The sequence below is a fragment of the Achromobacter pulmonis genome (assembly GCF_002885955.2).
In the GTDB taxonomy this organism is placed as follows: domain Bacteria; phylum Pseudomonadota; class Gammaproteobacteria; order Burkholderiales; family Burkholderiaceae_B; genus Achromobacter; species Achromobacter pulmonis_A.
The window spans coordinates 1,171,273-1,228,943 of the sequence record NZ_POQS01000001.1 but is presented as its reverse complement, the minus strand read 5'-3'; the positions used below and the strand labels follow the sequence as shown (position 1 = coordinate 1,228,943).

General features: G+C 66.2%; 47 protein-coding genes and 1 tRNA gene (1 of these 48 running past the window's edge). 36 read left to right on the top strand and 12 right to left on the bottom strand.

Going from position 1 to position 57,671, the window contains the following annotated elements:
• From C1I89_RS05650 to C1I89_RS05625, 6 genes are all read left to right on the top strand, one after another.
• Window positions 1-1,269, top strand: partial view of an ATPase, T2SS/T4P/T4SS family gene (locus C1I89_RS05650; protein ID WP_102771744.1) — the 3' portion only. 393 nt of this gene lie to the left of the window's left edge; 1,269 of the gene's 1,662 nt are visible here — the last part of the coding sequence; its start codon lies beyond the left edge, outside the window; its stop codon occupies window positions 1,267-1,269.
• Complete coding sequence (locus C1I89_RS05645) at window positions 1,266-2,387, top strand: general secretion pathway protein (protein ID WP_102771743.1); 1,122 nt, start codon at window positions 1,266-1,268, stop codon at window positions 2,385-2,387. The genes C1I89_RS05650 and C1I89_RS05645 overlap by 4 nt, the downstream gene beginning before the upstream one ends.
• Before the next feature lie 35 nt (window positions 2,388-2,422).
• Window positions 2,423-3,040, top strand: coding sequence for a type 4 pilus major pilin (locus tag C1I89_RS05640; RefSeq protein WP_102771742.1), 618 nt, complete (start codon window positions 2,423-2,425; stop codon window positions 3,038-3,040).
• Window positions 3,037-4,083, top strand: coding sequence for a prepilin (locus tag C1I89_RS05635; protein WP_102771741.1), 1,047 nt, complete (start codon window positions 3,037-3,039; stop codon window positions 4,081-4,083). Before C1I89_RS05640 ends, C1I89_RS05635 begins: the two co-directional genes overlap by 4 nt.
• An 81-nt stretch (window positions 4,084-4,164) precedes the next feature.
• Complete coding sequence (gene alaS, locus C1I89_RS05630) at window positions 4,165-6,789, top strand: alanine--tRNA ligase (RefSeq protein WP_102771740.1); 2,625 nt, start codon at window positions 4,165-4,167, stop codon at window positions 6,787-6,789.
• Window positions 6,789-7,046 (top strand): sulfurtransferase TusA family protein, encoded by a 258-nt coding sequence (locus C1I89_RS05625; RefSeq protein ID WP_102771739.1) that lies wholly within the window; start codon window positions 6,789-6,791, stop codon window positions 7,044-7,046. Before alaS ends, C1I89_RS05625 begins: the two co-directional genes overlap by 1 nt.
• 64 nt (window positions 7,047-7,110) lie before the next feature.
• Here the strand turns inward: C1I89_RS05625 and C1I89_RS05620 are convergent, their stop codons facing one another.
• Complete coding sequence (locus C1I89_RS05620; protein WP_102771738.1) at window positions 7,111-7,692, bottom strand: hypothetical protein; 582 nt, start codon at window positions 7,690-7,692, stop codon at window positions 7,111-7,113.
• Window positions 7,693-8,119: 427 nt separating this feature from the next.
• Between C1I89_RS05620 and rpsP the strand changes: the two genes are divergently transcribed.
• The 3 genes from rpsP (at window position 8,120) to trmD (ending at window position 9,878) form a co-directional block, all read left to right on the top strand.
• Window positions 8,120-8,380 carry a 30S ribosomal protein S16 gene (gene rpsP, locus C1I89_RS05615; protein WP_043541446.1) on the top strand — a complete coding sequence of 87 codons (261 nt, stop codon included), beginning with the start codon at window positions 8,120-8,122 and terminating at the stop codon, window positions 8,378-8,380.
• A 77-nt stretch (window positions 8,381-8,457) separates the two neighbouring features.
• Window positions 8,458-9,075: a ribosome maturation factor RimM gene (rimM, locus tag C1I89_RS05610; protein WP_102771737.1), complete on the top strand. Its 618-nt coding sequence runs from the start codon at window positions 8,458-8,460 to the stop codon at window positions 9,073-9,075.
• Window positions 9,075-9,878 carry a tRNA (guanosine(37)-N1)-methyltransferase TrmD gene (trmD, locus tag C1I89_RS05605; RefSeq protein WP_102771736.1) on the top strand — a complete coding sequence of 268 codons (804 nt, stop codon included), beginning with the start codon at window positions 9,075-9,077 and terminating at the stop codon, window positions 9,876-9,878. The genes rimM and trmD overlap by 1 nt, the downstream gene beginning before the upstream one ends.
• Window positions 9,879-9,943: 65 nt before the next feature.
• Here the strand turns inward: trmD and C1I89_RS05600 are convergent, their stop codons facing one another.
• Window positions 9,944-12,850, bottom strand: a complete 2,907-nt coding sequence (locus C1I89_RS05600) for a valine--tRNA ligase (protein WP_102771735.1) — start codon at window positions 12,848-12,850, stop codon at window positions 9,944-9,946.
• A 321-nt stretch (window positions 12,851-13,171) separates the two neighbouring features.
• On the opposite strand from C1I89_RS05600, the gene ndk reads away from it, so the two are divergent.
• The 21 genes from ndk to C1I89_RS05490 all read left to right on the top strand — a co-directional run bounded on the left by ndk (window position 13,172) and on the right by C1I89_RS05490 (window position 37,712).
• Window positions 13,172-13,597 carry a nucleoside-diphosphate kinase gene (ndk, locus tag C1I89_RS05595; RefSeq protein WP_102771734.1) on the top strand — a complete coding sequence of 142 codons (426 nt, stop codon included), beginning with the start codon at window positions 13,172-13,174 and terminating at the stop codon, window positions 13,595-13,597.
• A gap of 41 nt (window positions 13,598-13,638) precedes the next feature.
• Window positions 13,639-14,793: a 23S rRNA (adenine(2503)-C(2))-methyltransferase RlmN gene (gene rlmN, locus C1I89_RS05590; RefSeq protein ID WP_102771733.1), complete on the top strand. Its 1,155-nt coding sequence runs from the start codon at window positions 13,639-13,641 to the stop codon at window positions 14,791-14,793.
• Complete coding sequence (locus tag C1I89_RS05585) at window positions 14,790-15,284, top strand: helix-turn-helix domain-containing protein (protein ID WP_102771732.1); 495 nt, start codon at window positions 14,790-14,792, stop codon at window positions 15,282-15,284. The genes rlmN and C1I89_RS05585 overlap by 4 nt, the downstream gene beginning before the upstream one ends.
• Window positions 15,285-15,297: 13 nt before the next feature.
• A complete protein-coding gene (gene ispG, locus C1I89_RS05580) occupies window positions 15,298-16,584 on the top strand; it encodes a flavodoxin-dependent (E)-4-hydroxy-3-methylbut-2-enyl-diphosphate synthase (protein ID WP_102771731.1) in 1,287 nt (428 codons plus the stop codon).
• Window positions 16,585-16,638: 54 nt separating this feature from the next.
• Window positions 16,639-17,925 (top strand): histidine--tRNA ligase, encoded by a 1,287-nt coding sequence (gene hisS / locus C1I89_RS05575; protein WP_102771882.1) that lies wholly within the window; start codon window positions 16,639-16,641, stop codon window positions 17,923-17,925.
• Window positions 17,926-17,928: 3 nt separating this feature from the next.
• The gene (locus tag C1I89_RS05570) at window positions 17,929-18,567 is read left to right on the top strand and encodes a YfgM family protein (RefSeq protein WP_102771730.1); all 639 of its coding nucleotides are present in this window, start codon (window positions 17,929-17,931) and stop codon (window positions 18,565-18,567) included.
• Window positions 18,568-18,572: 5 nt separating this feature from the next.
• Window positions 18,573-19,730: an outer membrane protein assembly factor BamB gene (gene bamB / locus C1I89_RS05565; protein ID WP_102771729.1), complete on the top strand. Its 1,158-nt coding sequence runs from the start codon at window positions 18,573-18,575 to the stop codon at window positions 19,728-19,730.
• A gap of 22 nt (window positions 19,731-19,752) precedes the next feature.
• Complete coding sequence (gene der, locus C1I89_RS05560; protein ID WP_102771728.1) at window positions 19,753-21,105, top strand: ribosome biogenesis GTPase Der; 1,353 nt, start codon at window positions 19,753-19,755, stop codon at window positions 21,103-21,105.
• Between the two features lie 3 nt (window positions 21,106-21,108).
• Window positions 21,109-22,182 (top strand): histidinol-phosphate transaminase, encoded by a 1,074-nt coding sequence (gene hisC / locus C1I89_RS05555; protein ID WP_102771727.1) that lies wholly within the window; start codon window positions 21,109-21,111, stop codon window positions 22,180-22,182.
• Between the two features lie 164 nt (window positions 22,183-22,346).
• A complete protein-coding gene (gene hfq, locus C1I89_RS05550) occupies window positions 22,347-22,583 on the top strand; it encodes an RNA chaperone Hfq (protein ID WP_006218585.1) in 237 nt (78 codons plus the stop codon).
• 84 nt (window positions 22,584-22,667) lie between these two features.
• Entirely contained in the window at window positions 22,668-23,774 is a 1,107-nt protein-coding gene (hflX, locus tag C1I89_RS05545; protein WP_102771726.1) for a GTPase HflX, read from the top strand.
• The gene (gene hflK / locus C1I89_RS05540) at window positions 23,740-25,041 is read left to right on the top strand and encodes an FtsH protease activity modulator HflK (protein WP_102771725.1); all 1,302 of its coding nucleotides are present in this window, start codon (window positions 23,740-23,742) and stop codon (window positions 25,039-25,041) included. Before hflX ends, hflK begins: the two co-directional genes overlap by 35 nt.
• Window positions 25,042-25,059: 18 nt before the next feature.
• Window positions 25,060-25,962, top strand: a complete 903-nt coding sequence (gene hflC / locus C1I89_RS05535) for a protease modulator HflC (protein ID WP_102771724.1) — start codon at window positions 25,060-25,062, stop codon at window positions 25,960-25,962.
• A gap of 1,158 nt (window positions 25,963-27,120) precedes the next feature.
• Window positions 27,121-28,824, top strand: coding sequence for a group II intron reverse transcriptase/maturase (gene ltrA, locus C1I89_RS05525; protein ID WP_102771722.1), 1,704 nt, complete (start codon window positions 27,121-27,123; stop codon window positions 28,822-28,824).
• 238 nt (window positions 28,825-29,062) lie between these two features.
• The gene (locus tag C1I89_RS05520) at window positions 29,063-30,220 is read left to right on the top strand and encodes an ATP phosphoribosyltransferase regulatory subunit (protein ID WP_102771721.1); all 1,158 of its coding nucleotides are present in this window, start codon (window positions 29,063-29,065) and stop codon (window positions 30,218-30,220) included.
• A 76-nt stretch (window positions 30,221-30,296) separates the two neighbouring features.
• Entirely contained in the window at window positions 30,297-31,592 is a 1,296-nt protein-coding gene (locus tag C1I89_RS05515) for an adenylosuccinate synthase (RefSeq protein ID WP_168202332.1), read from the top strand.
• A 93-nt stretch (window positions 31,593-31,685) separates the two neighbouring features.
• Entirely contained in the window at window positions 31,686-32,228 is a 543-nt protein-coding gene (locus tag C1I89_RS05510) for a phosphoribosyltransferase (protein ID WP_102771719.1), read from the top strand.
• A gap of 284 nt (window positions 32,229-32,512) precedes the next feature.
• Window positions 32,513-32,725, top strand: coding sequence for a 30S ribosomal protein S21 (gene rpsU, locus C1I89_RS05505; protein WP_006218592.1), 213 nt, complete (start codon window positions 32,513-32,515; stop codon window positions 32,723-32,725).
• A 19-nt stretch (window positions 32,726-32,744) separates the two neighbouring features.
• Window positions 32,745-34,784: a DNA primase gene (gene dnaG, locus C1I89_RS05500; protein WP_102771718.1), complete on the top strand. Its 2,040-nt coding sequence runs from the start codon at window positions 32,745-32,747 to the stop codon at window positions 34,782-34,784.
• 571 nt (window positions 34,785-35,355) lie between these two features.
• Entirely contained in the window at window positions 35,356-37,623 is a 2,268-nt protein-coding gene (rpoD, locus tag C1I89_RS05495; protein WP_102771717.1) for an RNA polymerase sigma factor RpoD, read from the top strand.
• Between the two features lie 10 nt (window positions 37,624-37,633).
• Window positions 37,634-37,712: transfer RNA gene (locus C1I89_RS05490), tRNA-Ile, on the top strand.
• Window positions 37,713-37,775: 63 nt separating this feature from the next.
• Here the strand turns inward: C1I89_RS05490 and C1I89_RS05485 are convergent.
• Complete coding sequence (locus C1I89_RS05485; RefSeq protein ID WP_102771716.1) at window positions 37,776-38,102, bottom strand: helix-turn-helix domain-containing protein; 327 nt, start codon at window positions 38,100-38,102, stop codon at window positions 37,776-37,778.
• Window positions 38,086-38,340 carry a type II toxin-antitoxin system RelE family toxin gene (locus C1I89_RS05480; RefSeq protein WP_102771715.1) on the bottom strand — a complete coding sequence of 85 codons (255 nt, stop codon included), beginning with the start codon at window positions 38,338-38,340 and terminating at the stop codon, window positions 38,086-38,088. Before C1I89_RS05480 ends, C1I89_RS05485 begins: the two co-directional genes overlap by 17 nt.
• A gap of 447 nt (window positions 38,341-38,787) precedes the next feature.
• On the opposite strand from C1I89_RS05480, the gene C1I89_RS05475 reads away from it, so the two are divergent.
• A complete protein-coding gene (locus C1I89_RS05475) occupies window positions 38,788-41,109 on the top strand; it encodes a molybdopterin-dependent oxidoreductase (RefSeq protein ID WP_102771714.1) in 2,322 nt (773 codons plus the stop codon).
• A 59-nt stretch (window positions 41,110-41,168) separates the two neighbouring features.
• Here the strand turns inward: C1I89_RS05475 and C1I89_RS05470 are convergent, their stop codons facing one another.
• The 4 genes from C1I89_RS05470 to C1I89_RS05455 all read right to left on the bottom strand — a co-directional run bounded on the left by C1I89_RS05470 (window position 41,169) and on the right by C1I89_RS05455 (window position 45,152).
• Window positions 41,169-42,152 (bottom strand): Bug family tripartite tricarboxylate transporter substrate binding protein, encoded by a 984-nt coding sequence (locus C1I89_RS05470; RefSeq protein ID WP_102771713.1) that lies wholly within the window; start codon window positions 42,150-42,152, stop codon window positions 41,169-41,171.
• Window positions 42,153-42,241: 89 nt separating this feature from the next.
• Complete coding sequence (locus C1I89_RS05465; RefSeq protein WP_102771712.1) at window positions 42,242-43,021, bottom strand: SDR family oxidoreductase; 780 nt, start codon at window positions 43,019-43,021, stop codon at window positions 42,242-42,244.
• 25 nt (window positions 43,022-43,046) lie between these two features.
• Window positions 43,047-43,982: a 4-hydroxy-tetrahydrodipicolinate synthase family protein gene (locus C1I89_RS05460; RefSeq protein WP_102771711.1), complete on the bottom strand. Its 936-nt coding sequence runs from the start codon at window positions 43,980-43,982 to the stop codon at window positions 43,047-43,049.
• A gap of 210 nt (window positions 43,983-44,192) precedes the next feature.
• The gene (locus C1I89_RS05455; protein WP_102771710.1) at window positions 44,193-45,152 is read right to left on the bottom strand and encodes a LysR family transcriptional regulator; all 960 of its coding nucleotides are present in this window, start codon (window positions 45,150-45,152) and stop codon (window positions 44,193-44,195) included.
• 132 nt (window positions 45,153-45,284) lie between these two features.
• Here C1I89_RS05455 and C1I89_RS05450 point away from each other — a divergent pair, with 132 nt between their 5' ends.
• A complete protein-coding gene (locus C1I89_RS05450; RefSeq protein WP_102771709.1) occupies window positions 45,285-45,743 on the top strand; it encodes an Lrp/AsnC family transcriptional regulator in 459 nt (152 codons plus the stop codon).
• Between the two features lie 12 nt (window positions 45,744-45,755).
• On the opposite strand, the gene C1I89_RS05445 is transcribed toward C1I89_RS05450, so the two are convergent.
• Window positions 45,756-48,443 (bottom strand): LuxR C-terminal-related transcriptional regulator, encoded by a 2,688-nt coding sequence (locus tag C1I89_RS05445; protein WP_102771708.1) that lies wholly within the window; start codon window positions 48,441-48,443, stop codon window positions 45,756-45,758.
• A 285-nt stretch (window positions 48,444-48,728) separates the two neighbouring features.
• Here C1I89_RS05445 and C1I89_RS05440 point away from each other — a divergent pair, with 285 nt between their 5' ends.
• Entirely contained in the window at window positions 48,729-49,838 is a 1,110-nt protein-coding gene (locus C1I89_RS05440) for a hypothetical protein (RefSeq protein WP_102771707.1), read from the top strand.
• A 62-nt stretch (window positions 49,839-49,900) separates the two neighbouring features.
• On the opposite strand, the gene C1I89_RS05435 is transcribed toward C1I89_RS05440, so the two are convergent.
• A complete protein-coding gene (locus C1I89_RS05435; protein ID WP_219929563.1) occupies window positions 49,901-51,367 on the bottom strand; it encodes an aldehyde dehydrogenase family protein in 1,467 nt (488 codons plus the stop codon).
• 219 nt (window positions 51,368-51,586) lie between these two features.
• Between C1I89_RS05435 and C1I89_RS05430 the strand changes: the two genes are divergently transcribed.
• Together C1I89_RS05430 and C1I89_RS05425 are read left to right on the top strand one after the other, a co-directional pair.
• Window positions 51,587-53,209: a carboxylesterase/lipase family protein gene (locus tag C1I89_RS05430; protein WP_181390889.1), complete on the top strand. Its 1,623-nt coding sequence runs from the start codon at window positions 51,587-51,589 to the stop codon at window positions 53,207-53,209.
• A gap of 11 nt (window positions 53,210-53,220) precedes the next feature.
• On the top strand, window positions 53,221-53,955 hold the full coding sequence (locus C1I89_RS05425; RefSeq protein WP_102771705.1) for an alpha/beta fold hydrolase: 735 nt from the start codon (window positions 53,221-53,223) through the stop codon (window positions 53,953-53,955).
• A 9-nt stretch (window positions 53,956-53,964) separates the two neighbouring features.
• Here C1I89_RS05425 and C1I89_RS05420 read toward each other — a convergent pair whose 3' ends face one another.
• Complete coding sequence (locus C1I89_RS05420; protein WP_102771704.1) at window positions 53,965-54,651, bottom strand: alpha/beta hydrolase; 687 nt, start codon at window positions 54,649-54,651, stop codon at window positions 53,965-53,967.
• Window positions 54,652-54,761: 110 nt separating this feature from the next.
• Complete coding sequence (locus C1I89_RS05415) at window positions 54,762-55,628, bottom strand: helix-turn-helix domain-containing protein (RefSeq protein WP_168202334.1); 867 nt, start codon at window positions 55,626-55,628, stop codon at window positions 54,762-54,764.
• Window positions 55,629-56,106: 478 nt separating this feature from the next.
• On the opposite strand from C1I89_RS05415, the gene C1I89_RS05410 reads away from it, so the two are divergent.
• Window positions 56,107-57,072, top strand: coding sequence for an IS5 family transposase (locus C1I89_RS05410; RefSeq protein WP_102770808.1), 966 nt, complete (start codon window positions 56,107-56,109; stop codon window positions 57,070-57,072).
• Window positions 57,073-57,671 lie beyond the last annotated feature (599 nt).

Sequence of the window (57,671 nt, the reverse complement as noted above, 5' to 3'; positions counted from 1 at the left end):
GACATCGTGCGCTGGGGCGTGGCGCAGGGGGCGAGCGACGTGCACATCAACGTCGACCGGCGCCGCGAGGCCTGCGAGATCCGCTACACCATAGGCGGCGAGTACGTCGCCGCCGGGCGCTATGCCGGCCTGTCGAACGCGACCCTGCTGGAGGTGCTGGCCGTGGCGTGGATGGACGTCAGGGGCGGCAACGGCGCGGTGTTCGACGCCGCGCTGGAACAGCAGGGCCGCATCGCGCTGGACGTGGACGGCACGCCCATCATGCTGCGCTGGGCCTCGCTGGCCACCGACGCCGGGCCGTCGGTCTGCCTGCGCATCCTGCGTCCGGACGCGACCGTCGCCGGCGACCTGCAGGCGCTGGGCTACCTGCCGGACCAGGTGCGGACCCTGGAGCGCGCCCGCGAACGCGAGGGCGGCGCCATCGTGCTGGCCGGCGTGGTCGGCTCCGGCAAGTCCACCACCATCGCCGCGCTGATGCGCGGCATCGCGCCGGCCCGCAAGGTCATCACGCTCGAAGATCCGGTGGAATACCTCATCGGCAACGCGCTGCAGAACACGCTGGGCGGGGCGCTGGACCAGTCCGCGTGGCCGGCGTTCGAGGCCAAGCTCAAGACCGTCAAGCGCTGCGCGATGAACGATCTGCTCATCGGCGAAATCCGCGACCTCGACACCGGCCGGGCCTTCATGGACCTGGCCGGCTCCGGCGCCAGCCTCTACACCACGACCCATGCGGGTAGCGCCGCCATGATTCCCGAACGCCTGGCCTCGGCGGCGATCGGCGTGTCGCGCGATTTCCTGGCCACGCCCGGCATCCTCAAGCTGCTGGTCTACCAGACCCTGCTTCCGCGCCTGTGCGACCGCTGCGCGTTGCCGGCCGACAGCCTGTGGACGGCAGGCGACGCGGCCGGCGCCGACAGCCGGGCCTGGATGGCGCGGATCGCCGCCGCGTTTCAGCTCGACCCCGGCGCGCTGCGCGTGCGCAACGCCGCCGGCTGCGCCGATTGCCGGCGTGCCGATCTGCCCGAACTGAACGGCATCGCCGGCCGCTGCGTCGCCGCCGAAATGATCGAACCGGAGCGCATGGAGGGATTCCTCGAATGCGTGCGCACGCGCGACAACCTCGGCCTGAAACAGGCCACGCGGGGCGCGCAGGCGCTGCACAGCGCCCTGTACCGGGTCAACCTGGGGGAAATCGATCCGCGCGCGCTGCCGCGCCGCTTCGACCTGGACGCGGCCATGCGGCAGGCGGATGCCGGGGAGGGCGCATGAACGCCCAGGCCTGGGGCTGGCCGGCTGTCCGCGCGTGGCTGCTGCGCCTGGACGCCGCGCGCTTTCGCCCCCGTCGCGCAGACTACTACGAGTACCTGGCCGACCTGGTCGAGGGCACGCAGGGCCGCAAGAGCCTGCGCGACATCTTCGAAGACGACGCGCGCCGGCATGGCCAGGATTCGGTGCGCGGCCGCTTGTCGGCGTATTGGGCGAGCGCCTATCAGGAGGCCGGCGGCGACCTGGGTGCGGCCTGGTCGGACACGCTGCCGGCCAGCGAATGCCTGCTGCTCGCCTGCGTGCAGGACGAGGGCGGTGATCTGCCGGCCGCATTGCGCGACCTGGCGCGCGCCCTGCGGCTGGCCGCGGACGCGTGGCTGGCGCTGGCGTCCACCGCCGCGGCCGGCGTGGCGGCGGCCGGCGTGGCTTTTGCCATGCTGTGCGCGATTCCGTTTTTCAGCGTGCCGCAGCTGCAGCACGTGTTCCAGACCGTGCCGGCCGAGGACTACCCCGGCCTGACCCGCGCCCTGTTCGCATTCGCCCAAGGCCTGCGGACCTGGCTGGCGCTGTGGCTGGTGCTGGTGTTCGGGCTGGCGGCGCTGAGCCTGTGGTCGCTGCCGAACCTGACCGGGCCGCTGCGGGCGCGGCTGGACCGCTGGCTGATCTGGCGGCTCTACCGCGATTTCCAGGCCATCCGCTTTCTGTCGCTGCTGGCCGTGCTGATCCGGCAGCACGGCGCCGCCGACACGCGCCTGCGGCGCGCCCTGGCCGTCCAGACGCGCGACGCGCCGCCCTGGCTGCACGCGCATCTGCTGGACATGCTGGGCCGGATAGACGCCGGCCTGGCCGGCGCGGAGATATTCGGCACCGGCCTGCTGGAGGCGGACGCCTGGTGGTATCTGGCCGACATGATCGACGCCCTGGGCATGGAGGCGGGGCTGGCGCGCGCGCGCCGGCGCGTGGAGCAGCGCCTGCTCGCGCGCGTGCGCCGCCAGGCGCAGGCGCTGCGCTGGATGCTGCTGATCTCGTCGGTGGCGGCCGTGCTGGGCATCACGCTGTGGCACTACGGCGCGATCGACGAACTGCGGCAGGCGCTGACCAATTTCTATGCCGGCCGCTAGGGGCGCCGGCGCTTCATCCCATCCAGGAGACCAGCATGCGGCTTTTCCGTGAATTCCCTTCCAGCCCGGTGCGGCAGCGCGGCTTTTCGCTGATGGAGGTGTCCATCGCCACCGCCATCGTGCTGTTGATCGCCATCGTCGGCATTCCGGCCATAGGCGCCTACGTCATCGAGAACAAGGTGCCCAAGGTGGGCCAGGAACTGCAGCGCTTCATCGCCAGCGTGAAGATCAACGGGCTGGGAAGCGGCGTGGCGCCGTATGCGGGCCTGGACACCGGCGCCATGGCCAACGCCTTGCGCGATTCCAGCGTCCTGTCGGTGGAGGGCTCGGGCAGCGGGGCGCGCATCGTGCATGGCCTGGGCGGCAGCGGCCAGGGCGCGAACGGCGTGGTCCGGGTGGCGGCGGTCGCGGCCGGCAGTCCGCAGCCGGGGTCGGCGTTTTCCATCACGCTGACCAACGTCAGCCACGCGGCATGCCCGGCGCTGGCTTCGGTGCTGCAGCGCATGTCCGAAATCATCTCCATCGGCGGCAAGGGCGGCATGCGGGTGGTCAAGGACTCGCTGGCCACGCCAGCCATCCCCTACCGGGCGGCGCAGGCCCAGGCGCAGTGCAGCCCGGGCGACGTCAACACCTTCGTGTTCACCGCCAGATGACGCGGAGCGCGCATTCCGGCGGCAGGCAGCGCGGATTCTCGCTGCCGGGCCTGGCGCTGGCGCTGGCCCTGGGCGCGATGGCGGCGATCTGGGCCTCCAACCGGCAGGTCCAGCGGATCGAAGACGCGGCGGCGCGCGCCACCGGGGTCTGGCTCACCCAGGTCAGGCTGGCGCTGGCGCAGGCGCTGTCGCGCCACTTCGACGCCCTGGTCCAGGGCAAGCCGCCGCGCAGCCCGCAGGGCGCGCCGCTGTTCGCCAGGCCCCTGGCTCCCACGCTGGGCGAACTGCAGGCGGCCGGATTCCTGCCCGCTGCTTTTCCGGCGCGCTCGGCCCTGGGATTCGGCGTGCGCCTGCGCATCGTGCGCAGCCCGGGCTGCCCGAAAGCGCCATGCCGGCTGGACGGGCTGGTCTACAGCGCACGGCCTTTGTTCAAGAAAGGCACGCAAGCGCCCGATCCGGTCGGCATGGCGGCCGTCATCGAGGCCGCGGGCGGCTATGGCGGCGCGGTATGGCCCGACACCCCGGGACGGCTGCGCGGGGCGGCCTTCAATTTCGCCAACCCGCCGGCTCCCGGCGCGCCGGCCCACGCGCCCGGCACCCTGGCGCTGTGGGCGGGGGAGGGGCCGCAGGCCGCCCAGCCCGACCTGGACCGCTACGTGCGCATCGGCGACACTCGCGACCCCATGCTGCAAGGGCATCTGAGCGTGGCCAATTCGGCCGTGGTCAACGGCTACCTGACCCTGCGGTCGCGGGCCGAAGAAGGGCAGTATTGCGACGTCGCCGTCGGCACCATGGCCAATTCGGGGCGGGGCGATCTGCTGACCTGCCAATCCAATGTCTGGCGGCCGGCCAGCGGCGGCTTCGGCGGGGCCTACAGCACGAACTACCCGCTGGGCTGCCGCCATTACACGGGCGTGTCCACGGCCAATCCGCGCACCGGCGCCTGCTCCTGCCCGGCGGGCTACCATGGGGTCATCGTGTCCGCGGGCGGCAAATGGACCGAAACGGAGGGCTGGACCACCGGCTACGTCTGCGTGCGCTGACGCCGGGGCCGTCGCCTGGCGCTCATCCTGGCCGCCAACCCTCTATAATCAAAAATTCGCCTAAATCCTGCTTCATCCACGATGAAATCCTCCGAGATTCGCCAGCAGTTCCTGCAATTTTTCAAGTCCAAGGGACACACCATCGTCCCTTCGTCGTCGCTCGTCCCTGGCAACGACCCGACTTTGCTCTTCACCAACTCGGGCATGGTCCAGTTCAAGGACGTCTTCACGGGCAAGGAATCGCGGTCCTATACGCGCGCCACCTCGTCGCAGCGCAGCGTGCGCGCCGGCGGCAAGCACAATGACCTGGAGAACGTGGGCTACACCGCCCGCCACCATACGTTCTTCGAAATGCTGGGCAATTTCAGCTTTGGCGACTACTTCAAGCGCGACGCCATCCAGTACGCCTGGGAACTGCTGACCCAGGTCTACAAGCTGCCGGCCGAGAAGCTCTGGGTCACCGTGTACCAGGAAGACGACGAGGCCTATGACATCTGGGCCAAGGAAGTCGGCGTGCCGGCCGAGCGCATCATCCGCATCGGCGACAACAAGGGCGCGCGCTACGCGTCGGACAACTTCTGGCAGATGGCCGACACCGGCCCCTGCGGCCCGTGCTCGGAAATCTTCTACGACCACGGCCCCGAGATCTGGGGCGGCCCCCCGGGATCGCCCGAGGAAGACGGCGACCGCTACATCGAGATCTGGAACCTGGTGTTCATGCAGTTCGAGCGCGACGCCGCCGGCAACATGCCGCGCCTGCCGCGCCCCTGTGTCGATACCGGCATGGGCCTGGAGCGCATCGCCGCCGTGCTGCAAGGCGTGCATTCCAACTACGAAATCGACCTGTTCCAGCACCTGATCGCCGCCGCCGCGCGCGAAACCGGCGTCAAGAACCTGGAAGACAACTCGCTGAAGGTCATCGCCGACCATATCCGCGCCTGCTCGTTCCTGATCGTCGACGGCGTGATTCCCAGCAACGAAGGCCGCGGCTACGTGCTGCGCCGCATCGTCCGGCGCGCGCTGCGCCACGGCTACAAGCTGGGCCAGACCAAGCCGTTCTTCCACCGCCTGGTGCCGGACCTGGTCGCCGAGATGGGCGAGGCCTATCCCGAACTGGCCGCCACCGCCGAGCGCGTGGCGCAGGTGCTCAAGCAGGAAGAAGAGCGTTTCGGCGAGACCCTGGAACACGGCATGCGCATCCTGGACGCCGCCCTGGCCAACGTGCCCAAGGGCGGCCAGCTGGACGGCACCACGCTGTTCACCCTGTACGACACCTACGGCTTCCCGGTGGACCTGACCGCCGACATCTGCCGCGAGCGCGAAGTCGACGTGGACATGGCCGGCTTCGAAGTCGCCATGGAGCGCCAGCGCGACCAGGCGCGCGCCGCCGGCAAGTTCAAGATGGCCGAAGGCCTGAGCTACGAAGGCGCCGATACGCGCTTCGAAGGCTATGAAAAGCTCGAACTCGACGACGTCAAGGTCACGGCCCTGTACGTCGACGGCACCCAGGTGCAGCAGGTCCAGGCCGGCCAGAACGCGGTCGTGGTGCTGGACGCCACGCCGTTCTACGCCGAGTCCGGCGGCCAGGTGGGCGACACCGGCCTGCTGGAGGCCGACGGCGTGCGTTTCGCCGTCGCCGACACCCTGAAGATCCAGTCCGGCGTGTTCGGCCATCACGGCACGCTGGAGTCGGGCAGCCTGTCGGTAGGCGACACGCTGCTGGCGCGCGTGGACGCGGTGCGCCGCGCCCGCACGGTGCGCAACCACTCCGCCACCCACCTGATGCACAAGGCCCTGCGCCAGGTGCTGGGCGCCCACGTGCAGCAGCGCGGCTCGCTGGTCGACCCGGACAAGACCCGTTTCGACTTCGCCCAGGACGCGCCGCTGACGGCCGAGCAGATCGCCCGCGTCGAAGCCATCGTCAACGCCGAAATCCTCGCCAACCAGCCCACGGTGGCGCAGGTCATGGGCTATGACGAGGCCGTCAAGGGCGGCGCCATGGCGCTGTTCGGCGAAAAATACGGCGACACCGTCCGCGTGCTCGACATCGGCTTCTCGCGCGAACTGTGCGGCGGCACCCATGTCAGCCGCACCGGCGACATCGGCCTGTTCAAGATCATTTCCGAAGGCGGCGTGGCCGCGGGCGTGCGCCGCGTCGAGGCCATCACCGGCGACAACGCGCTGGCCTGGGTCCAGAACCAGAACGCGCTGCTGACGCAGATCTCCGGCATGCTGCGCGCCACCCCGGCCGACCTGCCGGCGCGCATCGCGCAGGTGCAGGACCAGGTCAAGGCGCTGGAAAAGGATCTGGAGCAATCGCGCAGCAAGCTCGCCGCCAGCGCGGGCAACGACCTGGCCTCCAGCGCCGCGGTCGAGGTCAAGGGCGTCAAGGTCCTGGCGGCCAGCATCGCCGACGTGGACCCCAAGGCCCTGCGCGGCATGGTCGACAACCTGAAGGATCGCCTCAAGCCGGCCGTGGTGCTGCTGGCCACGGGCGCGGCCGACGGCAAGATCAGCGTGGTGGGTGGCGTCACCGCCGACCTGACCGGCCGCGTCAAGGCCGGCGACCTGGTCGGCTTCGTGGCGGCGCAGGTGGGCGGCAAGGGCGGCGGCCGCCCCGACATGGCCATGGGCGGCGGCTCCGACATCAACGCCTTGCCCGCGGCCATCGCCAGCGTGCAGAAGTGGGTCGAAGAGCGTCTGTAATGAGCGAGCCCGATACCGGCGCGCAAACGCCATCCTTCGAGCACGAGGTCGACGCCAGCGGCCTGAACTGCCCCTTGCCCATCCTGCGCGCCAAGAAGGCCCTGGCGCAGATGGCCAGCGGCGAGGTGCTGCGCGTCATCACCACGGACCGCAACGCGATCCGTGACTTCCAGGCCTTCGCCCGCCAGACCGGCAATACGCTGGTCGCGCAGCAGGAGGTCGACGGCCGCGGCGTGCATTTCCTGCGCCGCCGCTGAACCGGCCGCCCAAAAAAAACCGGGCCCGCCTTCGCAGCGGGCCCGGTTTTTTAATGCGCCGACGCTACCTGCGCACGGCGGCGGCGACCGCCTGGGTGATCGTGAAGTCCACCAGATCGCCTTCCTTGAGCTGCTGCAGCCGCTGCTGCAGGGCGGGGTCGCGCACCTGGATCGTGCGCATGCCGCCTTGCGGGCCTTTCAGCGTCACCAGGTTGGCGCTCTTGTTGATGTGCCAGATCTCGGCCGTGATGGTGGTCTGGCGGCCGGCAGCGCCGGCGGGCATGGCGCCCTTGGCGCTGCGGTTGGACGCCGTTTCCGTCACGACTTCGGGCGCACCCGAGCCCGCCGGACGCACCGCCACCGCCACCGATTCGTAGTAGTCGAGCGTCAGCGTGTCGCCGGGCTTGATCTGCTTGAAGTTGCGGATGTTGGGGCCGGCCTGGATGTTCACCGTATTGCCGTTCTCGCCTTGCAGCGTGATGGTCCGGGTGGCGGGATCGACGGCCGTGACCTTGCCCGTGGCGGTGGTCAGGGCGGCGCCGATCATCTGGGCCGAGGCCGCAAGCGGCATGGCCAGCGCACCGGCCAGCAGGCCAGTCAGGGCCAGGCGCGCGACGGGAGTGAACACGGATTTCTGGTTCTTCATGATGTTGCACCCTTCGAATGGAGGAAGTTGGGGGGAAACGCAGGGACGAGCAAAGGCGAGGGGGCGGGAAGCCCGCCCTCAGGAGAACGGCTGGTCTGGCATGCGGGAATGGCGCCGAATGGCGGCCGGGAGGGGCAAAGCGCGGGATCTTGCGTACGAACACATAAAACCGATCTCCACCGGGTTTTTTGCAAACGCACTGACGTTGAAACGCACTAAGATGGGCGCTGGCCACAGACACAAGCGCGGCCGGGCGGCTACACTTGGGACGGCGGCAGGTTCCGGCCCGTTTTTGTAGAATACATGGATGTGGTGTTTTAGGATACAAATCCCGCCGCTATGCAAGATTCCCGCACTTCCATTTGCCACCTGGCTCGGTTAAGTGCTAGAATTTCCCGTTTTTCACAACTAATTCAAGGGATTACCTATGGTGGTGATTCGCCTGGCCCGCGGTGGGTCCAAGAAGCGTCCGTTTTACAACCTGGTGGCCACCGATTCGCGTAACCGTCGCGATGGCCGTTTCATCGAGCGCGTGGGTTTTTACAACCCCGTGGCCAGCGAAGGCACGGAAAACCTGCGCATCGCGCTGGATCGCGTGCAGCACTGGACCAGCAACGGCGCCCAACTGTCGCCCGCTGTCGAGCGTCTGGTCAAAGACTACTCGGCCAAGGTTTCCGCCGCGGCTTGATTGCCCGCGTCGCCAAACCTTTGCCCGGCGCTCCATTAGCGCTACTGCCATCCAACTACCATTCATAACTGCGATACATGTCTGATGCCGCTAACTCCAACGCGGCGCCGACGGATTTGATCGAGCTGGGCCGCATCAGTGCAGCCTACGGTGTGAAAGGCTGGGTTAAGGTGCAGCCGCATTCGGCCAACGCCGAAGTGCTGCGCTCGGCATCTCAATGGTGGTTGACTCGCCCTGTGCCTGAATTGGCGCGGGGCGCTGTCGCGTCTGCGCCCGTCGCATACAAGGTCGTGCAAGCCCGTTCGCAGGGAGCCACCGTGGTGGCCCAGCTGGCTGGCGTCACCGACCGCGACCAGGCCGAAGCCCTGCGCGGCTGCGCCGTGCGGGCGCCGCGGGGCGCTTTTCCCGCGCCCGAGGAAGACGAATACTACTGGGTCGACCTGATCGGCTGCGCGCTGTATTCCAGCGCCGGCGGCGAGCCCGCATTGCTGGGCACGGTCGACGAGGTGCTGGACAACGGCGCCCATGCCGTCCTGAAGGTCCTGCGCCAGACGGCCGGGGCCGGCGGGCCCGAACCCGTGCTGGACGCCAAGGGGCGTCCCGCCGAAATGCTCGTTCCGTTCGTGCGCGCGCACATCCAGGTGGTCGATCTGGCGGCACGCCGCATCGACAGCGACTGGCCCGCGGATTTCTGATGCGATTCGACGTCGTTACGCTCTTTCCCGAGATGTTCGGGGTGGTGCGCGACCTGGGCGTCACCGGCCGGGCGCATGCCCAGGGCCGGTGGTCTCTGCACGCCTGGAATCCGCGCGACTTCACGCAGGACGTGCACCGCACCGTGGACGACCGCCCGTATGGCGGCGGCCCGGGCATGGTGATGATGGCCGGCCCGCTGGAGGCCGCCGTCAACGCCGCCCAGCAGGCGCGCGCCGAACAGGGCCTGGGCCCCGCGCCGGTGGCCCTGCTGGCCCCGGTCGGCCGGCGCTACGACCAGGCCGGCGCCGAGGCGCTGGCCGCGGGCGACGGCATCATCCTCATCTGCGGCCGCTACGAGGGCGTCGACCAGCGCTTCATCGACCGCTGCGTCACGCAGGAAATCTCGCTCGGCGACTTCGTGCTGTCCGGCGGCGAAATCGCCGCGCTGGCGGTGATAGACGCCGCCGTGCGGCTGCTGCCCGGCGTGCTCAACGACGGCGATTCGGCGCTGCAGGACTCCTTCAACGACACGCTGTCCGGTCTGCTGGACAGTCCGCATTACACGCGTCCCGAGGTGTACGAAGGGACATCGGTGCCCGCCGAACTGCTCAGCGGCCACCATGCCAATATCGCCCGCTGGCGGCGCGAGCGCTCGCTCGCCCTGACCGCGGCGCGCCGGCCCGAACTGATCGAATCCGCCCGCGCCAAGGGTTGGCTCGACAAGAACGACGAACGTTACCTGGCCCAGCTGGCCGGTACCTGGGACCCCTCGACGGAAAAGCCCAGGCGCCGGCGCAAGTAGGCCCGGTTCCAGGAGTCCAAAAAAATGCCGGCTTTCGCCGGCAATTTTTTTTCGCGGAATTACTGTCAGTCGCCCAGCTTGGCGCGCTGTTCGCGCACCTTCTGCAGGGTTTCGCCGAACTGCGCCAGGCGCGACTTTTCCTGTTCGACCACGGCCGCCGGGGCGCGTTCGACGAAGCTGGCGTTCGACAGCTTGCCGTTGGCCTTGGCCATTTCGCCTTCCAGGCGCGCGATCTCCTTGTCCAGGCGCACGCGCTCGGCGGCCACATCGATCTCGACGTGCAGCATCAGGCGGCTGGTGCCCACGACCTGCACCGGCGCGCCGGCGTCGGGCAGGGCGTCCAGGACCTCGACTTCGCTCAGCTTGGCCAGCGCCGCCAGGTAGGGGGCGTTGCGCTTGAGCGTCGGGGCGTCGCCCTGGGCGCACAGCGGCACCTTCTGGGCCGGCGACAGGTTCATCTCGCCGCGCAGCGCGCGCACCGCCTCGACCTGGGCCTTCAGCTCGGCCACGTCGGCCTCGGCCGCGGTATCGACGGCGTCGGGATTGGCCTGCGGGTAGGGCTGCACGCTGACGCTGGCGGCTTCGCCCGGCTTGCGCTTGCCGGCCGCCACCGACACCTTCTGCCACAGCTCTTCGGTGATGAAGGGAATGATGGGGTGGGCCAGGCGCAGCACGCCTTCCAGCACGCGGATCAGGGTGCGGCGCGTGCCCAGTTGCTGGGCCGGGGTGCCGGTCTGGATCTGCACCTTGGCCAGTTCCAGGTACCAGTCGCAGTATTCGTCCCACACGTAGCGGTAGAGCGCGTTGGCGACGTTGTCGAAGCGGTAGTCGGCGAAGCCGCGCGCCACGTCGGCTTCCAGCGTCTGCAGCTGGCTGACGATCCAGCGGTCCACGAAGGACAGTTCGCCGGCGTCGGCGCCCGTCAGGTCGTGGCCTTCGGTGTTCATGAGCACGAAGCGCGTGGCGTTCCAGAGCTTGTTGCAGAAGTTGCGGTAGCCCTCGCAGCGCTTCAGGTCGAAGTTGATGTTGCGGCCCAGCGTGGCGTAGGCGGCCATGGTGAAGCGCAGCGCGTCGGTGCCGAAGGCGGGGATGCCGTCCGGGTACTGGCGGCGCGTGGCTTTCTCGATGGCGCCGGCCTGCTTGGGATTCATCAGCCCGAAGGTGCGCTTGGCCACCAGGCCGTCGAGGTCGATGCCGTCGATCAGGTCGACCGGGTCCAGGGTGTTGCCCTTGGACTTGCTCATCTTCTGGCCGTCGGCGTCGCGGATCAGGCCGTGCACGTAGACGTGCTTGAACGGGATCTGGCCGGTCAGGTGCGTGGTCAGCATGACCATGCGCGCGACCCAGAAGAAGATGATGTCGAAGCCCGTGACCAGCACGCTGGAGGGCAGGTAGCGCTGCAGGTCCGGGGTGTTTTCCGGCCAGCCCAGGGTGGTGAAGGGCACCAGGCCGGACGAGAACCAGGTATCGAGCACGTCCGGGTCGCGCGTGAGCTCGCCGGTCACGCCGGCGGCGCGGGCCTGCGCGGTGGCTTCGGCCTCGTCGTGCGCCACGAACACCTGTCCGTCTTCCGAGTACCAGGCCGGGATCTGGTGGCCCCACCAGAGCTGGCGCGAGATGCACCAGTCCTGGATGTTGTTGAGCCACTGGTTGTAGATGGTGGTCCAGTTGTCCGGGTAGAACTGGATGCGGCCGTCGGCCACGACTTCCAGCGCGACCTCGGTAATGCTCTTGCCGGGGTTCAGCGTGCCTTCGGGCGCCGGCTTGCTCATGGCCACGAACCACTGGTCGGTCAGCATGGGCTCCAGCACCACGCCGGTGCGGTCGCCCTTGGGCTGCATCATCTTGTGCGGCTCGACCTTGACCAGATAGTTTTCGGCCTCCAGCTGCGCCACCACGGCCTTGCGCGCCTCGTAGCGCTCCAGGCCCTGGAACTGCTTGGGCCCGTTTTCGTTGATGTGGGCGTCCAGCGTGAAGATCACGATCAGCGGCAGGTTGTGCCGCATCGCGCAGGCGTAGTCGTTGAAGTCGTGCGCGCCGGTGATCTTGACGCAGCCCGTGCCGAATTCAGGGTCGACGAAGTCGTCGGCGATGATGGGGATGTTGCGGTCGCACAGCGGCAGTTCGACTTCCTTGCCGACCAGGTGCTTGTAGCGCGGGTCGTCGGGGTGCACGCACAGCGCGCCGTCGGCCAGCATGGTTTCCGGGCGCGTGGTGGCGATGGTCAGGCCGCGCAGCGTGACGCTCTGGCCGTCCTTGTCGACGATGGTCTGCGGGCCGTCGACGAAGGGGTAGAGGATGTGCCACATGTGGCCGTCGGTCTCTTCGGACTGGACTTCCAGGTCGGACACGGCGGTCAGCAGCTTGGGGTCCCAGTTGACCAGGCGCTTGCCGCGGTAGATCAGTCCCTGTTTGTGCAGGCGCACGAAGGTCTCGACCACGCCGCGCGACATGCGCTCGTCCATGGTGAAGTACTCGCGCGGCCAGTCGGCCGAGGCGCCCAGGCGGCGGACCTGCCCGGTGATGGCGTTGCCGGACTGTTCCTTCCATTCCCAGACCTTTTCCACGAATTTCTCGCGGCCCAGGTCGTGGCGCGAAACCTTTTGGGCGTCGAGCTGTCTTTCAACCACGATCTGCGTGGCGATGCCGGCGTGGTCGGTGCCGGGGATGAAAACGGTGTCGTTGCCCAGCATGCGGTGGTAGCGGATCAGGCCATCCATGATGGTCTGGTTGAACGCATGGCCCATGTGCAGCGTGCCCGTCACGTTAGGCGGCGGGAACTGGATGACGTAGGGCTGGCTTTCCGTCCCGCTTTTTACGTGCTGGCCCGCCTGGAAATAGCCGCGGCGTTCCCACTCGGCGTACCAGCGGGATTCCAGTTCGGCGGGTTCGAAGCTCTTGGCGAGTTCCTGGGTTTGTTCCGGGACGGCGTTCGCGGGCGTCGCGGCGTTCGGGGGAGCAGCTTGAGTCATTACAGGGTTCCGGCAGACAGGGTCGCCCGGCCTGAGGGGCGGGCAGCAAACCGCTCATTTTAAGATGTAATGCGGTCTTATCAGCGTGTTAGAATACCGGGTTACTGTAAACCTTTTAGAAGTCCCTGAATTCATTGAGGATTCCTTCGGAAACGCGCGATTGAAAACCGCCTATCCGGAGCCCCCGATGCCAATCCGGGGCCGGTCCGACAGGTCGGCAGTGTCGAATCCCTGCCTGTGCGCCAGCAGCGCGATGTGCTTCGCAGCGCCGCGCAGGCAATTGATTAGAAACCAGTCAGAAATCAGCATTCGGAGTTCTTTATGTCCATTCAACGCACTCTCTCGATCATCAAGCCCGACGCCGTCGCCAAGAACGTCATCGGCCAGATCGTCAGCCGCTTCGAGCAAGCCGGCCTGAAGGTCATCGCCGCCCGCCTGGCCCAGCTGTCGCGCGCCGACGCCGAGCGTTTCTACGCCGTGCACAAAGAGCGCCCCTTCTTCAAGGACCTGGTCGACTTCATGGTCTCGGGCCCGGTCTTCGTGCAAGTGCTCGAAGGCGAAGACGCCATCCAGAAGAACCGCGACCTGATGGGCGCCACGGACCCCAAGAAGGCTGCTCCCGGCACCATCCGCGCCGACTTCGCCGACAGCATCGACGCCAACGCCGTGCACGGCTCGGACGCGCCGGAAACGGCCGCTGTCGAAGTCGCCTTCTTCTTCCCCGAAATGAACATCCACAGCCGTTGATTTCGGCTGCGCCGTTCTAGCTTTTGAGTTTTACCCAGGTCATGGAATCCGCCGAACGAATCAATCTGCTGGGGCTGGACGGCTCCGCCCTGTCCGAACTCGTCGGGCAGTGGGGCGGCAAGCCGTTTCGCGCCCGCCAGCTGCAGCGCTGGATGCACCAGCGCGGCGCCGATTCGTTCGACGCCATGACCGACCTGGCCCGCGAGTTCCGGGGCCAGCTCGCCACGCACTGCCGCATCGAGGCCTTGCCCGTCAATACCGAGCAGCGCTCGTCCGACGGCACCCGCAAGTGGCTGTTCGACGTGGGGCAGGGCAACGCCATCGAAACCGTCTTCATCCCCGAGGACGACCGCGGCACGCTGTGCATTTCCAGCCAGGCCGGATGCGTGGTGAATTGCCGTTTCTGCTCGACCGGCCACCAGGGCTTCAACCGCAACCTCAAGACCAGCGAGATCATCGGCCAGCTGTGGTGGGCCAAGCGCGTGCTGGAAGCCGACATCGGCACCGCCCGCCTGGAAAGCGCCCGCGCCACCGAAGACACGCGCGTCATCAGCAACGTGGTCATGATGGGCATGGGCGAACCCCTGCTCAACTACGACCAGGTCGTGCCGGCCCTGCGCTTGATGCTCGACGACAACGCCTACGGGCTGTCGCGCCGCCGCGTCACGGTCTCGACCTCCGGCGTGGTCCCCATGATGGACCGGCTGTCGCAGGACTGCCCCGTGGCCCTGGCGGTGTCGCTGCACGCGCCCAACGACGCGCTGCGCGACGAACTGGTGCCGCTGAACAAGAAGTACCCCCTGAAGGAGCTGCTGGCCGCTTGCGAACGCTACCTGGCGTACGCCCCGCGCGACTTCATCACGTTTGAATACTGCATGCTGGACGGCATCAACGATACCGACCAGCACGCCAGGGAACTGATCCAGATTGCGCGCCAGCTGCGCTGCAAGCTCAATCTGATTCCCTTCAATCCTTTCCCCGAGTCCGGCCTGAAGCGCTCGAACTCGGCGCGCGTGAAGGTGTTCGCCCAGCGCCTGATGGACGCAGGCATCATCACCACCGTGCGCAAGACCCGCGGCGACGACATCGACGCGGCTTGCGGCCAGCTGGCCGGAGAAGTGCGCGACCGCACCCGGATCACCGAGCGCAACGCCGCACAGCGCCAGACCATACCAATAAAACAGGTGCATGCATGACGCAGGATATCGCTTCTGCAGTTCCAGCGACGGCCGCCGACGCCGCCGGCGGCGTGGGCTCGGCTTTGCGCGCGTTGCGCCAGTCCAAGGGCTGGTCGCTCGATGAAGTGTCCAGCCGCATCAAGTTTTCCCCCAAGCAGATCGAGGCCCTCGAAAACGAAGAGTGGGCGATGCTGCCCACCGGCGTTTCGCTGCGCGGCCTGGTGCGCAACTACGCGCGCCTGCTGGGCGCGGATTCGCAGGCCATCGTCGATTCGCTGGACCCCAAGGCCCGCGTCACCGGCCCGGTGAAGCTCAGCCCCGGCTCCCTGCATACGGCGCACGCCATCCCGCAGTCCGGCGGCGACGACGACCGTTCGTCCTCGACCTCATGGGGCTGGCTGTTCGCCATCGTGCTGGTGCTGGCCGCCGGCGTGGCGTACGCGTTCTGGCAAGGCTGGCTGCCGCAGGACTGGCTGCCGGCCGGCTGGTTGCCCAAACCGATCAAGTAACCCGGTTCCATCGATGCAAGATTCTTCTCTGCCTTGCCAGGATGCGCCGCCTCCCTCCGTGGGGGCCGCAGCGCGCCGCGCCACGCGTTCGGTGGCGGTGAAGTGGGGCGATCGCGTCGTCAGGGTGGGCGGCGACGCCCCGGTCGTGGTGCAGTCCATGACCAACACCGACACGGCCGACGCCATCGCCACGGCGATCCAGATCAAGGAGCTGGCCCAGGCCGGCTCCGAGCTCGTGCGGATCACGGTGAACACGCCCGAGGCCGCGCGCGAAGTCGCCGCCATCCGCGAGCAGCTCGACCGCATGGGCGTGGACGTGCCGCTGGTGGGCGACTTCCACTACAACGGCCACAAGCTGCTGACGCAGTTTCCCGAATGCGCCCAGGCCCTGTCCAAGTACCGGATCAACCCGGGCAACATGGGCGGGGGCAAGCGCCGCGACGACAACTTCGCGCAGATGATCGAAGTGGCCTGCCGCCACGACAAGCCGGTGCGCATCGGCGTGAACTGGGGCAGCCTCGACCACGAACTGATGGCGCGCAAGATGGACGAAAACAGCCGCCGCGCGCAGCCCTGGGAAGCCCAGGCGGTGATGCGCGACGCGCTGGTGGTCTCGGCCATCAGCAACGCGCAGCGCGCCGAAGAGCTCGGCCTGCGCCGCGACGCCATCGTCCTGTCCTGCAAGGTCAGCCACGTGCAGGACCTGATCGCCGTCTACCGCGACCTGTCGGCCCGCTGCGACTATCCGCTGCACCTGGGCCTGACCGAGGCCGGCATGGGCAGCAAGGGCATCGTGGCCTCGACCGCCGCGCTGGCCGTGCTGCTGCAGCAGGGCATCGGCGACACCATCCGCATTTCGCTCACGCCGGAACCCGGCGGCGACCGCAGCCGCGAAGCCATCGTGGCCCAGGAAATCCTGCAGACCATGGGCCTGCGCGCCTTCACGCCCATGGTCGTGGCGTGCCCCGGCTGCGGGCGCACCAGCAGCACCTTCTTCCAGGAACTGGCCGACAGCATCCAGGGCTATCTGCGCCGCCAGATGCCGGTCTGGCGCGCCCGGTACCCCGGCGTCGAAAGCATGAACGTCGCGGTGATGGGCTGTGTGGTCAACGGGCCGGGCGAAAGCCGCCATGCCGACATCGGCATCAGCCTGCCGGGCACCGGCGAAGTGCCGGCCGCGCCGGTGTTCGTCGACGGCGAACGCACGGTCACGCTCAAGGGCGACCATATTGCCGAAGAGTTCCAGGCCATCGTTGAAGACTACGTCGCGCGCCGCTACGGCGCGTCCGCCTCTCACTAAAGTAAGGGTGTAGCCGCCGGCGCGCTTTCGGGCGCGCGTTGCGGCATGATGAAGATGACTCAAGCTTTCCAGAAAGTCGCCGCCATACGCGGCATGAACGACCTGCTGCCGGGGGCGAGCGCCCGCTGGGAGCAATTCGAGGAAATCGTGCGCGGCTGGCTGCGCAGCTACGGCTACCGCAACGTGCGTACGCCCGTGCTTGAGCATACGCGCCTGTTCGCGCGCGGCATCGGCGAAGTGACCGACATCGTCGAAAAAGAGATGTACACCTTCAACGATGCGCTCAACGGCGAATCGCTGACCATGCGCCCCGAAATGACGGCCGGCATCGTGCGCGCCTCGATCGAGCACAACCTGCTCTACGACCGTCCGCAGCGCGTCTACAGCATCGGCCCCGTGTTCCGCCACGAGCGCCCGCAGCGCGGCCGCTACCGCCAGTTCCACCAGATCGACGTCGAGGCGCTGGGCTACGCCGGCCCGGACGTGGACGCCGAACTCATCGTCATGCTGGCCCGCCTGTGGAAGCTGCTGGGCCTGACCGACGTGCGCCTGGAACTGAACTCGCTGGGCCAGCCGGCCGAGCGCGCTGCCCACCGCGCCGCGCTGATCGAGCACCTGGAAAAGCACCGCGACATCCTCGACGAGGACGGCCAGCGCCGCATGTACAGCAACCCGCTGCGCGTGCTGGACACCAAGAACCCCGCCATGCAGGCAATGGCCGACAGCGCGCCGCGTCTGTTCGACTTCCTGGGCGAGGAATCGCGCGCCCACTTCGACGGCGTGTGCCGTCTGCTGGCCGACGCCGGCATCGAATACCGCCTCAATCCGCGCCTGGTGCGCGGCCTGGACTACTACAACCTCACCGTGTTCGAGTGGGTCACCGACAGGCTGGGCGCGCAGGGCACGGTCTGCGGCGGCGGCCGCTACGACGGCCTGATCGAACTGCTGGGCGGCAAGCCCGCGCCGGCCGTGGGCTTCGCCATCGGCATGGAGCGCCTGCTGGACCTGTGGGAGCAGAGCGTGCAGATGCCCGCGCCGGCCGAATGCGAGGTCTACATCGTGCACCAGGGCGAAGACGCCCAGCGCCTGGCCGCCCGCGTCGGCGAAGACCTGCGCGACGCCGGCCTGTCGGTCGTGGTGCACGCCGGTCCCGGTAACTTTAAGTCCCAATTCAAACGCGCCGACGCCAGCGGCGCCCGGGTTGCGGTTATTCTTGGCGCCGACGAAGTGGCCGCCCAGGCCGCCAGCGTCAAGTTCCTGCGCGCCGAAGAGCAGGGCGAGAACGCGCAGCAGCGGGTCCCGTTGGCGCAACTGGCCGACGTATTGAACATCAAGGGTTAATGCATGGCATACGATCTGGAAGAACAGGAAAAACTCGACGCGATCAAGGCCTGGTGGGCCCGCTACGGCACGCTGGTCGTCTCGCTGGCCGTGGCGGTGGCGCTGGCCTGGGGCGGCTGGTGGGGCTGGAAGGCCTACCAGGCGCACCGCGCCAACCAGGCCATGGGCTACTTCGAAGCGCTCGAAGACGCGGCCCGGCTGGGCGGCGCCGACTCGGCGGTGCGCATCAAGACGGCCGCTGCGACCCTGCGCGAAGACTATCCGGCCACCGGCTACGCCGCGCGCGGCGCGCTGGTGGCGGCCCAGGCCCTGCAGGCCCTGAAGGACGACGCCGGCGCGCGCCAGCAGCTCGAATGGCTGGCCGCCCAGGGCAAGAACCCGTCCATGCAGGCCGTGGCGCGCCTGCGCCTGGCCGGCATGATGCTGGACCAGAAACAGTACGATGGCGCGCTGGCGCAGCTCAATAATCCGCCGCCGGCCTTCGCCGCCTTGTACGCCGACCGCCGCGGCGATATTCTCGCTGCGCAGGGCAAGCGCGACGAGGCCCGCGCGGCGTGGCAGAGCGCCATCGACGGGCTGGGCGCGGGCAATCCCCTGACCCAGGTCGTGCAACTCAAACTCGATGCCCTGAGCGGAGCGTGACTGTAATGCGTAAATTTGCACCTGGCCGCAAGTGGCGCGGCGCCGTTTTGCTGGCAAGCCTGCTCGCCCTGGGCGGCTGCGGCATGTTTTCCCATGACGACGGCCGCTACGATCCCGCGCCCCTGACCGAATACAAGGCCGGCATGTCCGTGCGCCAGGTCTGGTCCGCCTCGATCGGCAGCGGCTCCGGCCTGGGCTTCTCGCCCACGGTGCTGGGCGACGCCATCTACGCCGCCACGCCGGACGGCTCGGTCGGCAAGTTCGATCTGCAAAGCGGCCGGGTCATCTGGAAGGCCAGCGTCGACGGCAAGCTGTCGGCCGGCGCCGGCAGCGACGGCACCACCACCGCGGTGGCCTCGCCCGACGGCGACGTGATCGCCTTCGACGACACCGGCAAGGTCAAATGGAAGGTTCGCGCCACCAGCGACGTCAGCATCCCGCCGGTGGTGGGTTACGGCATCGTCGTGGTGCGCAGCGGCGACTACCGCATCCAGGCCTTCGACGCCAACAGCGGCGAGCGCGTCTGGAACGTGCAGCGTCCCGGCCCGGCGCTGGCCCTGCGCAGCGTGTCGCAGATGGTCCTGGCCGAAGGCCTGGTCATCACCGGCCTGCCCGGCGGCAAGCTGATGGCCATCGCCTCCAACAGCGGCAACGTGCAATGGGAAGGCACCGTCGCCACGCCGCGCGGCGCCAGCGACCTCGAACGCCTGACCGACGTGGTCGGCGCGCCGCGCATCGCCGGCAACCTGCTTTGCGGCGTGGCCTACCAGGGCCGCGTCGTCTGCTTCGACGTGACCGCCGGCGGCCGTCCCATGTGGGCCAAGGACTTCTCCAGCGTCAGCGGCCTCACGCTGGACGACCGCTTCGCCTACGTGCCGGACCAGAACGGCGTGGTCAACGCCTTCGCGTTGGACAACGGCGGCAACGTCTGGAAGCAGGCCGCCCTGAAGAACCGCCAGCTCACCGCCCCGGCCCTGCTGGGCGGCGCGCTCGCCGTCGGCGACCTGGACGGCTACGTGCATTTCCTGTCGCGCAGCGACGGCAGCCTGATGGCCCGCCTGTCCGTGGGCGGCGGCGCGATCGTATCGCCGCCGCAAACCACCTCCCAAGGCGTGCTGGTCCAGACGGGCAATGGCAACCTCGTCCTGATCGGCGCCAACTAATCCTATAGAAAAGCCTTACACCGTGTCCTTCAAGCCTGTCGTCGCCCTGGTCGGCCGCCCCAATGTGGGCAAGTCGACCCTCTTCAACCGCCTGACGCGATCGCGCGCCGCGCTGGTGGCCGATTATTCCGGCCTCACCCGCGATCGCCACTATGGCGAGGGCAGGGTGGGCGATACCCCCTTCATCGTCATCGATACGGGCGGCTTCGAACCCGTCGCCAAGGACGGCATCCTGCTCGAGATGGCCCGCCAGACGCGCCAGGCCATCGCCGAAGCCGACGTGGTGGTGTTCCTGGTCGACGCCCGCGCCGGCATCAACGCCCATGACCACGAGATCGCGCAGCTGCTGCGCAAATCCGGCCAGCAGCGCGTGCTGCTGGCGGTCAACAAGGCCGAAGGCATGGGCGCCGGCGCCGCCGTCTCCGAATTCCACGAGCTCGGGCTGGGCCAGCCCTATCCGATCTCGGCGGCGCACGGCGACGGCATCGTCGACCTGATCGAGCTGGCCCTGGCCGACCTGGCCGGCCCGCCCGCCGAGGAACCCGCGCAGGAAGAGGGCGAGCACGACCACCGCATCAAGCTGGCCATCGTGGGCCGCCCCAACGTGGGCAAGTCCACGCTCATCAACACCCTGATGGGCGAAGAGCGCGTGATCGCGTTCGACATGCCCGGCACCACCCGCGACGCCATCGAGATCGACTTCGAGCGCGACGGCCGCCGCTACACGCTGATCGACACCGCGGGCCTGCGCAAGCGCGGCAAGGTGTTCGAGGCGGTCGAGAAGTTCTCCGTCATCAAGACGCTGCAGGCCATCGAGGCCAGCAACGTCGTGCTGCTGATGCTCGACGCCCAGACCGAGATCTCCGAGCAGGACGCGCACATCGCCGGCTTCGTGCTGGAGACCGGGCGCGCCGTGGTGGTGGCGATCAACAAATGGGACGGCCTGGACGGCGAGGCCAAGGAGCGCATCGAGCGCGAATTCCAGCGCAAGCTGCGCTTCCTGTCGTTCGCGCGCATGCACACCATTTCGGCGCTGCGCGGGCAGGGCGTCAAGCCGCTGCTGAAGTCCATCAACGCGGCCCACGCCGCGGCCTTCGCCAAGCTGTCCACGCCCAAGCTCACGCGCGAACTGCAGGCCGCCGTCGAGCAGCAGCCGCCGCCCCGCAAGGGCATTTTCCGTCCCAAGATGCGCTATGCGCACCAGGGCGGGCAGAACCCGCCGCTGGTCGTCATCCACGGCAACGCGCTGGACGCCGTGCCGGATTCCTACCGCCGCTATCTCGAAGCGCGTTTCCGCAACGCGTTCGATCTGGCGGGCACGCCGCTGCGCATCGAATTCAAGTCCTCGCACAACCCCTACACGCAGGAAAGCTGATCCATGAGCCGTTTCTGGAGTCCCGTGGTCGGGACGCTCAGTCCGTATGTCCCGGGCGAGCAGCCCAAGCTTCAGAACCTGGTCAAGCTCAATACCAACGAGCACCCCTACGGCCCGTCGCCCAAGGTGCTCGATGCGATCCGCGCGGCCTGCGACGATGCGCTCAAGCTGTATCCGGACCCCTCGTCGGACCGGCTGCGCCAGGCCATCGCCGCGACCGTCGGCGTGCAGCCCGGCCAGGTGTTCGTGGGCAACGGTTCCGACGAAGTGCTGGCGCACGTTTTCCTGGCGCTGCTCAAGCATGACCGTCCGCTGCGCTTTCCCGACATCACCTACAGCTTCTATCCGGTCTACTGCGGCCTGTATGGCATCCAGTACGAAACGGTGCCGCTGACCGCCGACTTCCGCATCGACGTCGAGGACTACCTGCCGGCGCGCAGCGGCCCGGCGGGCGCCATCATCTTCCCCAACCCCAACGCGCCCACCGGCCGCGCGCTGACGGCCGCCGAGGTCGAGCGCATCGTGGCCGGCAATCCCGACGCCGTGGTGGTGGTGGACGAGGCCTATGTGGATTTCGGCGGCGAATCCGTCATTGCGCTGACCTCGCGCTACGACAACCTGCTGGTCGTGCAGACCCTGTCCAAGTCGCGTTCGCTGGCCGGCCTGCGGGTCGGCTTTGCGGTGGGCGGCGCCGCGCTCATCGAAGGGTTGGAGCGGGTAAAAAACAGTTTCAACTCCTATCCGATCGACCGCCTGGCCTCGGCCGGCGCGGTGGCGGCGCTGGAGGATACGGAGTACTTTGAACGCACCCGGCAGGCCGTGATCGAATCGCGGTCGCGCATGACCGCCGGCCTGCAGGCGCTGGGCTTCGAGGTGCTGCCGTCGTCGGCGAATTTCGTGTTCGCCCGGCACCCGTCGCAGGACGCCGCCGGCCTGGCCGCCGCGCTGCGCGAACGCAGCATCATCGTGCGCCATTTCCGCCAGCCGCGCATCGACCAGTTCCTGCGCATCAGCGTGGGCACCGAGGCCGAATGCGGGCTGCTGCTGGGCGCGTTGGCCGAGATTCTGCGGGGTTGAAGAGGCGGCGCCCAGGGCCTTCCAGCCGGAAAACTCTGGTGTCACTTTTTGCATGCCGGCCAAGTAGCACGGGCCGGGAAAACCCTGTAGAGTATGCGTTTCGGCGTACCCCACCAGTACAGAAGTACGCCATCATTCAATAACAAACAAATGGAGCCTGGCCAATGAGCAATAAAGGGCAAACTCTGCAAGATCCGTTCCTGAACACGCTGCGCAAGGACCATGTGCCCGTGTCGATCTACCTGGTGAACGGCATCAAGCTTCAAGGGCAAATCGAATCCTTCGACCAGTACGTTGTGCTGCTGCGCAATACGGTCACGCAAATGGTCTACAAGCACGCCATCTCCACGGTCGTCCCCGCGCGCGCCGTCAACTTTCAGGTGGAAGTCCCTGCTGAGTAATCTCGCTCCAGCTGTACCTTTTTTTGCCCGCCGGACGGTCGACGTCGGCGGGCATTTTCGCTTTGGCTCCAATAGGTTGCATGTATGCGCGCTTTGATCATCAGCGTGGATCTGGGAGATCCGGACTTCACCGCCCATGCCGAGGAATTCGCCATGCTGGCCAAGGGCGCCGGCGCGGAAATCGTCGGCACCCTGACCGCGCGTCGCGACCGGCCCGACGCCAAGTACTTCATCGGCTCGGGCAAGGCCGATGAGGGCGTCGCCATGGCCAAGGCGCTGCTGGCCGATATCGTCCTGTTCGACCAGCCCCTGTCGCCGGCCCAGCAGCGCAACCTGGAGCGCGCCTTCAACCTGCGGGTGGTGGACCGCGTCGCGCTGATCCTGGACATCTTCGCGCTGCGCGCCAAGAGCCACGAAGGCAAGCTGCAGGTCGAACTGGCCCAGCTCCAGCATCTGGCCACGCGCCTGACCCGCATGTGGTCCCACCTGGAGCGCCAGCGCGGCGGCATCGGCATGCGCGGACCGGGCGAATCGCAGCTCGAAATGGACCGGCGCATGATCGGCGCCAAGGTCAAGGTGCTGCGCGAGCGGCTGGACAAGGTCGAGCGCCAGCGCGTGACCCAGCGCCGCGCGCGCGCCCGCGGCGGCGCGCTGTCGGTGTCGCTGGTCGGCTATACCAACGCCGGCAAGTCCACGCTCTTCAATGCGCTGACCCGCGCCGACAGCTACGCGGCCGACCAGCTCTTCGCCACGCTGGACACCACCACGCGCCGGATCTGGATAGAAGGGGCGGGCTCGGTCGTGGTGTCGGACACGGTCGGCTTCATCCGTGACCTGCCGCACGGCCTGATCGCGGCCTTCCGCGCCACCCTGGAGGAAACCGTGCATGCCGACCTGCTGCTGCACGTGGTCGACGCCGCCAGTCCGCAGCGCGACGAGCAGATCTTCGAGGTCAACAAGGTCCTGGCGGAAATCGGCGCCGCGGCCATTCCCACCATTCTCGTATACAACAAGATCGACCGGGCAGGACTGGAACCCAGGGTGGAGCGCGATGCACATGGTACGATTGCGCGAGTATTTGTAAGCGCCACCGAGCGCGCCGGTCTGGACGCGTTGCGCGGGGCAATTGCGGAGATCGGACAGATTGTGGGAAACAATGCCGCGAATTATCAAACTCTTCAATCTGAATGACCCCGGCTGGGGTCGTGGGAACAACAACGGCTCCGAGCCGCCGCCCAAGCGGCCGCAAGGCAATGGAGACGGCCCTCCCGATCTCGACGAGGTCTGGCGCGATTTCAATAATCGCATCGGATCGCTGTTCGGGCGCAAGGGCGGCGGCGGCAACAACCGTCCGGGCAACCGGGGCGGCATGACGCCGCCTTCGCCTCGCGGCGCGCGCATCGGCCTGGGCGTGGTCGCCCTGGTGGCGGCCGGCATCTGGCTGGCCAGCGGCTTCTACATCGTGCAGGAAGGCCAGGTCGCGGTCGTGACCCAGTTCGGCAAATACAAGAGCACGTCGCAAGCCGGCTTCCAGTGGCGCCTGCCGTATCCCATCCAGAGCCACGAGATGGTCAACGTCTCGCAGCTGCGCACCTTCGAAGTCGGTTTCCGCGGCGGCGCGCGCAACAAGGTCCTGCCCGAAGCGCTGATGCTCACGACGGACGAGAACATCGTCGACATGCAGTTCGTCGTCCAGTACCGCCTGCGCGCCGACGGCGCGCCCGACTACCTCTTCATGACCCGCGACCCCGACGAATCGGTGCGCCAGGCCTCGGAAACGGCCATGCGCGAAGTCGTGGGCAAGCAGACCATGGACTTCGTGCTGTACGAAGGCCGCACCACGGTCGCTTCGCAGGTGCAGGCGCTGATGCAGCAGATCCTCGACCGCTACCAGACCGGCGTGCAGGTCAGCACCGTCGCCATCCAGAACGTGCAGCCGCCCGAGCAGGTGCAGGCCGCGTTCGACGACGCCGTCAAGGCGGGCCAGGACCGCGAGCGCCAGATCAACGAAGGCCAGGCCTACGCCAACCAGGTCGTGCCGCTGGCCAGCGGCCAGGCCTCGCGCATGCTGGAGCAGGCCGAGGGCTACAAGGCCAAGGTCGTCGGCGACGCCCAGGGTAATACCTCGCGCTTCACCAGCATCCTCGGCGAATACGAAAAGGCCCCGGCGGTCATGCGCCAGCGCATGTACCTCGACAGCATGCAGGAGATCTTCACCCGCGCCAGCAAGGTCATGGTCGACACCAAGAGCAACAACAACATGCTGTACCTGCCCTTGGACAAGATCATGCATCTGGCGGCCCAGGACGCCAGCGAGTCCGCCGCCGGCAGCGCCGGTTCGTCGGGCTTGTCCAGCCAGCCGGCCCAGCCGCCGCTGCGCGGCAGCGCCGTGCCGCAGGCCCCGTCTTCCGGCAGCAGCACCAGCAACGCGCTGCCCCGCGACCGTACGTCGCGCTAACCCGGAGGAGTCCTGATCATGCAACGTCTCATGCCTGTCCTGGTCGGCCTGCTCATCGTGCTGGCCGCCCTTTCTTCCTGCGTCTTCGTCGTGCGCGAGCGCGACTACGCCCTGGTGTTCTCGCTGGGTGAAGTGCGCAAGACCATCAACGAACCCGGCCTGTACTTCAAGGCCCCGCCGCCGTTCCAGAATGTCGTGACCCTCGACAAGCGCATTCTGACCATCGAAACCAACGAAGCCGAACGCATCCAGACTTCCGAAAAGAAGAACCTGCTGATCGATTCCTACGTCAAGTGGCGCATCCTCGATCCGCGCCAGTACTACGTCTCGACGGGCGGCAACGAACGCGTGGCCCAGGAGCGCCTGCAGGCGCTGATCCGCGACGCGCTCAACGCCTCGGTCAACGTGCGCACGGTGCGCGACGTGGTCTCGACCGAACGCGACAAGATCATGGCCGAGATCCTGACCAACGTGGCGAAGCGCGCCGAACCGCTGGGCGTGCAGATCGTCGACGTGCGCCTGCGCCGCATCGAGTTCGCGCCCGAGATCTCGGAATCGGTGTATCGCCGCATGGAGGCCGAGCGTACCCGCGTGGCCAACGAGCTGCGCTCCATCGGCGCCGCCGAAGGCGAGAAGATCCGCGCCGAAGCCGACCGCCAGCGCGAAGTGATCGTGGCCCAGGCCTACGCCAAGGCCCAGGGCATCATGGGCGAGGGCGATGCCGCCGCGGCGTCGATCTACGCGCAGGCCTACGGCAAGAACCCGCAGTTCTACACGTACTACAAGAGCCTGGAAGCCTACCGCGCTTCGTTCTCGAAGCCGGGCGACGTGCTGGTGGTCGACCCCAGCTCCAGCTTCTTCCAGTTCATGAAGGACCCGTCGGGCGCCGCCCTGGCTCCGGTCACCGTGCCGGCCAAGTGATGCGATACCGCTAGCGCCATCGCTAAAGCCCCTTGGATTCCCAAGGGGCTTTTTGTTTGCGGGCCTGCCAGCATAATGGGGACGGCTTTGCGCGGCCGATCCGCGCCCGGGAAGTTCCGGCTGGCGCTGGCCGCCGAACCATGTACAATACCGCGTAAGGTGCGACACGAATCGCTCGTGTCCCAGGTTGATGCCCTGGTAAATCAGCATCGCCCTTGGAGGTCGTCGGGCCTCTTTAAATAAATCGGCACCTTTTGCAGCCCTTGTGGCTGCCCTAGAGAGACGCAGCGTAAGCTGCGGAGTAGTAAAGAAACAGGGCTCGGCTCCAAAGTAGTATCGGCCCTGGGTGAAAGATACACGGAAACCTCGGTTTCCCATGCTTTTCACTATGGAGTTTTCTCATCACAACGAGCGAAATGCTCTCGATTGCCTTGTCACACGCACTTTCGTGGTGTCGCTGTGACCCGTCATACGACTGACGGTAGCCTACAGTGGCGGGCAGGATCGGTAACGGCCCTGTCTGAAGCCCACTCGACAATGTACTCCTGTGTATTCCAACAGTATCCACTGCCGTGAGGCTGGGGATGGATTCTGCCAGCAGCCAGGGCGGATGAGAGGCTAGGCTAGTCCCGCATGGGCAACGTAATGTGAACCATCGTCTGAACCCCCGTGATTATTGAACGGCCAAAGCTGCTTTTGGGCCGTAGCCAAAAGGCATCGTAGCTGGTTGGCCGCGTCTTACGTGCGGTCACGTCGTCATCCAAAGCTACCGGGGGAGAGATGGGTCCTAAACGGGCAGGCGCAACGCTGGTATTGGGTTGCGCCGGTAATCGAGGGAACGTGGTAAACCCCACTCGCCGCCCCAATCGCTCAGGCGACGAAGGCAGGAAAGCCGCAAGGCAATCTGTTGGCGGAGGGGGTAGAGGATCGTGGAGAAAGCGAAGGCCCGCCTGTAATGGGCGGGATAGGGGTTCGAACTTTGCCCCGGCCGAAAGGCAGCAGACTTCCACGTGGTGCAACCGTCGCTGACGGCTGTATCAGTCCAGGTAGCGAGCCATGGTTTTTCATGTCTCGTGTTTTTCTACAGGCCCGAAGGGACTCACCATCCCTTCGGGGAGCCGTGCGTCCTCTTAGGGTCTTACTACCCCGAGGTTCAGCATGGAAGAAACTGTTAATCCCAGTTCTGCGTCCTCGCGCGTCCCGGATAGCTGGCCGACCATAGACTGGCGGCGAGTCGTGCGGAATGTGAGGGCTATGCAGATACGTATAGCGAAGGCTACGCAGGCGGGCGATTGGCGTAGGGTGAAAGCCCTGCAAAGATCGCTGGTCCGCTCGTTTTCCGCCAAAGCATCGGCGGTCAGGCGAGTGACAGAGAACCAAGGCAAACGGACGGCAGGTGTCGACCGTGTGCTGTGGGACTCGCCCGAGAGCAAGTGGGAGGCAATCGGAAGGTTGCGGCAACCGGGATATCGGCCTCTGCCTTTACGGAGGGTCTATATCCCCAAATCCAATGGCAAGGAGCGCCCTCTGGGCATTCCTACCATGCGGGACCGCGCCATGCAGGCTTTGTATCTGCTGGCACTGGAACCGGTATCGGAATCGACGAGCGATCCGAACTCGTATGGGTTCAGAAAAGGACGTTCGACGGCCGATGCGATGGCTCAGATATTCGTCACATTGTCCGGCAGGGCTTCGGCCCAATGGATACTGGAAGCGGATATCAAGGGTTGTTTCGACTGGATCAACCATGAGTGGCTGCTCGCCAACGTCCCTATGGACCGGCGAGTGTTGCGCAAGTGGTTGAAGGCCGGCGTGATTCACAAAGGCCAGTTGCAGCCTACTACTGCTGGTACGCCACAGGGAGGGATTATTTCCCCTACCTTGGCGAATGTGACGCTCAATAAGCTGGAAACGGACTTGGCAGAGTACCTGGGTACGAAGCTGGGTTGGACTAAGGCCAAACGGTTGAAAGTCCATGCGGTCCGATACGCGGATGACTTCATTGTTACCGGTGCATCGAAAGACGTGCTGGATACTGAAGTCAGGCCTTGGATAGAACGCTTTCTTGCGGTTCGAGGATTGCAACTGTCCACGGAAAAGACGCGCATCATCCACATCGATGAAGGTTTTGATTTCCTCGGGTGGAATTTCAGGAAGTACTCTGGAAAGTTGCTCATCAAGCCGAGTCAGAAGAACGTCAAGGCGTTCTATGGCAAGGTCAGGGAAATCATCGGAGAAAACTTGTCGGCTAGACAGGTCGATCTGATCGCGTTGCTTAATCCAGTATTGCGGGGCTGGTCGCAGTATCACAGCCCCGTTGTGTCGAAGGCGACGTTCAACAAACTAGACGTGCTGATTCGTTGGCGGCTAGTGCGTTGGGCAAAGCGGCGGCATCCCAAGAAGACCACTTTTTGGTCGCTCAAGCAGTATTGGCGAACAGTAGGAGATCGGAGGGGGATGTTCGCAGCACCCGCAGTAGGCAAGGATGGTCAAAGGCAGATGCGCATGCTGTATCGGCTGGTTGATACGGCAATCGTGCGGCATAAGAAAATCAAAGGGGCGTACAACCCCTTTGATCCAAGTTGGGAAGCCTATGGTGAGGCCCTGCAATCGGAACGCTTGTTGCAAAACATGGCGTACCGCAAGCAGTGGGCGACGCTTTGGGTGGATCAGCAAGGACGCTGCGCTTTGTGCGGATGCCCGATGGACATGGAAACAGGGTGGCACGATCATCACCTGGTGTACAAGGTGCATGGCGGGTCGGATGCCCTGTCCAACCGTGTTCTGTTACATCCCGTATGTCACACCCGAGTTCACACGCTTGGGCTATCTGTTGTGAAGCCGGTCCGGAAACGGGCTTAGATGATCCAAACGAGCAAACGGGTTATACTTACCTGTAAGCTAAAGGGTCGCGCGTTGCGCTTGAGCCGTGTGCTGGGAAACTAGCACGCACGGTTCTTAGGGGGGGATGGGCCAGCAATGGCCTGTCCCTACCCGACCTAGAAAACATTCCGCAGCGGCTGAGCGGGCTTACGCCCCTCAGCCGCTTTTCGTTTGGGCGACGCCCACGCATCACTTGGCGTTATTCAGGTAAACATTCATGGGTAACTGGCTGCTGCCCGAGAGCCTCGCCGATGTCCTTCCGGCCGAGGCCCGGCGCATCGAGGAACTGCGCCGCGAACTTCTCGATCTGTACCGCACGTACGGTTTCGAGCTGGTCGCGCCGCCCCTGGTCGAATACATCGATTCATTGCTGTCGGGCACCGGCAGCGATCTGGACCTGCGCACCTGCAAGCTGGTCGATCAGCTGTCCGGCCGCACGCTGGGCGTGCGCGCCGACATGACCCCGCAGGTCACGCGCATCGACGCGCACTTGCTCAACCGCGCCGGCGTCACCCGCCTGTGCTACTGCGGCAACGTGCTGCATGCCCGTCCGGCCGACCTGCTGGCCAGCCGCGAGCTGCTGCAGATCGGCGCCGAAATCTACGGCCATGCCGGTTTCGAGGCGGACCTCGAAATCATCCAGCTGGTGCTGGAAACCGTCGCGATCGCCGGCGTGCGCAATCCCCGGCTGGACCTCTGCCATCCCGGCGTGCTGCGCGCCATCCTCGAATCGGACCCGGCCCTGGCCGCGCTGTCGCAGGAAGTCATCCTGCTGATGCGCGAAAAAGACGTGCCCGGCCTGGTCGAGCTGTCGGCGCGCGCGCCGGGCCTGCGCCACGAGACGCTGCAGGCCCTGAAGCTGCTGCCCAATCTGTATGGCGGCCCCGAAGTGCTGAAGCAGGCCCGCCGCGAACTGCCCTTGCTGCCCGGCGTGGCCGCCGCGCTGGATGCGCTGCAGGTCGTGGTGGACGCCATGCCCGACGTCGCGTTCGGCGTCGACCTGGCCGACGTGGGCGGCTATGGCTACCATTCCGGCGTGAAGTTCGCGCTCTATGCCGAAGGCTGGCGCGACGCGCTGGTCAGCGGCGGCCGCTATGACGACGTGAGCCGCGCCTTCGGCCGCGCGCGTCCGGCCACGGGCTTCAGCCTCGATTTACGCAAGCTGGCGGCGGGTTTGGCGCCGGCGGAACGGGCGCGTGCGGTACGCGCGCCCTGGGGGCAAGCCCCCGCCCTGACCGAGGCGGTGCGCCGCCTGCGCCGGTCGGGGGAAATCGTCGTTCAGGTATTGCCCGGTCACGAGCAGGATCAGGACGAATTCGTTTGCGATCGCGAGCTGGCGCTGCAGGATGGCGCCTGGACGGTCAGAACGCTGTGACTAACTCCCTCCCGGCAACGGGAGGGCCGCGGGGAGATTTCCGGATTTCCCGAGAAACTCGATATTGATTCGTAACATGAGCAAGAACGTAGTCGTAATCGGCACCCAGTGGGGTGACGAGGGCAAGGGCAAAATCGTCGACTGGCTGGCGGAATCCGTCCAGGGCGTGGTCCGCTTCCAAGGCGGTCACAATGCCGGCCATACGCTGTGGATCAACGGCAAGAAGACGATTCTGCGCCTGATCCCGTCGGGCATCATGCACCCCGGCGTCACCTGCTTCATCGGCAACGGCGTCGTGCTGTCGCCCGAAGCCCTGCTCAAGGAAATCGAAGAGCTTGAAGCCGCCGGCCTGGACGTCCGTTCGCGCCTGCAGATTTCCGAAATCTGCCCGCTGATCCTGCCGTACCACGTCGCCATCGACAAGGCGCGCGAAGCGCGCAAGGGCGAGGGCAAGATCGGCACGACCGGCCGCGGCATCGGCCCCGCCTACGAAGACAAGGTCGCCCGCCGCGCCATCCGCGTGCAGGACCTGTTCAACCCCGAGCTGTTCGACGAGAAGCTCGCCGAAGTGCTGGATTACCACAACTTCGTGCTGACCAAGTACCTGGGCGCCGAGGCGGTTTCCGCCAACGAAGTGCGCGACCAGGCCATGGCGCTGGCGCCGGCCATCGCCCCGATGGTCAAGGACGTCTCCAGCAACCTGTACGCCATGCAGCAGGCCGGCCAGCGCCTGCTGTTCGAAGGCGCGCAGGGCGCGCTGCTGGACGTCGACCACGGCACCTATCCGTTCGTCACCAGCAGCAACTGCATCGCGGGCGCGGCCTCGGCCGGCGCCGGCGTCGGCCCGCAGCAGCTCGACTACGTCCTGGGCATCACCAAGGCCTACACGACGCGCGTCGGTTCGGGCCCGTTCCCCACGGAACTGGTCGACGAGATCGGCACGCGCCTGGCCACCATCGGCAAGGAATTCGGTTCGGTCACGGGCCGTCCGCGCCGCTGCGGCTGGTTCGACGGCGCCGCGCTCAAGCGCTCGGTGCGCCTGAACGGCATTTCCGGCCTGTGCATCACCAAGCTGGACGTGCTCGACGGTCTCGAGACCATCCAGCTGGGCGTCGGCTACCGCGTCAACGGCGAATTCCGCGACGTGCTGCCCTATGGCGCGCACGCGGTCGCCCAGGCCCAGCCCGTGCTGGAAGAGCTGCCCGGCTGGAGCGAATCCACCGTCGGCATCACCGAGTACGACAAGCTGCCCCAGGCGGCCCGCCGCTACCTGGAGCGCGTGGCCGAAGTCTGCGGCGTGCCCATCGACCTGGTGTCCACCGGTCCCGACCGCAACGAAACCATTGTGCTGCGTCATCCGCTGAAGGGCTGACAAGGCGTTATTCGGGTTATTATTCGCAAGGCCGCCGCCGGTCTCACACCGGCGGCGGCCTTTTCGTATTGATTAAGCAGGAGATGCTTGCCTATGAGCACGCCGACCAATGATGACAGCCATCTGTGGGTGACGTGGGACGACTACAACCGCCTGATCGAGCGCCTGTCCTTGCAGGTGCATCAATCGGGTTGGGAGTTCGACAAGATTCTTTGCCTGGCGCGCGGCGGAATGCGCGTCGGCGATGTTATGTCCCGTATTTTCGACGTACCGCTGGGCATTCTGGCCACCAGCAGCTACCGCGAAGCCGCCGGCACCAAGCAGGGCGACATGGATATCGCCCAGTTCATCACCATCACGCGCGGCACGCTGTCCGGGCGGGTGTTGCTGGTGGACGACATGGTCGATACCGGCAAGACCTTCACCAAGGTCTACGATCACCTCAAGGCCCAGTTCCCCGACATCACCGAATTGCGCAGCGCCGTGCTGTGGTGGAAGGGGCATTCCCTGGCCACGCCCGACTACTACGTCGACAAGCTCCCCACCAATCCCTGGATCCACCAGCCCTTCGAAGATTACGACAGCCTGCGTCCGCATCAGCTCGAAGCCTGGATCCGCAAGGGTTCGCAAAGTTGAGCGCACAGCCATGCCGGGTGGGGCGTCAGGCTTCGGATCGCCGCTGCCTGTAGTCAAACCAGGCATGACCATGCTAGAATCGCTGGTTATCGCTAAACCGAACTTGGCTTGTTACTCTTTGGGTAGTCTTTGGGTAACGGAAACAGCCAGCGGAAACAGCCAGCAGAAATACTCCTGGTAGCAGGATTCACTGCGAATTTACTGCGGATATGCTGCGGGTTTGCTGGTAAGCAAGCCAGGTTTGTCATCAACTTTTGTTACCCTACAAGCAGGCCAATTACTTTATGCCTATCGTTCGACTGAAGGAAAACGAACCGTTTGAAGCCGCTCTGCGTCGCTTCAAGCGCACCATCGAAAAGACCGGTTTGCTCACCGAGCTGCGTTCGCGCGAGTTCTATGAGAAGCCCACGGCCGAGCGCAAGCGCAAGCACGCCGCCGCCGTGAAGCGCCACTACAAGCGCATCCGTAGCCAACAACTGCCCCCGCGCCTGTATTGATTTTTGATTCCCGAATCTATTGATTCCAGAGTCATTCATCCAGGATTTGCTCGCCCGAGTCGACGTCGTCGACATAGTCGGGCGATACGTGCAGTTGAGAAAGGGTGGGGCCAACTTGCTTGGCCTGTGCCCCTTTCATAACGAAAAAAGCCCGTCGTTCACCGTCAGCCCCACCAAGCAGTTCTATCACTGCTTCGGTTGCGGCGCGCACGGCAGCGCCATCACCTTCCTGATGGAGCACACGGGCGCCAGTTTCCCCGAGGCCGTGCGCACGCTCGCCGGCTCGGTGGGAATGACGGTCCCCGAAGAAAACCGCAGCCCCCGCCAGCAGCAGGAATCCGCGCGCCGCAAGGCCGAGGAATCCCGCCACACGCAGGTGCTCGACGCCGCCCAGGCGCATTACCTCAAGCAGTTGCGGGCCTCGCCCGCGGCGATCCGCTACCTGAAGCAGCGCGGCCTGACCGGCGAAATCGCGGCGCATTTCGGCCTGGGCTGGTCCGGCACGGACCGCCACGGCCTGTCGCATGTGTTTCCCAGCTACGAAGATCCGGTTCTGGTGGAATCGGGCCTGGTCATCGAGTCCGAGGACGGCCGCCGCTACGACCGGTTCCGGGAACGCATCATGTTTCCGATCCGCAACGCGCGCGGCAGCCTGATCGGCTTCGGCGGCCGCATCATCGGCAAGGGCGAGCCCAAGTACCTGAACTCGCCGGAAACCCCGCTGTTCTCGAAGGGCCTGGAGCTCTACGGGCTGTGGGAGGCGCGCCAGGCCATCCGCCAGGAAGGGCAGGTGATCGTGGTCGAGGGCTACATGGACGTGGTCGGCCTGGCGCAGCAGGGCATCGCCAACGCGGTGGCCACGCTGGGCACGGCCACCACGCCGGACCACGTCAAAAAGCTGCTGCGCGCCAGCGACAAGGTGATCTTCAGTTTCGACGGCGACGGCGCAGGGCGGCGCGCCGCCTGGCGTGCGCTGCAGGCCTGCCTGCCGGTGCTGCGCGACGACATCGCGATCCGTTTCCTGTTCCTGCCGTCCGAGCACGACCCCGATTCGTACGTGCGCGAACTGGGCGCCGAAGCCTTCCGCGCCTGCCTGGGAGACGCGGTCGCGCTGTCGCGCTTCCTGCTCGACGAACTCGCCTCGCGCCACAACATGGACGAGGCCGAAGGGCGGGCAAGCTGCCTGCACGAAGCCAAGCCTCTGCTGGCCGCCATCCCGGAATGCGCGCTGCGCGTGCAGATCGAGCGCGAGATGGCCAAGCTGGTGCAGCTCACGCCGGAGGAAATGGCGCAAGTGGTGGCGCAGCAGCCGGCCAAGCCTTTCGCGCCCGGCCCCCGGGCGGCCGAAGGCGCGCAGCCGGCCGGCCAGGGGCAGGGCCAGGACGGCGGGCCGCCGGACCCGGGCTACGACTTCGGCGGCCACGATTTCCACGACATTCCTGCCGAAGAGTCCGATTATGCGGACTACGGCCATTTTCCGTCTCCGGACGGAGAATCCGCCGCCGGCGGCGCGCCGGGCGGCCGGCAGCAGTGGCAGGGCAAGCGCGACTGGAAAGGCAAGGGCGATTGGAAGGGCGGCAAGGGCTGGAAGGGCCGGCGCGACGATGACGTCGGCGGCTTCGAGGGACGCCGCACCATGCCTTCGCTGGCCAAGCGCCTGCTGAGCCTGCTGCTGGCCCACCCCGAACTGGTGGACTCCATGGGCGACCAGCAGCTTGAAGTCATCGACCACGGCCCCCATCTAGGTCTTGTAAGAGACCTGATCATGCTGGCGCAATCCAGCGGCGCCCGCCACGTCGGCGCGCTGCTGGAGGCCGCGGAGCCCGATTCGGACCTGGCCACGGTGCTCAAGGGCCTGCGGGCGGACATCCTTTCCCAGGAAGACCTGCCGGACCCGCAGACCGAATGGGACGACGCGCTGCGCCGCATCGAGTTCGACTCCGCCCGGGCCGAAATGGCCAAGCTGGCGGCCGCCGGTCTGGGGACGGAAGAGGCGCGCAAGCGCTATCTGGAACTTTCCAGCCGCATGACCGTACTGAAGGGTGCCGGCCTACGCTAAATGCGCTAAAATCAAGGGTTTTCCGCCGCCGGGAACGCAGCCGAGGGCTGATGGCGGAAAAGAGGTTGTGACACAGAGAATGTTTCATGATTCGGCAGACGGAATCTATTGCGCTTGCCGGAATCTAATCAGTGTAGGGGTTTGACGCAGGGCCGGCATGAAAAGACGGGCACGTGCGTCAAATTCGTTACATAGTTAATTAATATAGCGGTGGATCAGGCAGTTCAGCGGCGGTGAGTTCCGCGTAGCGTTAGTGGTTTGGGTGCTGTGTCTACTCAGCTGCTTGGGGCAAGGGCCCGATAAGCAAGCAACGCCTATTTATAGGCAGACAGTCCCCCCGGCGCCCGGAACCCGCCGATGAATGAGGCCAGGCACGCCAGAGCGCCCCGACGGTATTGCACCGCACGGCGCAAGGCGGGCTCGCAAGAGCTGGCGCTGCGAACAACGCAGCCGCAGGGTTCTCGGCCGATTCACCAGATTTACCCGTAGTGCCGCCGCGCTGGACAGCCGTCCAGGACGGCTAATGCGGTGCAACATGCCCAATCGGGTTGCGACGACCACGGAAGCGACTATGACCAAAACCACCGGCAAATCCTCCTCTGCAATGAATGCGGCCGACACCGAGGCCAAGACGGCCAAGCGTACGGTAAGCATGGCGGCGGAAAAAGCGCCCGCCAAGACGGCGGTGAAGGTCGCCAAACCCGCTGCCAAGACGGCCGCCAAGAAGGCGGCCAAGACTGCGGCCGGCGCCGACAAGCCCGAGAAGGTGACCAAGGCCCGCGCCAAGAAGGCCGAAGACAAGCTGGCCGACCTGGTGAGCAGCGCGCGTCCGGCGCCCAGCGGCCGCCGCCCGGGCCGCCCGGCCAAGAACGCCAACAACGATTCCGACGGTTTCGACGATCCGATGGACGGCGAAGGCGAAGTCCTGCCCGACCTGAAGCCGCCCAAGCGCGGCGGCAAGCGCGGCAAGGCCGATCCCAAGGACCTGATCGCCCGCGGCCCCGTCAGCCCCGAAGAGTACGAAGCCCGCCGTAACCGCCTCAAGCAGCTCATCAAGCTGGGCAAGGACCGCGGCTACCTGACCTACGGCGAAATCAACGATCACCTGCCCGACGACCTGGTCGACGCCGAGGCGATCGACGGCATCATCAGCACCTTCAGCGACATGGGCATCGCGGTCTACGACCAGGCCCCCGACGCCGAAACCCTGCTGATGAGCGAGAACGCGCCGGTCGCGTCCAACGACGATGATGTCGAAGACGAAGCCGAAGCCGCGCTGACCACGGTGGACTCCGATTTCGGCCGCACCACGGACCCGGTCCGCATGTACATGCGTGAAATGGGCTCGGTGGAACTGCTGACCCGCGAAGGCGAAATCGAAATCGCCAAGCGCATCGAAGACGGCCTGAAGCACATGGTCATGGCCATCTCGGCCTGCCCGACCACGATCAACGAGATCCTGGCCCACATCCTGCGCGTGCGCGAAGGCCAGGCCCAGATCGACGAAGTGGTCGACGGCCTGGTCGATCCGGAAGACGGCGAGGAATACGCCGGCGCCGGCGTCACTGCCGACGAAGACGAAAGCGACGACGGTCCGGCCGGCGGCATGTCCAGCAAGCAGCTGGAAGACCTGCGCGTCAAGGCGCTGGCCAAGTTCGACGAGGTCGCCAGGCAGTTCGAGAAAATGCGCCAGTCCTACGAAAAGGACGGCTACAAGTCCGACGTCTATGTGCGCGCCCAGGAGTCCATCCAGAACGAACTGATGGGCATCCGCTTCACCGCCAAGATGGTCGAGAAGCTCGCCGACACGCTGCGCCAGCAAGTCGAGGAAGTGCGCCAGCTCGAGCGCGCGGTCCTGCACACGTGTGTGGACCGTGCCGGCATGCCGCGCACGCACTTCATCAAGGTCTTCCCCGGCAACGAAACCAACCTGCAGTGGGTCGTCGACGAAGTGGCCGCCGGCCATCCGTACGCCGAAACGCTGGAGCGTCAGATTCCGGCCGTGCAGGAACTGCAGCAGAAGCTCATCGACCTGCAGACGCGCGTCGTGCTGCCGCTGAAGGACCTGAAGGACGTCAACAAGCGCATGGCCACCGGCGAAGCCAAGGCCCGCAAGGCCAAGCGCGAAATGACCGAGGCCAACCTGCGCCTGGTGATCTCCATCGCCAAGAAGTACACGAACCGCGGCCTGCAGTTCCTGGACCTGATCCAGGAAGGCAACATCGGCCTGATGAAGGCCGTGGACAAGTTCGAGTACCGCCGCGGCTACAAGTTCTCGACCTACGCGACCTGGTGGATCCGCCAGGCCATCACGCGCTCCATCGCCGACCAGGCGCGCACCATCCGCATCCCGGTCCACATGATCGAAACGATCAACAAGATGAACCGGATCAGCCGCCAGATCCTGCAGGAAACCGGCGCCGAGCCGGATCCCGCGACCCTGGCGCAGAAGATGGACATGCCCGAGGACAAGATCCGCAAGATCCTGAAGATCGCCAAGGAGCCGATCTCCATGGAAACGCCCATCGGCGACGACGACGACTCGCACCTGGGCGATTTCATCGAAGACACCTCCACGCTGGCGCCTTCGGACGCGGCTTTGCACGGTTCGATGCGCGATGTGGTCAAGGAAGTGCTAGACTCTCTCACCCCGCGTGAAGCCAAGGTCCTGCGCATGCGTTTCGGCATTGAAATGAGCACCGACCAGACCCTGGAAGAAGTGGGCAAGCAATTCGACGTCACGCGTGAACGCATCCGCCAAATAGAGGCGAAGGCGCTGCGCAAACTGCGTCACCCCAGCCGGGCCGACAAGCTGAAGAGCTTCCTGGAAGGGCAGTAAACGTTTTTTTGGCCCTCTAGCTCATGCCTGGTTAGAGCAGCGGACTCATAATCCGTTGGTGCCGAGTTCGACTCTCGGGGGGGCTACCAAAGAAATCCTGAGAAATCAGGTGCCTACAGCCGCCAGCAATGGCGGCTGTTTCTTTTTCGGCGTCAGAAGTCCAGCTGCGCGGCCTCGATGCGCAGCGCCGCTGCGATTCTTTCGCGGCTGCTCTTGCGCAGCCGGTTGCTGTTCTCCTGCTGGGCATAGGCGGACTGGCTGATGCCCAACCGCCCGGCCATGTCGTCCTGGGTCAGGCCCAGGTGTTCGCGCCAGGCGCGCACCGGCGTGGCGCCCTCCACGGTACGGCTGATCACTTCGTGGGGAATCAGATCCTTTTCCGAGTTGCGAGAGGCCACGTACTCTGCGTACGGAATGACAACGTAGGCGGGCTGTCCATCAGGGCCGTTGATGATCTGGATGTTAGTAGGTACGTTCATCGCGTTTTCTCACTTCCTGGATTTCGACGATCCTGATTGCCCCGTCCCAATTGAACATCACGCGGTAGTTTCCAACGCGCAGGCGGTAGCCGTACAGATGAGTCGTCAAGGCCCTGACGTTCCGGCACGCCGGCATTGCCTTCAGCGTCTCCACGCCATCTCGAATCGTTGCTTGTTGTTGACGACCCAGCTTGCGCAATTGCCTGGCCGCTTTCAGGGTCCAGTGAATCGAATTCATCGATAAACCATTATAAGAAAAAAATAAGTTTTCTATGGAAATAGAAGTTTTTGGAGGTCGAGAATCCTGCTGCCTGGGATGCGGCCTGTGTCGGACGACACCGGCGTCCCAGTGCCGCCGCAATCTTGGCTAATGGCAGGTGCGTCCACAATTGGGGCTACACGCAACTGCGGGACCCGACATATCGGGCAGCGCGGCTGCCGTCCACGGCGGTTTCAGCGCCGATCACACTCGGCGGCAGCCTGATGCGCCTGCCGGTTTGCAATGTAAATTTCGTTCCCGAGTACGGTCTGCCACAGAGAAATTTATTTCTTTGTTCCGCCGCCCCGCCTGGCGAATGGGAAAAAAATTCACCGCCCGCCTTGATAGCATGGATGAATAACCGATATCCCCAAGCGGCCCGGTTTTCGCGGCTGCGCGGACCCCGGGCCACAATCTGGTCGAATCATGACTGAACAGATCCGCCGCTATCCCTCGCTCTCCCACTGGGGCGCCTATACCGCGGTCGTCGAAGGCGGCCGCCTGATCGCGTGCGAGCCCTTCGAGCGCGACAGCGCGCCTTCGGGCATTCTGCGGTCCATGCCCGCCATGGTGCATTCGCCGCTGCGCGTGGATCGTCCGGCGGTGCGCAAGGGCTGGCTGCGCGACCGGCACCTGTCCGACGGCGTCGAACGCGGACGCGACGGCTATGTCGAGATCGGCTGGGACGAGGCGCTGGCGCTGGTGCATTCGGAACTCCAGCGGGTGCGCGCCGAGCACGGCAGCGAGGCGATTTTCGGCGGCTCGTACGGCTGGTCTTCGGCCGGCCGGCTGCATCACGCGCGCACCCAGACGCACCGGTTCCTGAACGCCGGCGGCGGCTGCACCAACCAGGCGGGAAACTACAGCTGGGGCACGGCGCAGTTTCTGCTGCCGCACGTGATAGGCAGCTACACGCCGGTGACCGGCCGCGTGACGGACTGGAACAGCGTGGCCGGGCACACGCGCCTGCTGATCGCCTTCGGCGGCATGCCGCTGCGCAATACCCAGATCACCTCGGGCGGGGCGGGGGACCATCCGGCGGGCGGGCAGATCGCGCGGGCCAGGGCGGCGGGCGTGGAGTTCGTGGTCATCAGCCCGACCCGCGGCGACGTGCCGCCCGGTTCGCAGGCGCGCTGGATTCCGATACGGCCCAACACGGATACGGCCTTGATGCTGGCGATGATGCAGGCGCTGATCGCCGACGGCATCCAGGACGAGGCTTTCCTGCAGACCCATTGCGTGGGGTATGCGGCCTTGCGCGATTACCTCATGGGCGAGGCCGACGGCAGGCCCAAGACGCCGGAGTGGGCGCAGGCGATTTGCGACGTGCCTGCCGCCACGATCCGCGAACTGGCGCGCCAGGCGCGCCAGACGCGCTCGCTGCTGACCTGCGCATGGTCGCTGCAGCGCGCCCATCATGGCGAGCAGCCGTATTGGGCGTGCGTGGCGCTGGCCGCCGCGCTGGGGCATGTGGGGCTGCCGGGCGGCGGCTTCGCCTTCGGCCATGCCTCCATGAACGGGGTGGGCAATCCGCGCATGGAGCTGGCCGGGCCGGCGATGGGTTCGGGGCGCAATCCCACCGGCTCGGCGATACCGGTGGCGCGCTTCACCGACATGTTGCTGCTGCCGGGCCAGGCCTACGAATTCAACGGGCGCGAGAGCGTCTATCCGGATATCAGGATGGTGTACTGGGCGGGCGGCAATCCGTTCCATCACCAGCAGGACCTCAATCGCCTCGAACGGGCATGGCGCCGGCCGCAGACCATCGTGGCGCACGAGATCTGGTGGACGCCGATGGCGCGCCGTTCGGACATCGTGCTGCCGGCCACGACCACGCTGGAGAGAAACGACATCGGCGGCTCGACGCGCGACCGCTACGTGTTCGCCATGCACCAGGCGCTGGCGCCGGTGGGATCGAGCCGCAACGATTTCGATATCTACAGGGAACTGGCCGCGCTGGGCGGATATGAGCAGGCCTTCACCGAAGGCCGCGACGAGATGGCGTGGGTGCGGCACATCTATGAATCCATGGCGCAGGAATGGCGCGACCGCGGCCACGCCGCGCCCGGGTTCGAGGCATTCTGGCGCCGGAGTTATACGGAGATTCCCGAGCCTGCCCGGCCCTTCGTGCTGTTCGAGGAATTCCGGCGCGATCCCCAGGCCAATCCGCTGCGCACGCCGTCCGGCCGCATCGAACTGTATTCGGAGAAGATCGCCGGCTTCGGCTATGCGGATTGCCCGCCGCATCCCGCGTGGCTGGCGCCGGCGGAATGGCTGGGCGCTTCCGAGGCCGCCCGCTGGCCGCTGCATCTGCTGACGCCGCAGCCGGCGGGCAAGCTGCATTCGCAGATGGACGGGGGCCGCGCATCGGTGGAGCTCAAGATCCAGGGCCGCGAAGCCCTGCGCATCTCGCCGGCGGACGCCGCCAGCCGGGGCATAGGCCAGCATGATGTGGTCAAGGTCTACAACGCGCGCGGCGCATGCCTGGCGGTTGCGCTCATCGATGCCGATCTCAAGCCCGGCGTGGTGGCCCTGCCCACGGGCGCGTGGTTCGATCCTGCCGGCGAGGAGCTGGAGCTGCACGGCAATCCCAACGTGCTGACGATGGACGCGGGCACGTCGCGGCTGACGCAGGGCAGCAGCGCCCAGTCCGCGCTGGTGGAAGTGGCGCGCTGGCATGACGCCGCGCCCGCGGTCCGCGCGCTGGAGCTGCCGGCCATCGACAGGCTGGATGGCGGCCGCGCCTGAATGGCCGAAACAATAAGGGCAGCGTTCGCACGCTGCCCTTCGGCCCGCTTGAGCGCGCTTTATTCCGCGGTGATGTGCGCCTGTTCGATGATGGTGCTGTAGCGCGCCGTTTCCGCCTGGATGTACTGCGCGAAGTCCGCGCCGTTGCGGTACGCGCTTTCGAATCCCAGGCCGCTGAGCTGTTCTTTCATGCTGGCCGAGGTCATGACCTTCTGCGTGGCGGCGTCCAGCTTCTTCTGGATCGCGTCCGGCAGTTTGGCCGGCGCCCACAGGCCGTACCAGGAATAGAACTCGAAATTCTTCAGGCCCGCTTCCTGCATGGTCGGCACGTCCGGCAGCAGCGGGCTGCGCTTGGCGCCGGTGACCGCCAGGGCGCGTATCTTGTCGGTCTTGACCATGGGCAGCGAAGACAGCATGGGGTCGATGAGCCCGTGCACCTGGCCGCCGATCAGGTCGGTCAGGGCCGGGCCGCCGCCGCGGTACAGCACGATGGGGATGTCCAGGCTGGACAGGCTGGCCTCATACGCGAACTGCGCGATGGCGAGGTGGCCGGCGGAGCCGAAGCCGGTGGTCGCGAAGCTGTATTTGCCGGGATCGGCCTTCAGGACCTTGACGAATTCCTGCACGGTCCTGGCCGGCACGTTGTTGTTCACGCTGAATATCAAGGCGCCCTGGGCCAGTCCGCTGATGGGGGTGAAATCCTTCACCGCGTCGAAGGCCATCTTCTTCTTGTAGAGCAGCGGATTGATGTTGTGGATCGAGGCGTTCAGGTACAGCGTGTAGCCGTCCGGGGTCGAGCGCGCGACCACGCCCGCGCCCACCATGCCGGACGCGCCGGCGCGGTTGTCGATGATGACCGACTGCTTCAGTTCCTCGCCGAGCTTGACGGCGAACATGCGGGCCAGGCTGTCGACGGAGCCGCCGGGCGGGTGGGGCACCACGATGGTGACCGGCCGGTTGGGATAGGCGGCGTCGGCGTTCGCCTGGGCCTGTGCCGAGCCCAGCAGCGCCAGGCCGCTGACGGCCATCGCAATGCCTTTCATGCAGCTTCGGCGTGTACGGAAAGAGGGTTTACGCATAGCGGTCTCGCTGAAATTGATAAGCACGGAACCCCGGGGCGGGCCTGCGGCGGTCAGTAGGTGCCCGGATAGGCGCCGCCGTCTATGAGGATGTTCTGGCCGCAGACGTAGCCGGACTGGGCGGCGCAGATATACGCGCACAGCGCGCCCATTTCTTCCGGTTCGCCGTAGCGTCCGGCCGGGTTGTTCGATCCGCGTTCGGCCCAGAGCTGGTCGAAGGTCTTGCCGCCCGGCTCCAGCATGCCTTCGATGTGATGCCGCTGGGCGTCGGTGGCGAATACGCCGGGCAGCAGATTGTTGATGGTGACGTTGTAGCGCACCGTCTGCCGCGCCAGGCCCGCGACGAAGCCCACCAGGCAGGAGCGCGCGCCGTTGGACAGGCCCAGCTCCAGCTGCGGCGTCTTGACGCTGCGCGAGACGATGTTGACGATGCGGCCGTAGCGCCGTTGCATCATCCCGTCCACCACGCGCCGGATCATGTCGATCGGACCGAGCGCCATGGAATCCAGGGCCTTGCGCCAGTCGTCCTGGGTCCACAGGCGGAAGTCGCCGGGCGGCGCGCCGTCCGCGTTGTTCACCAGGATGTCGGGCGCGGGGCAGGCCGAGAGCGCCGCCTCCCGTCCGGCATCCGTGGTGATGTCGGCGACCGCGAATCGGACCGGGGTTCCGGTGGCCTGCGCGATCTCGCGCGCCGCCTGGGCCAGCGTGCTTTCCGTGCGCGCGGCGATGGTCACGTTGACGCCTTCGCTGGCCAACTGCTGGGCGCAGGCGCGGCCCATTCCCTTGCTGCCGCCGAAGACTAGCGCGTGGCGGCCTCGAATCCCCAAATCCATTGCTGTGGCTCCTGGTGTCGCCCGGTCAGGCGGCCTTCAGTTCCGGCGAGTTCCAGCCGTACTTTTCGTGCAGTCCCAGCTCCTTGATGACGCGCAGGCCCTTGAGCAGCGGCTCGCCTTCCAGGCCGCGCAGCGGCTTGCGCAGTTCGCCGGCCGGCAGGCCGACGGCCTTCATCAGCGACTTGATGGCTACGGGATTGATCGCCGAGTACGAGTAGTGCAGCAGTTGCAGGTTGTCCAGATAGGCCTCGCGGAAGCTGGTGCTGACTTCGGGCTTGGTCCAGGGCCGCGAAATCCTGGCCAGCTCGGCCGGCGCGATGTTGCCGGTCATGTTGGCCGTGCCGTGGCCGCCCAGGCTCATGGTCGGCACGACCAGGCCCAGGTTGGGCGAGTCGCAGCACATCACCGACACGTCGGGCGCGCCGCGCAGCACCTGCGCCACCTGGCCCACACGGGTCGTGGATTCCTTGTGCACGACGTAGTTGGGGTGCTTGAAGATGCGCAGCAGCTGGTCCCAGTGCAGGTCGCTTTTGACGCGCGGCGGGTTGTTGTAGATGCCCAGCGGCAGGTCGGTGGCGTCGGCCACTTCGAGGAAGTAGCTTTCGATGTCCGCTTCCGAGGCGCAGATGTAGGCGGGCGCGGCCAGGATGGCGCCGTCGGCGCCGTTGGCCCGGGCGAAGCGCAGATAGTCCTTGGTCGCCTCGGTGTTGTTGCCGGTGCAGCCGTAGAAGAGCTTCATCTTGCCGGTCTTCATCTTGGCGGTCTCGACGATGATCTCCTGGCGCTCCTGCTGCGACAGCATGGAGACTTCGCCGGTCGAGCCCATGATGAGCACGGCGCTGGTGCCGTTGTCTTCCTGGAACTTCAGCAGTTCGCGAAAGGCCGGGTAGTCGGGGCTGCCGTCCTTGTTGAACGGGGTAATCAGGGCGACGAACGACCCTTCGATCTTCATTTTGCTCATTTCCATATCCTCGGGTGACGGTGTGGCGGTGATGGATCAAGCCGGGCAGGCGGCCTGTGTGTGGGAGGGGGCGACCGCCGGGGATGTAATGAAGTCTATGGGGACGGCTGGTGAAAACTTTTCGATTATTTGCCGCTTCCGGGGGCAAAAAGAGAAAAAAAATCACCGCAGGCGTGTCCAGCTGACGCGGGCCGCGCCGCGAGCCTGAGGTCAGGCCGCCGCGCGGCGCGCGGCGCGCCTGGGCCGGGGTGTCTTGACGGCGCTCCAGCGGTTCGCGCGTTCTTCGACGGTGGTGGGGAATATTTCCTGGCACAGCTTGTGCAGCGTGCGGACGAAGGGGTTCGACTTCAGGAACATGGCTTCGCCGAAGTAGATCGGAATCCGCGGCGCGTTGGGCAGCGCCACGCAGTTCAGGTGGCTGTCCGACTCGTCTATGCACCAGGTGGGCAGCAGCGCGAAGCCCAGCCCTTCCTCGACGCAGCGTTTCACGCTCATGCTGGTCGAGGTCGATACCGAGATCCGGGGCGGTTCGTTGCCCACCGACAGGTAGTCGAGCGCGATGTTGCGCAAGAGCTGGCCGGGCTCGTAGGTCACCAGCGGGCGGTCCTGCGCCCACTGCGGCACCGCCGTCTCGTCGGCCGGAGCCGGCCAGCCCAAGGGAAACACGAGCGCGGGCTGATAGTCGCAGATCACGCGCTGCGGGATCACGGTGTCGCCGAAATAGCGCTCGCTCAGGCAGACGTCCAGCGAGCCGTTGCGGATCAGCTCCGGCAGCGACACGTCTTTTTCATAGCCGACGATCTCGACGGCGGGGTACTTCTTGCGGAATTTCGCCAGCACCGGCGGCAACAGGTGGAAGAAGATCGCTTGCGGCATGCCGATGCGCACGACCGGGCGCTGCTTGTCGATCAGGCTGCCCAGGCGGGTCAGCATCACGTCGAATTCCGGGGCCAGCAGGCGATAGAGGCTGGTGCCGCGCGCGGTGAGCTTGATGGACTTGGCGCCGCGCCGGGCCACCACCAGCTTCTCGCCCACGCGCTGTTCCAGGCGGCGGATGTGATTGGCCACCGATTGGTAGGTGATGTTGAGCCTGCGCGCCGCCGCCGAGTAGGTGCCTTCCTGCGCCACGAAGAAAAAGGTCTGCGTCAGCGTGATGTCCACCTCTTTCATGGCGCCTCCGGCCGGCCGGACCCGGCGGGTCAAATACAAATTTGCTTGTAGGTTAGAGTCAATGAATTGTATCGCTGCGATCCGGACCGGTCTATAAGATGGACCTTCAAGAGCAGGAAGCAGGTCAAGGCAATGGACAAGAAGGATCGATGCATACTCGCGCTGCTGCAGGCGGATGCGCGCCTGTCGAACAATGAAATCGCCGAGCGGGTGCATCTCTCGCCGACCGCGTGCTGGAAACGCATCCAGCAGCTGCAGCGCTCGGGCCTGATCCGGCGCCAGGTCTGCCTGCTGGACAACCACAAGGTCGGGCTGGGCGTGACGGTGTTCGTGTCGATCAAGACGAACCGTCACGATCTCAACTGGCTGGAGAAATTCGCGCTCGGCGTCAAGGACATGCCCGAGGTGATGGAGTTCTACCGCATGACCGGCGAGACCGACTATCTGCTGAAGGTGGTGGTGCCCGATATCGCCGGGTTCGACCTGGTCTACAAGAAGCTGATCCAGGTGGCGGAGCTGTTCGATGTCAGTTCCAGCTTTGCGATGGAAGAACTCAAATACACCACGGCCTTGCCGCTGGATTATCTCTGAACGCGGCGGCGCTCAGCCGACCAGCCCCAGCGCGCGGGCGGCGTCGATGGCCTGGCGGCGGCCGCGCACGCCCAGCTTGTCGAATATGCGCTGCATGTACCACTTCACCGTGCCTTCGGTGATGCCCAGGCGCAGTCCGACGAATCGGCCGGTAATGCCCTGGCTCACCAGCGCCAGGATCTCCAGTTCCCGGTTGTTCAACGGACTGCTGCGCGCCGGGTCCAGCCTTTGCGGAATGTCGATTTCCGCAGGGTCGGCATGGCCGCTCATCTGGCTCAGCAAGACTCGCGTGTAGATCTTGTCCTCGACCGCCAAGGGTCCGTCGGTTTCGTAAAGCCTGAGCAACAGGGTGCGGGCCGGCGCGCCCTCGTCTATCCAGGTGCGCACGAAGCCGAACCTGGCGCTGAGCCTGACGGCCGGCGCCAGCAGGCGCATCGCCGCGCCGGTATCGCGCGCCAGCCATTTGCCGCGCGCCGCCAGTATCGCGAACAGCACCGCCTGGCGGTGGCATTTGCGCGCCATGCAGTGCTCCATCCAGCGCTGCATGGCCGTGGCCGCGCTGCGGGACTGCCCCGAGGCCAGCGCGATACGGCCCCACGTCATCGCCATGTTGGCCTCGCGCAGCGTCGCGCCTTCGGCCGGCAGGCGCGGCGCATCCGGCCGCAGGCCCAGGCGCGCGCCGATGTCGCGCGCCTGGTCGATGCCGCCGGCGGCCAGCAGCTGGCGCACGCGCTCGACCTCGAAGGCTTGCGCGATGTGCGGCAGCGCATAGCTGGCGGCGAAGTCCATGCCTTGCTCCAGGATAGCCAGGGCTTGCTCGGCCGAGCCGCTGGCGGCGGCGAGCCGGCTGCGCGTCATGAAATAGGCGACGATGTACTCGATCAGGCCGCCGGGCTGGCCGGCCTCGGGCGTGGCGTCGATCAACTGCCGCGCCCGGTCGAGCGCGTTGCGTTCGTAATGCACGTGGGCCGTCAGGACGGCGGGCATGGCCAGCACGCCGGCGGGCGCGCCGACCAGGCTGCCGGACTGCGCCGCGGCCTGCGTATAGGCCTGCAGCGCCTCGTCGATCTCGCCGCGGCTTTCGTGGGTGAGGCCGAGTATGCAGTTGTGCCAGACCATCGCGTTGTGCAGTCCGCTGCCCTGGTACAGGTCCAGCGCCTTTCCCGAAGCGGCCGCCAGCCCGGGGTTGTCCATCTGCAGCGCGCGCACGAACATCAGCACGCTGTAGGCCGTGCCGCTGATGAAAGGCTCGGCGCAGGGATAGCGCGCAAGCCACTGCTCGCATAGCCGGGCGGCGTCCACGCTGTCGCCGCAATGGAAAGCCAGCACCATGCGCCGGTGCAGCAGCAGTTCGCCGAAATCGGAGCCGGGGTCGGCGCGGGCCGTCATGTGGGCCTGCGCCAGTTCGAGCAGATGGTGGGCCTGCGCGAAATTCCAGCGCATCGTTTCCATCCAGGCCCGTTCCAGCGCCAGGCGGGGAAACGCGCTCAGCGCGGCCGGCGGCAACGCGCGCGCGGCCGTCTGGAATGCGCTGTGGTTGCCCACATAGGCCAGCGTATTGCTGGTGGCCTCCAGGGTCTGCGCGATGAACGGCATGTCTTCCGTGGCGCGGGCCAGCGCCAGCGCTTCCTCGGCGCAGCCGTGCTCGCGGAACCACAGGCTGGCGCTGCGGCGCAGCGTCGCGCACTCGTCCGGATACTCCACTTCCAGCCGCTGTTGCAGGAATTCCTGGAAGAGGGGGTGGTAGCGGAACCAGCGGTCTTCGCCTTCCAGGCGCGCCAGGAACAGGCCGGCCTGGACCAGCACGTCCAGCATCCGGGCGCTGCGCGCGTGTCCCAGCAGCGCGTCGCAGTTGCGCGCGCACAGCCGGTCCAGGATCGACGTCTTGAGCAGGAATTCGCGCACCTCATGGGGCTGCTCGTCGAGCACGTGATGCAGCAGGTAGCCGCCGATCTCCGGATTGCCGCCGCGGTGGCGCTGCGCCGCGACGCGGTAATCGCCGGTCTGCGCCAGCGCCGTGCGCGCCAGTTGCAGGCCCATGGCCCAGCCTTCCGTGGCGCGCAGCAGCGCGGCGGCTTGCGCAGGTTCCAGCCGGCATGGCGCGCAGTCGCGGAAATAGGCATCGGCCTCGCCGGCGTCGAAGGCCAGCTCGGCCGCACCGATGACGGCCAGGCGGTTCTCGGCGCGCAGGCGCCACAGGGGCAGGCGCCGCGCATCGCGCGCCGACAGCACGAAACGCATGGTGGGCGGGGCATAGCGGACCAGCGCCTCCAGGAAATCGGGCAGGCCGCAGGCGGCATGGTGCACGTCGTCCAGAAACAGCGTCAGCGGCGCATCGATGGCGGCCAGCTCGGCGAGCGCGGTGTCCGGGTAAATGCCCGCGTCGGCGCCGGTCAGCCCGAAGAATCGCCGCCCCGCGCCGGGACAGGCCTGGCGCGCAGCCGCCATCAGGTAGCGCAGGAAGTCCACCGGCGCGGCGTCGTGCCGGTCGCAGCTGACCCATCCGATCCGTTCTCCCTGCGCCGCCAGTTGCGCGTATGCCTGGCTCATCAGCGTGGTCTTGCCGTAGCCGGCGGGGGCGCAGATGAGCACGGCGCGCTGGCCGGCGCCGGTCAGCGCGCGGACCAGCCGCGGGCGCGCCAGCCAGGGGCCGGCCTGGGCGGCCGGCGCGAGCTTGGTCGGGATCAGCGTGGGTTGCATGGTGGGCGTCGAAGGGTGCGGATGTAACGGTGCCGGGCTCTCGTACCTTATCCGATACGCCGCGGCGCCTGAACCCCGGCTGGCTTGGGGATAACCCGTTGCCGGCCCGGCACTGATCGAATCGGATAGGCGCGGGCGAGGCCGGCCTATCTGATCCGGGGGGTGTGCCGGCGCGCGCCGGTGCGTAGTCTCGAATCGCCCGGCACGCCGCCTGCGGGCCGGGCCGTGCGGGGCAGCCGGCCGGGAAACGTCCGGCCCGTCATTCATACAAACCGTGAGGCAGACATGAGAAATGGAGCAGTACGCGCGCAAGAGCTGAACAACGCCCGTATCCCGTCGCTGTTCAAAAAGCAGCTGGAGAAATGCAAGGTCAAGGCCGGTGAAACCGTGGTGGTGCTGAGCGACCTCACCGTGCGCGACGACTACATCAATGCGGCCATCGTCGCGTCCGAGGAACTCGGCGCGGACGCCTACGAGATCCGCCTGGGCGCGGTGCCTAGCTGGGTGCGCATGGGGGTGGACATCATCAGCCGATGCAAGGGCGCCATGGACGCCCTGTGCAAGGCCGACGTGATCGTGCTGTTCCACATCCCCATCTGGGCCGAATGGATGCAAAGGGTGGTCAAGGCCGGCGGACGCATCCTGTTGATCCACGATTCGCCGGACGACCTGGAGGAACTGATGGCGCCGGAAGGCCTGAAGGAGGCCGTGCAGTATTCCGACAACATCCTCAAGAAGGCGCGAGAAGGCCACATGACCCGCAAGGACGGAACCGATCTGCGCTGGAAGGGCGGCCAGTACGGCACCATGGCCTTGTGGGGCGCGGCGGACGACAAAGGCCACTGGGACCTGTGGGGCGGCGGCTTCGTGCAGATGTTCCCCAACGACGGCAGCGCCAACGGCCGGGTGATCCTGCAGCCGGGCGACATCATCATCCTGCCGTATTGCCGCTACGTGTCCGATGCGGTCGATATGCAGATCAAGGACGGCATCATCACGTCCATCGATGGGGGGCTGGACGCCAAGCTGATCAAGGATTGGCTGGAAGACAACCAGACCTCGCCGGACGACACCGATCCGTTCGCCGTCTCGCACCTGGGCTGGGGCCTCAATCCGCAGGCGCGCTGGTACTGGAGCGGCCTGTACGGCGACGTGCCCGAGCGCAATCGGGCCAACGCGCGCGTGATCGCGGGCAACTTCCTGTTCTCGACCGGGCCGAACACCCTGGGCGGAGGCACGCGTGAAACCATGGGCCACTGCGATATCCCGATGCGGGACTGCACCCTCACCATCGACGGCAAGCTGATTCTCGACGAGGGCCGTCTCGTCGACCCCAAGATGATCGTCCCGCGCGAAATCCGCAGTCAGGAGCCGGCGCCGTCGCTGCGCAGGTAAGCGGGCACCGCAGGCCAGCGGCGAGCCGTTGGCCTGCTTTCGCGCAACATCGTCGGCGCGTATCACAGATACCAGGGAGCCGGCACCTCCGTCGACAGGGCGACCGTTTTCAGGTGGCTGTACATGTGCAGCGTTTCGCGGCAGACCTCGCGGCCGATGCCGCTGTCCTTGTTGCCGCCGAACGGCGCGCCGCTCATCAGGTTGGCGTACTGGTTGATCCAGACCGAGCCCACGTCGAGCGCCTTCGCGGTGCGCAGGGCATGCTTCAGGTTGCTGGTGTAGATGCCGGCGGCCAGGCCGTAGCGCACGTCGTTGGCCTCGTGGATCATGCGGTCGAAGTCGTTCCAGCGGATCACCGACAGGACCGGCCCGAAGATCTCTTCCTGCGCGATGCGCATGTCGTTGGTCGCCTCGAACAGCGTGGGCGCGATGAAATAGCCATGCCCGTGCTCCGGCACCTCCACCCGCCGCCCGCCGGCCAGCAGCCGGGCGCCCTCGCGGCGGCCGACGTCGATGTAGTCCAGCACGCGCTGGCCCTGCTTGGCCGAAACCAGGCAGCCGAGCTGGGTGTCGGCGGCCACGGGCGATCCGACCCGCAGCTGCGAGAATCCCGCGGCCAGCTTGTCGACGAAGGTCGCGTAGATGTCGTCGTGCACGAACAGGCGGGTGCCGGCCAGGCACGACTGTCCGTTGCAGAACGTCGCCGCGAAAGCGGCATTGTCGACCACGGCATCCAGGTCCTCGATGTCCGGAAACACGATGTTCGGGCTCTTGCCGCCCAGTTCCAGCGATACCGGCACCAGGCGCTGCGCGCCCGCCGTGGCGACCACGCGGCCGATTTCGCTGCTGCCGGTGAAGGCGATCTTGGCAATATGCGGATGCGCGGTCAGCGCCGCGCCGGCTTCCTCGCCGAAGCCCGGCACCACGTTGACCACGCCGGGCGGAAAGATATCGGCCAGCTTCTGCGCCAGCACCAGCGTGGACAGCGACGCGTTCTCGTCGGGCTTGAGCACCACCGTGTTGCCGGCGGCCAGGGCGGGCGCCAGCTTGAAGGCCGTCATGATGGCCGGTACGTTCCACGGAATGATCTGGCCGCACACTCCGATGGGCTCGCGCATGGCGATGAAATGCCCGTTCGGCGTGGGGCCGCCGAAGTCTTCCATCGTGACCACGGCCGCCGCGAAATAGCGGTACTGGCTGATGGCGAACTGGTGATCCATGCGCGTCTCGGCGAGACGGCGGCCGATGTCGCGCGCGTCGATTTCGGCCAGCCTGTCGATGTCGGCGGCGATGGCGTCGGCCAGCCGCAGCAGGCATTGCGCGCGTTCGGCCGCAGGCGTGGAGCGCCAGCCGGGCAGGGCCTCGCGCGCCGCGCGCGCCGCGGCGTCGATCTCGTCGGCGCCGCAGCGCGCGATCTTCGCCAGATGCGCGCCGGTGGCGGGATCGATCGCGTCGAACCAGGCGTCCGAGCGCGCCTGGAAGCTGCCGCCGATCAACGGCAGGTAGCGCTCGTCGAGTTGCATAGTCATGTGAATCTCCGTACTGGATGAAGGGAGGAAATCGCCCGGCCGCGCCGCGACCGGTTGCGGCGGCCAACTTGACATCCCGCCCCGGGCGCGTCACCCCGCCGATTCGATAGGCCGCGTGCCGCCTATCCATCGAGGCAGGTGCCTTGCGCCATGCCGGACGCTACTGTCGACGGCTACAGGGCCGCCGGCGTCCGGCGCCCGCCAGGGCAGGGGAGAACCATGAACACACATGCCGACGGCGCGCGGACCCGCGTGCAGGACACGCCCTCGGGCAGGCTGGCCGGGCGTCGCGCCGGCGGCGTCGACCGTTTCCTGAACATTCCTTATGCCGAGCCGCCCATCGGCGCCGGCCGCTTCCGCTCGCCGCGGCCCGAGCGGCCCTGGGCCGGCGTGCGCGAGGCGGAGCTGGCCGGCGCGGCGCCGCCGCAGACCGTCGCGGGCATCGTCAACTGGATCTATCCGGCGCCCGAGCGCACCGACGAGGATTGCCTGGGCATCAACGTCTGGACGCCCGAAGGGGCCGGCGCCAATGGCGGCGGCCGCAGGCGTCCGGTCCTGCTGTGGCTGTACGGCGGCGCTTTCGTCACCGGCAGCAACGGGCTGCCGCTGGCCGACGGCGCGCGGCTGGCGGCCGAGGGCGACATCGTCGTGGTCGCGCCCAACTACCGGCTCGGCATGCTGGGCTTCGCCGCCCATCCCGCCCTGCGCGATCCGCTGACGGGCGCGCAGGCGAACTGGGGGCTGCAGGACCAGGCCCGCGCGCTCGAATGGGTGCATGCCAACATCGAGGCGTTCGGCGGCGATCCCGACCGCATCACGGTCATGGGCCAGTCGGCGGGCGCAGTCAGCGCCTGCCTGCTGGCGCAGCATCCGGACACGGCCCCGCGCTTCGCCCGGCTCGTGCTGGCCAGCGTGCCGCATATCGCGCCTCCCGACGTGGCCACGGCCGAGGATCTTGCCGTGTACGTGGAAGACCTGGCCGCGCATTTCGGCACGACCGTGCCGGGGCTGCGGCATCTGTCCGCGCGCGACCTGACGCAGGGCGAGGCGGCCTTTTTCGCGGGCTACGAGGTGCGCACGCGCACCGGCCACGGACGCCGCTGGCCCGCGCTGGACGGCAGCGTCGTGGCCGCCTGGCCCGGCGCCCGCGCGCTGGCCGACAAGCCCATGCTGATCGGCAATACGCGTACCGAAAGCAGCTTTACGCTGGACCTGTACGACCCGCTGCAGGACGGCCAGCTGACGCCGCCGCTTCCGGACGGCAAGGCCGCGCTGCATGCCGCCGTGAACCGGCTGCTGCGCCAGCGGTTCGCGGGCGGCGCGCCGCGCATCGACGCGGCGCAGTTGCTGGCCGCCTTCGACCCGCAGGGCCGCGCGGCGCGTTCGCCCGGCGAGGTGCTGATCGCGCTCCAGAGCGACGCCGCGTACCGCTATCCGACCTGGCGCATCGCGCAGGCGGCCGCCGCCGCAGGCAACGGCTCGGTCTACTACTACGAGTTCGCCCAGCCCCTGGCCGCGCCGGCCCGGGGCACCCCGCACAATGCCGACGTGCCGTTCTGGTTCGGCACGCACGGCCATCCGTTCTACCGGCCGAAGCTGGGCGCGGGGGCGCAGGTGGAACGCCTGTCGCTGGCGATGCGCACCATGCTCATCAACTTCGTGCGCGCGGGCGAGCCGTCCGGCGCGGGCCTGCCCGCCTGGCCGGCGCTGCCGCCGGCGCCCGGCCTGGCCGCGCCGCGCATCATGCGCTTCGGCGCGAACGCGGACGGCGAATGCGCCAGCGTCGGCGAGATGCCGGACGTCGAACGCTTCGAGGCGCTGGCGCCGCTGCAGACCTTCTGACTGGAGTCACCATGAACGACAGCTACACCTTCGTGCTGATTCACGGCGCCTGGCACGACGGCGGCCTGTGGGCGCCGGTGGCCGAGCATCTGCGGCTGGCCGGGCACCGCGTGCACACGCCCACCGTCGCCGGACACGGCGCCCATGCCGATAGGCAGGTATCGCACGCCGACGGCGTGCGCTCCATCGTGGACTACCTCCGCCAGCACGAGCTGCGCGACATCGTGCTGGTGGGGCACAGCTTCGGCGGAAGCATCGTCTCCCGCGTCGCCGAAGAAGTGCCGCAGCGCCTGCGCCGGCTGGTCTACTGGAACGCCTTCGTGCTGCGCGACGGCGAGAGCATCGCCGACGTCTCGCCGCCGGCCTACAACCGCATGATGGATGAAATCGCCGCGCGCAGCCCGGACAACACCGTGACGCTGCCGTTCCACGTCTGGCGCGACAGTTTCATCGGCGACGCCGGCCTGGCCGTGGCCCGGCATACCTACGGCCTGCTCAGTCCGGAGCCGTATCGCATGCTGACCGACAAGGTGCCGTTGAAGACCTTCGAGCAGCTGGAGGTGCCCAGGACTTACTTGAACGCGCAGGCCGACGTGGCCATGCCGCCCGGCCGGTACGCCTGGTTTCCGCGTTTCGCCGAGCGGCTTTTCCCGTGCCGGGTGGTGCACATGCCCGGCAGCCACCAGGTCATGTTCTCCGATCCGGCAGGCCTGGCCCGCAAGCTGTGGGAAGCGGGGCGCGACTGAAGCGGCGGGCTATGCCGACGCCGCCCTGTCGATCAGCGCGGCCACGTCCTCGGCTTTCGATGCCAGCGAGGCGTGGCTGGCCTCCAGCGTCACCACTTCGCGGGCGTCCAGCCGGCCGGACATCCAGACCTGGTTCTCGGGCGCGATCATGCGGTCCTGGCTGGACACCTGGTACCAGGACGGCTTGTGCTTCCATGCCGGGTCGGAGACGTTATTGCCGAAGGTCGAGGCCAGCGGCGCCTTCTGGGTCACCGCCATCACCAGCGCCTCGTCGGCGGACAGGTCCTGGCAGAAGCTTTCATGGAATTTGTCGGCGCGCAGCCACAGATAGCCGTCGCTGTCGGGCGCCAGGTTGGGCGCGGCCGCCGGCAGATGCCGCTGCGTGATGCCGCCGGGACTTTCGCCGGCGTCCGGCGCGAAGGCGGCGATATAGACCAGCCCGGCCACGTTCGGCTGGTTGCCCGCCTCGGTGATGACGGCGCCGCCGTAAGAATGGCCCACCAGCAGCACGGGGCCTGTCTGCTGCGCAATCATCTTGCGCGTGCGCTCGGCGTCGTCGGCCAGCGAGGTGAGCGGCATTTCGACGGCGTGCAGATCGCGGTAGCCCTTGCGCGAAAGCGCGAGTATGACCTTGCTCCAGTGGGCCGCGCCGCCCCAGAAACCGTGGACAAGAATGATGGCGGGTTTGTCGTTCATGTTGCTCCTCCGGGATTCCGATAAGCGGTCTGCGGACAAACTGAACACAGGCGGTTCAGTATCGGGCCAATTCTCCGGTTGCGGCAAGAAAAATGATCGCCGCCGGGGCGCTATCCCGCGCGCAGCCGCTTTCTCGCCTGGGACGGCGTCAAGCCCCACGCCTTGCGGATCGACGCCGACATGTGGCTGTGGTTGGCGAATCCGGCCAGCCGCGCCACTTCGCCCAGGGAGGAGCGGGTGGACTGCATCAGGTTCCTGGCCGCCATCAATCTCATCTGCAGGACATACTGGTGCGGAGGCAGCCCCGTGGTCTGCCTGAATGCCCGGGCGAAATGACTGGGCGAAAGATGGACGAGTTCCGCCATCGATTCCAGGGTCAGGCGTTGCGCGAGATTCGCCTGGATGTAGTCATTGATCATTTTCCATTTTCTCTGCGGCAATCCCCCGGTCGGCCGGCCGGCGCCATCGTGGGCGCGGGACGTGTAGCGGCGCAGCATATGCACCAGATACAGCGTGCAAAGCGCGTCCAGGCACTCTCCATGGCCGAGATCGGTGCTTTGCGCCTCGCGCAGCATGCTGCGCGAAATCTGATTGGCATACTCGTCCACATGCCCGATGCCCGGCGCCGCGAATTCCACGGCGTCATCGAGTTCTTCTTTCCAGGCAAGCGATCGCAGGTGCTCGTCCGGCACGGCGATGAAAACGCACTCTTTGTATGCGCCCCACTGAGAGGAATAGTCCGAGCCTTGCGGGATTATCTCCAGGCATCCGGCGCGGGTGAAGCCGAATTCCGCTCGATCGGAATTCAACGCCAGCGCCCGCTGCGGCACCGGTGTCAGGAAATTCATGAAATAGTGGGAACTCGCGGTCGAGCGGTGTTCATTCGGATGAATCGAGGCGTGCACCAATGCGCCCCTGCCCAGCAAGTACGAAGGGCCCCAGGCCTGCGGAAATTCTTCCAGTATGTTTTTGTTCATGTGCAATATCTGAACGACGATAGCGACAGGCGTGAAACTACCGACTTCCGCCCAGTGGCGGACCATGAGCTTAATATGATCCGCAGGCGCGCTCAATCATCCAGCGTGCAAATTAACTCCATGAAACGCGATGCCTCCGAACCGCGATTCATGGCAGTTGGAGGTATCGAAATACAGCATGGGGATGGGCAGCCTGCTGCTGGTGGTGGCTTGCCAATTCATTGTGCGTGGCGGCCGGTTCCTGCGCAAATGCGCTACCGGCGGAGAAGGCTGCGATTACCATTGACAGAGCAGAATGCTCGATTTTCATACCCTTGAACCGGGCGAATCAATAATACGGTAGGGTCTCGCGGCAATTTGCCCCGCCGTAAGGAGCGCATCGCAATTTCGATCGTTTTCTGCTAAGGAACCTCTGAACAAGTCCAACGAACCTGTCAGAATATAAGTTATTGAAAACAGTCCGATCCGAGTGAACCCGATGAGCCAGTTGAGTTTTTCCGAAGCCGAGTACGTTGGCAAACGCAAGAAAACGCGCCGTGAGAAGTTTCTGGCCAAGATGGAGCGTGCGGTGCCGTGGAAGCTCTTTGCCGATCTGGTCGATCCGCATTACCCCAAACCGGGCATCGGTCGTCCACCGTATCCGCTGGAAACGATGCTGCGCATCTACTTCATGCAACTGTGGTTTTCGCTGTCGGACCCGGCCATGGAAGAGACGCTGTACGACAGCTTTTCGATGCGCCAGTTTGCCAAACTGCCTGGAGGTCGTGTGCCGGACGAGACCACCATTTTGAACTTCCGTCATCTGCTCGAGCAGCACAACATTGCCGACCAAGCGCTTGAGGCGGTCAACCTGCTGTTGCAGGATCAAGGCATTCAGGTGCGCAAAGGCACCATTGTGGACGCCACAATTATCGATGCACCCAGCTCGACCAAGAACGCCAGCGGCACGCGGGACCCCGAGATGCATCAGACCAAAAAGGGAAACCAGTGGCACTTTGGGATGAAGGCCCACATTGGGGTTGATCTTCACAGCGGGCTGGTCCACACGGTGGTGGGCACCGCTGCCAATGAGCATGATGTTACTCAGGCGGCTGCGTTGCTGCATGGTGAAGAAACGTTGGCTTTTGGCGATGCCGGTTATCAAGGCGTAGACAAACGACCCGAGCACCAAGGGCGTGACGTAACCTGGCACATTGCCATGCGCCCCGGCAAACGGCGCGCCTTGGGTAACAGCGCAATTGATCGTTTGACGCAAAACATTGAGCGGGCCAAATCCAGTCTTCGAGCCAAGGTTGAGCATCCGTTTCGTGTCATCAAATGCCAATTCGGGTTTCGTAAAGTCAGATTCCGTGGACTGGCCAAGAACACTGCGCATTTGAAAATGTTGTTTACGCTGTCCAATATCTGGATGGCACGCCGCCCGTTGACGGCGGTGGCAGGGTAAGTGCGCCCAAAAAGCGCCAACAGGCCCGAAAACGGGCCTGATCGGGGTGCAAACAACCCGAAAGTGGCGATGATTTGAGCAGTTTTTAACCATTTTTGAATACTTTGGTCATGAGGTCGATTTTTGGATGTTTGAAATCGAGTTCTTCAGACCTTCCCTAGGTGGTGTTCGCGCATTCTGTTTTTGATTAGAGGCGATTACTCGGCCAGCGAGCTTAGCCGCAGCCGTCCATTTTTAGAAACCGTAGTGTACGCGCGCGCTCGCGAATATTGCATCGGGTTCAAAGCTCGAATCCTACTCAACTACATCGAGGCCGGCGAGTGCTGGGTTAGCGGTATAAGGCGGATGGCAACGTCCGCGGCAATACAAAACAGGCCGTAATGTAGCTGACGCCGACGACGACAGCGCCAAGTGCCATGCCTTCGCCGAGCGGGCTCAGAAATAATGCCAAAGCGATGGGATGCAAACAGTACAGTGCCAGCGAGTTCTGGGACATAAAGCCTACAACCTTAGGAACCTCTGAACAAGTCCAACGAACCTGTCAGAATATAAGTTATTGAAAACAGTCCGATCCGAGTGAACCCGATGAGCCAGTTGAG

Coding starts and splice junctions, on each gene's coding strand:
- C1I89_RS05635 (WP_102771741.1), top strand. CDS start 3,037: ATGACGCGGAGCGCGCATTCCGGCGGCAGGCAGCGCGGATTCTCGCTG.
- ispG (WP_102771731.1), top strand. CDS start 15,298: ATGCAAGATTCTTCTCTGCCTTGCCAGGATGCGCCGCCTCCCTCCGTG.
- C1I89_RS05485 (WP_102771716.1), bottom strand. CDS start 38,102: ATGAACGTACCTACTAACATCCAGATCATCAACGGCCCTGATGGACAG.
- hflX (WP_102771726.1), top strand. CDS start 22,668: ATGCGCGCTTTGATCATCAGCGTGGATCTGGGAGATCCGGACTTCACC.
- C1I89_RS05435 (WP_219929563.1), bottom strand. CDS start 51,367: ATGACTATGCAACTCGACGAGCGCTACCTGCCGTTGATCGGCGGCAGC.
- rimM (WP_102771737.1), top strand. CDS start 8,458: ATGTCTGATGCCGCTAACTCCAACGCGGCGCCGACGGATTTGATCGAG.
- hisC (WP_102771727.1), top strand. CDS start 21,109: ATGAGCCGTTTCTGGAGTCCCGTGGTCGGGACGCTCAGTCCGTATGTC.
- ndk (WP_102771734.1), top strand. CDS start 13,172: ATGTCCATTCAACGCACTCTCTCGATCATCAAGCCCGACGCCGTCGCC.
- C1I89_RS05420 (WP_102771704.1), bottom strand. CDS start 54,651: ATGAACGACAAACCCGCCATCATTCTTGTCCACGGTTTCTGGGGCGGC.
- C1I89_RS05440 (WP_102771707.1), top strand. CDS start 48,729: ATGAGAAATGGAGCAGTACGCGCGCAAGAGCTGAACAACGCCCGTATC.
- hflC (WP_102771724.1), top strand. CDS start 25,060: ATGCAACGTCTCATGCCTGTCCTGGTCGGCCTGCTCATCGTGCTGGCC.
- C1I89_RS05415 (WP_168202334.1), bottom strand. CDS start 55,628: ATGAACAAAAACATACTGGAAGAATTTCCGCAGGCCTGGGGCCCTTCG.
- rlmN (WP_102771733.1), top strand. CDS start 13,639: ATGGAATCCGCCGAACGAATCAATCTGCTGGGGCTGGACGGCTCCGCC.
- C1I89_RS05585 (WP_102771732.1), top strand. CDS start 14,790: ATGACGCAGGATATCGCTTCTGCAGTTCCAGCGACGGCCGCCGACGCC.
- hfq (WP_006218585.1), top strand. CDS start 22,347: ATGAGCAATAAAGGGCAAACTCTGCAAGATCCGTTCCTGAACACGCTG.
- C1I89_RS05620 (WP_102771738.1), bottom strand. CDS start 7,692: ATGAAGAACCAGAAATCCGTGTTCACTCCCGTCGCGCGCCTGGCCCTG.
- C1I89_RS05470 (WP_102771713.1), bottom strand. CDS start 42,152: ATGAAAGGCATTGCGATGGCCGTCAGCGGCCTGGCGCTGCTGGGCTCG.
- C1I89_RS05515 (WP_168202332.1), top strand. CDS start 30,297: ATGAGCAAGAACGTAGTCGTAATCGGCACCCAGTGGGGTGACGAGGGC.
- C1I89_RS05425 (WP_102771705.1), top strand. CDS start 53,221: ATGAACGACAGCTACACCTTCGTGCTGATTCACGGCGCCTGGCACGAC.
- rpoD (WP_102771717.1), top strand. CDS start 35,356: ATGACCAAAACCACCGGCAAATCCTCCTCTGCAATGAATGCGGCCGAC.
- C1I89_RS05570 (WP_102771730.1), top strand. CDS start 17,929: ATGGCATACGATCTGGAAGAACAGGAAAAACTCGACGCGATCAAGGCC.
- C1I89_RS05465 (WP_102771712.1), bottom strand. CDS start 43,021: ATGGATTTGGGGATTCGAGGCCGCCACGCGCTAGTCTTCGGCGGCAGC.
- rpsP (WP_043541446.1), top strand. CDS start 8,120: ATGGTGGTGATTCGCCTGGCCCGCGGTGGGTCCAAGAAGCGTCCGTTT.
- hisS (WP_102771882.1), top strand. CDS start 16,639: ATGACTCAAGCTTTCCAGAAAGTCGCCGCCATACGCGGCATGAACGAC.
- ltrA (WP_102771722.1), top strand. CDS start 27,121: ATGGAAGAAACTGTTAATCCCAGTTCTGCGTCCTCGCGCGTCCCGGAT.
- C1I89_RS05455 (WP_102771710.1), bottom strand. CDS start 45,152: ATGAAAGAGGTGGACATCACGCTGACGCAGACCTTTTTCTTCGTGGCG.
- C1I89_RS05410 (WP_102770808.1), top strand. CDS start 56,107: ATGAGCCAGTTGAGTTTTTCCGAAGCCGAGTACGTTGGCAAACGCAAG.
- bamB (WP_102771729.1), top strand. CDS start 18,573: ATGCGTAAATTTGCACCTGGCCGCAAGTGGCGCGGCGCCGTTTTGCTG.
- C1I89_RS05475 (WP_102771714.1), top strand. CDS start 38,788: ATGACTGAACAGATCCGCCGCTATCCCTCGCTCTCCCACTGGGGCGCC.
- C1I89_RS05445 (WP_102771708.1), bottom strand. CDS start 48,443: ATGCAACCCACGCTGATCCCGACCAAGCTCGCGCCGGCCGCCCAGGCC.
- C1I89_RS05625 (WP_102771739.1), top strand. CDS start 6,789: ATGAGCGAGCCCGATACCGGCGCGCAAACGCCATCCTTCGAGCACGAG.
- C1I89_RS05450 (WP_102771709.1), top strand. CDS start 45,285: ATGGACAAGAAGGATCGATGCATACTCGCGCTGCTGCAGGCGGATGCG.
- C1I89_RS05510 (WP_102771719.1), top strand. CDS start 31,686: ATGAGCACGCCGACCAATGATGACAGCCATCTGTGGGTGACGTGGGAC.
- rpsU (WP_006218592.1), top strand. CDS start 32,513: ATGCCTATCGTTCGACTGAAGGAAAACGAACCGTTTGAAGCCGCTCTG.
- C1I89_RS05480 (WP_102771715.1), bottom strand. CDS start 38,340: ATGAATTCGATTCACTGGACCCTGAAAGCGGCCAGGCAATTGCGCAAG.
- alaS (WP_102771740.1), top strand. CDS start 4,165: ATGAAATCCTCCGAGATTCGCCAGCAGTTCCTGCAATTTTTCAAGTCC.
- C1I89_RS05600 (WP_102771735.1), bottom strand. CDS start 12,850: ATGACTCAAGCTGCTCCCCCGAACGCCGCGACGCCCGCGAACGCCGTC.
- C1I89_RS05460 (WP_102771711.1), bottom strand. CDS start 43,982: ATGAGCAAAATGAAGATCGAAGGGTCGTTCGTCGCCCTGATTACCCCG.
- C1I89_RS05430 (WP_181390889.1), top strand. CDS start 51,587: ATGAACACACATGCCGACGGCGCGCGGACCCGCGTGCAGGACACGCCC.
- hflK (WP_102771725.1), top strand. CDS start 23,740: ATGCCGCGAATTATCAAACTCTTCAATCTGAATGACCCCGGCTGGGGT.
- C1I89_RS05640 (WP_102771742.1), top strand. CDS start 2,423: ATGCGGCTTTTCCGTGAATTCCCTTCCAGCCCGGTGCGGCAGCGCGGC.
- C1I89_RS05520 (WP_102771721.1), top strand. CDS start 29,063: ATGGGTAACTGGCTGCTGCCCGAGAGCCTCGCCGATGTCCTTCCGGCC.
- C1I89_RS05645 (WP_102771743.1), top strand. CDS start 1,266: ATGAACGCCCAGGCCTGGGGCTGGCCGGCTGTCCGCGCGTGGCTGCTG.
- trmD (WP_102771736.1), top strand. CDS start 9,075: ATGCGATTCGACGTCGTTACGCTCTTTCCCGAGATGTTCGGGGTGGTG.